58 protein-coding genes and 1 riboswitch (1 of these 59 only partly in view) are annotated in these 57,671 nt (G+C 41.2%); of the genes, 49 read left to right on the plus strand and 9 right to left on the minus strand.

The annotated features are described in order from the left end of the window. The 21 genes from H539_RS0116170 to H539_RS28835 all read left to right on the plus strand — a co-directional run. Positions 1-200: the 3' end of a sugar transferase gene (locus H539_RS0116170; RefSeq protein WP_026694374.1), read on the plus strand. 415 nt of this gene lie to the left of the window's left edge; only the last 200 of its 615 coding nucleotides appear in the window; its start codon lies off the left edge, out of view; its stop codon occupies positions 198-200. Then, the gene (locus H539_RS0116175; RefSeq protein WP_026694375.1) at positions 197-817 is read left to right on the plus strand and encodes an acetyltransferase; all 621 of its coding nucleotides are present in this window, start codon (positions 197-199) and stop codon (positions 815-817) included. The genes H539_RS0116170 and H539_RS0116175 overlap by 4 nt, the downstream gene beginning before the upstream one ends. Positions 818-855: 38 nt before the next feature. Continuing rightward, entirely contained in the window at positions 856-2,007 is a 1,152-nt protein-coding gene (locus H539_RS0116180; RefSeq protein WP_026694376.1) for an aminotransferase class I/II-fold pyridoxal phosphate-dependent enzyme, read from the plus strand. Positions 2,008-2,040: 33 nt separating this feature from the next. Next, a complete protein-coding gene (locus H539_RS0116185) occupies positions 2,041-2,388 on the plus strand; it encodes a helix-turn-helix domain-containing protein (protein ID WP_026694377.1) in 348 nt (115 codons plus the stop codon). 7 nt (positions 2,389-2,395) lie between these two features. Continuing rightward, positions 2,396-3,127 carry a glycosyltransferase family 32 protein gene (locus tag H539_RS0116190; RefSeq protein WP_035322919.1) on the plus strand — a complete coding sequence of 244 codons (732 nt, stop codon included), beginning with the start codon at positions 2,396-2,398 and terminating at the stop codon, positions 3,125-3,127. 17 nt (positions 3,128-3,144) lie between these two features. Further along, positions 3,145-3,768, plus strand: coding sequence for an acyltransferase (locus tag H539_RS28820; RefSeq protein WP_245602206.1), 624 nt, complete (start codon positions 3,145-3,147; stop codon positions 3,766-3,768). Positions 3,769-3,798: 30 nt separating this feature from the next. Then, positions 3,799-4,995, plus strand: coding sequence for a glycosyltransferase (locus tag H539_RS0116200; RefSeq protein ID WP_026694379.1), 1,197 nt, complete (start codon positions 3,799-3,801; stop codon positions 4,993-4,995). Between the two features lie 54 nt (positions 4,996-5,049). After that, positions 5,050-6,057 (plus strand): glycosyltransferase family 2 protein, encoded by a 1,008-nt coding sequence (locus H539_RS0116205; RefSeq protein ID WP_425414740.1) that lies wholly within the window; start codon positions 5,050-5,052, stop codon positions 6,055-6,057. A gap of 20 nt (positions 6,058-6,077) precedes the next feature. Then, entirely contained in the window at positions 6,078-7,238 is a 1,161-nt protein-coding gene (locus H539_RS0116210; protein WP_026694381.1) for a polysaccharide pyruvyl transferase family protein, read from the plus strand. Positions 7,239-7,251: 13 nt separating this feature from the next. Next, positions 7,252-8,442: a glycosyltransferase gene (locus tag H539_RS0116215; protein WP_026694382.1), complete on the plus strand. Its 1,191-nt coding sequence runs from the start codon at positions 7,252-7,254 to the stop codon at positions 8,440-8,442. Between the two features lie 13 nt (positions 8,443-8,455). Next, positions 8,456-9,670 (plus strand): glycosyltransferase, encoded by a 1,215-nt coding sequence (locus H539_RS0116220; protein ID WP_026694383.1) that lies wholly within the window; start codon positions 8,456-8,458, stop codon positions 9,668-9,670. Further along, positions 9,664-10,224: an acyltransferase gene (locus tag H539_RS0116225; RefSeq protein WP_026694384.1), complete on the plus strand. Its 561-nt coding sequence runs from the start codon at positions 9,664-9,666 to the stop codon at positions 10,222-10,224. Before H539_RS0116220 ends, H539_RS0116225 begins: the two co-directional genes overlap by 7 nt. Positions 10,225-10,254: 30 nt before the next feature. Beyond that, positions 10,255-11,481, plus strand: coding sequence for a glycoside hydrolase family 88 protein (locus H539_RS28825; protein ID WP_051348639.1), 1,227 nt, complete (start codon positions 10,255-10,257; stop codon positions 11,479-11,481). A gap of 192 nt (positions 11,482-11,673) precedes the next feature. Further along, complete coding sequence (locus tag H539_RS0116235) at positions 11,674-13,221, plus strand: lipopolysaccharide biosynthesis protein (RefSeq protein ID WP_026694385.1); 1,548 nt, start codon at positions 11,674-11,676, stop codon at positions 13,219-13,221. A gap of 34 nt (positions 13,222-13,255) precedes the next feature. Beyond that, positions 13,256-14,353 (plus strand): acyltransferase family protein, encoded by a 1,098-nt coding sequence (locus tag H539_RS28830; protein ID WP_051348640.1) that lies wholly within the window; start codon positions 13,256-13,258, stop codon positions 14,351-14,353. Between the two features lie 1,758 nt (positions 14,354-16,111). Further along, positions 16,112-16,336: a hypothetical protein gene (locus H539_RS0116245; RefSeq protein ID WP_026694386.1), complete on the plus strand. Its 225-nt coding sequence runs from the start codon at positions 16,112-16,114 to the stop codon at positions 16,334-16,336. 30 nt (positions 16,337-16,366) lie between these two features. After that, entirely contained in the window at positions 16,367-17,146 is a 780-nt protein-coding gene (locus H539_RS0116250) for a hypothetical protein (RefSeq protein WP_026694387.1), read from the plus strand. Continuing rightward, positions 17,143-17,424: a PqqD family protein gene (locus H539_RS0116255; RefSeq protein ID WP_035322923.1), complete on the plus strand. Its 282-nt coding sequence runs from the start codon at positions 17,143-17,145 to the stop codon at positions 17,422-17,424. Before H539_RS0116250 ends, H539_RS0116255 begins: the two co-directional genes overlap by 4 nt. A gap of 10 nt (positions 17,425-17,434) precedes the next feature. Next, positions 17,435-17,857, plus strand: coding sequence for a S24/S26 family peptidase (locus tag H539_RS0116260; RefSeq protein ID WP_162144745.1), 423 nt, complete (start codon positions 17,435-17,437; stop codon positions 17,855-17,857). Positions 17,858-17,872: 15 nt separating this feature from the next. Continuing rightward, positions 17,873-19,678: an ABC transporter ATP-binding protein gene (locus H539_RS0116265; RefSeq protein ID WP_026694390.1), complete on the plus strand. Its 1,806-nt coding sequence runs from the start codon at positions 17,873-17,875 to the stop codon at positions 19,676-19,678. Positions 19,679-19,693: 15 nt separating this feature from the next. Then, positions 19,694-20,677 (plus strand): nucleotidyltransferase family protein, encoded by a 984-nt coding sequence (locus H539_RS28835; protein ID WP_162144746.1) that lies wholly within the window; start codon positions 19,694-19,696, stop codon positions 20,675-20,677. Between the two features lie 196 nt (positions 20,678-20,873). On the opposite strand, the gene H539_RS28840 is transcribed toward H539_RS28835, so the two are convergent. Both H539_RS28840 and H539_RS0116280 read right to left on the minus strand, forming a co-directional pair. After that, the gene (locus H539_RS28840) at positions 20,874-21,299 is read right to left on the minus strand and encodes a VanZ family protein (RefSeq protein WP_051348641.1); all 426 of its coding nucleotides are present in this window, start codon (positions 21,297-21,299) and stop codon (positions 20,874-20,876) included. Positions 21,300-21,328: 29 nt separating this feature from the next. Then, positions 21,329-21,553, minus strand: a complete 225-nt coding sequence (locus H539_RS0116280) for a hypothetical protein (protein ID WP_026694391.1) — start codon at positions 21,551-21,553, stop codon at positions 21,329-21,331. A gap of 158 nt (positions 21,554-21,711) precedes the next feature. Between H539_RS0116280 and H539_RS0116285 the strand changes: the two genes are divergently transcribed. Next, entirely contained in the window at positions 21,712-21,915 is a 204-nt protein-coding gene (locus H539_RS0116285) for a hypothetical protein (protein ID WP_026694392.1), read from the plus strand. 162 nt (positions 21,916-22,077) lie between these two features. After that, positions 22,078-22,169: riboswitch (cyclic di-GMP riboswitch) on the plus strand. Positions 22,170-22,197: 28 nt separating this feature from the next. Then, a complete protein-coding gene (gene sinI, locus H539_RS30890) occupies positions 22,198-22,332 on the plus strand; it encodes a DNA-binding anti-repressor SinI (protein WP_081415917.1) in 135 nt (44 codons plus the stop codon). An 83-nt stretch (positions 22,333-22,415) separates the two neighbouring features. Here the strand turns inward: sinI and H539_RS0116295 are convergent, their stop codons facing one another. Then, complete coding sequence (locus H539_RS0116295) at positions 22,416-22,736, minus strand: helix-turn-helix domain-containing protein (RefSeq protein ID WP_026694393.1); 321 nt, start codon at positions 22,734-22,736, stop codon at positions 22,416-22,418. A gap of 381 nt (positions 22,737-23,117) precedes the next feature. On the opposite strand from H539_RS0116295, the gene secA reads away from it, so the two are divergent. Both secA and prfB read left to right on the plus strand, forming a co-directional pair. Beyond that, on the plus strand, positions 23,118-25,625 hold the full coding sequence (gene secA, locus H539_RS0116300) for a preprotein translocase subunit SecA (RefSeq protein ID WP_026694394.1): 2,508 nt from the start codon (positions 23,118-23,120) through the stop codon (positions 25,623-25,625). Positions 25,626-25,775: 150 nt separating this feature from the next. Then, a protein-coding gene (gene prfB / locus H539_RS0116305; protein ID WP_155890097.1) for a peptide chain release factor 2 occupies positions 25,776-26,877 on the plus strand; the annotation gives its coding sequence in 2 pieces (ribosomal slippage) (positions 25,776-25,847 and positions 25,849-26,877; 1,101 coding nt in all). A 222-nt stretch (positions 26,878-27,099) separates the two neighbouring features. Here the strand turns inward: prfB and H539_RS31635 are convergent. Together H539_RS31635 and H539_RS28845 are read right to left on the minus strand one after the other, a co-directional pair. Then, entirely contained in the window at positions 27,100-27,225 is a 126-nt protein-coding gene (locus tag H539_RS31635) for a paeninodin family lasso peptide (RefSeq protein WP_155890099.1), read from the minus strand. A 234-nt stretch (positions 27,226-27,459) separates the two neighbouring features. Next, positions 27,460-29,859, minus strand: a complete 2,400-nt coding sequence (locus tag H539_RS28845) for a beta-glucosidase (RefSeq protein ID WP_081415918.1) — start codon at positions 29,857-29,859, stop codon at positions 27,460-27,462. Positions 29,860-30,175: 316 nt separating this feature from the next. Between H539_RS28845 and H539_RS0116320 the strand changes: the two genes are divergently transcribed. The 23 genes from H539_RS0116320 (at position 30,176) to H539_RS0116440 (ending at position 52,650) form a co-directional block, all read left to right on the plus strand. Then, entirely contained in the window at positions 30,176-30,364 is a 189-nt protein-coding gene (locus H539_RS0116320; protein WP_026694396.1) for a hypothetical protein, read from the plus strand. A gap of 35 nt (positions 30,365-30,399) precedes the next feature. Continuing rightward, a complete protein-coding gene (locus H539_RS0116325; RefSeq protein WP_026694397.1) occupies positions 30,400-30,810 on the plus strand; it encodes a GGDEF domain-containing protein in 411 nt (136 codons plus the stop codon). Positions 30,811-31,077: 267 nt separating this feature from the next. Continuing rightward, positions 31,078-31,944: a YitT family protein gene (locus H539_RS0116330; protein WP_026694398.1), complete on the plus strand. Its 867-nt coding sequence runs from the start codon at positions 31,078-31,080 to the stop codon at positions 31,942-31,944. Positions 31,945-32,031: 87 nt separating this feature from the next. Further along, positions 32,032-32,361, plus strand: a complete 330-nt coding sequence (gene cccB / locus H539_RS0116335; protein WP_026694399.1) for a cytochrome c551 — start codon at positions 32,032-32,034, stop codon at positions 32,359-32,361. A 657-nt stretch (positions 32,362-33,018) separates the two neighbouring features. After that, positions 33,019-33,522: a DinB family protein gene (locus H539_RS0116345; RefSeq protein ID WP_026694401.1), complete on the plus strand. Its 504-nt coding sequence runs from the start codon at positions 33,019-33,021 to the stop codon at positions 33,520-33,522. A 387-nt stretch (positions 33,523-33,909) separates the two neighbouring features. Next, complete coding sequence (gene ftsE, locus H539_RS0116350; protein ID WP_026694402.1) at positions 33,910-34,596, plus strand: cell division ATP-binding protein FtsE; 687 nt, start codon at positions 33,910-33,912, stop codon at positions 34,594-34,596. Beyond that, positions 34,586-35,479 (plus strand): permease-like cell division protein FtsX, encoded by an 894-nt coding sequence (gene ftsX, locus H539_RS0116355; RefSeq protein ID WP_026694403.1) that lies wholly within the window; start codon positions 34,586-34,588, stop codon positions 35,477-35,479. Before ftsE ends, ftsX begins: the two co-directional genes overlap by 11 nt. A 263-nt stretch (positions 35,480-35,742) precedes the next feature. Further along, positions 35,743-37,179, plus strand: coding sequence for a S41 family peptidase (locus H539_RS0116360; RefSeq protein WP_026694404.1), 1,437 nt, complete (start codon positions 35,743-35,745; stop codon positions 37,177-37,179). A gap of 257 nt (positions 37,180-37,436) precedes the next feature. Continuing rightward, on the plus strand, positions 37,437-38,033 hold the full coding sequence (locus H539_RS0116365; protein WP_026694405.1) for a TerD family protein: 597 nt from the start codon (positions 37,437-37,439) through the stop codon (positions 38,031-38,033). A gap of 77 nt (positions 38,034-38,110) precedes the next feature. Continuing rightward, positions 38,111-38,689 carry a TerD family protein gene (locus H539_RS0116370; RefSeq protein WP_026694406.1) on the plus strand — a complete coding sequence of 193 codons (579 nt, stop codon included), beginning with the start codon at positions 38,111-38,113 and terminating at the stop codon, positions 38,687-38,689. 87 nt (positions 38,690-38,776) lie between these two features. Next, entirely contained in the window at positions 38,777-39,355 is a 579-nt protein-coding gene (locus H539_RS0116375; RefSeq protein ID WP_026694407.1) for a TerD family protein, read from the plus strand. Between the two features lie 73 nt (positions 39,356-39,428). Next, a complete protein-coding gene (locus H539_RS0116380; RefSeq protein ID WP_026694408.1) occupies positions 39,429-40,175 on the plus strand; it encodes a TerC family protein in 747 nt (248 codons plus the stop codon). 191 nt (positions 40,176-40,366) lie between these two features. Further along, complete coding sequence (locus tag H539_RS32860; RefSeq protein ID WP_245602215.1) at positions 40,367-40,459, plus strand: hypothetical protein; 93 nt, start codon at positions 40,367-40,369, stop codon at positions 40,457-40,459. A gap of 417 nt (positions 40,460-40,876) precedes the next feature. Then, positions 40,877-41,008 carry a hypothetical protein gene (locus H539_RS33145; RefSeq protein WP_281171435.1) on the plus strand — a complete coding sequence of 44 codons (132 nt, stop codon included), beginning with the start codon at positions 40,877-40,879 and terminating at the stop codon, positions 41,006-41,008. Between the two features lie 52 nt (positions 41,009-41,060). Continuing rightward, positions 41,061-42,665 carry a phosphodiester glycosidase family protein gene (locus H539_RS0116395; RefSeq protein ID WP_051348642.1) on the plus strand — a complete coding sequence of 535 codons (1,605 nt, stop codon included), beginning with the start codon at positions 41,061-41,063 and terminating at the stop codon, positions 42,663-42,665. A 42-nt stretch (positions 42,666-42,707) separates the two neighbouring features. After that, positions 42,708-43,583 carry a phosphatidylinositol-specific phospholipase C/glycerophosphodiester phosphodiesterase family protein gene (locus tag H539_RS0116400; protein ID WP_026694410.1) on the plus strand — a complete coding sequence of 292 codons (876 nt, stop codon included), beginning with the start codon at positions 42,708-42,710 and terminating at the stop codon, positions 43,581-43,583. A 425-nt stretch (positions 43,584-44,008) separates the two neighbouring features. After that, entirely contained in the window at positions 44,009-45,220 is a 1,212-nt protein-coding gene (locus H539_RS0116410; protein ID WP_026694411.1) for an HpcH/HpaI aldolase/citrate lyase family protein, read from the plus strand. Then, the gene (locus H539_RS0116415) at positions 45,159-46,529 is read left to right on the plus strand and encodes a phosphoribosyltransferase family protein (protein ID WP_026694412.1); all 1,371 of its coding nucleotides are present in this window, start codon (positions 45,159-45,161) and stop codon (positions 46,527-46,529) included. The genes H539_RS0116410 and H539_RS0116415 overlap by 62 nt, the downstream gene beginning before the upstream one ends. A 2-nt stretch (positions 46,530-46,531) precedes the next feature. Beyond that, positions 46,532-47,611: a cysteine protease StiP family protein gene (locus H539_RS0116420; protein WP_035322933.1), complete on the plus strand. Its 1,080-nt coding sequence runs from the start codon at positions 46,532-46,534 to the stop codon at positions 47,609-47,611. Then, entirely contained in the window at positions 47,608-48,432 is an 825-nt protein-coding gene (locus H539_RS0116425; RefSeq protein WP_026694414.1) for a hypothetical protein, read from the plus strand. Before H539_RS0116420 ends, H539_RS0116425 begins: the two co-directional genes overlap by 4 nt. 61 nt (positions 48,433-48,493) lie before the next feature. After that, a complete protein-coding gene (locus H539_RS0116430) occupies positions 48,494-50,116 on the plus strand; it encodes a YceG family protein (RefSeq protein WP_026694415.1) in 1,623 nt (540 codons plus the stop codon). A 2-nt stretch (positions 50,117-50,118) separates the two neighbouring features. Continuing rightward, entirely contained in the window at positions 50,119-51,213 is a 1,095-nt protein-coding gene (locus H539_RS0116435) for a toxic anion resistance protein (RefSeq protein ID WP_051348643.1), read from the plus strand. A gap of 246 nt (positions 51,214-51,459) precedes the next feature. Next, positions 51,460-52,650 (plus strand): PDZ domain-containing protein, encoded by a 1,191-nt coding sequence (locus H539_RS0116440; protein ID WP_026694417.1) that lies wholly within the window; start codon positions 51,460-51,462, stop codon positions 52,648-52,650. A 403-nt stretch (positions 52,651-53,053) separates the two neighbouring features. Here the strand turns inward: H539_RS0116440 and H539_RS0116445 are convergent, their stop codons facing one another. Then, entirely contained in the window at positions 53,054-54,745 is a 1,692-nt protein-coding gene (locus H539_RS0116445) for a methyl-accepting chemotaxis protein (RefSeq protein WP_026694418.1), read from the minus strand. After that, positions 54,742-55,212, minus strand: a complete 471-nt coding sequence (locus H539_RS0116450) for a chemotaxis protein CheW (protein WP_026694419.1) — start codon at positions 55,210-55,212, stop codon at positions 54,742-54,744. Before H539_RS0116450 ends, H539_RS0116445 begins: the two co-directional genes overlap by 4 nt. A gap of 466 nt (positions 55,213-55,678) precedes the next feature. Between H539_RS0116450 and H539_RS28850 the strand changes: the two genes are divergently transcribed. Next, positions 55,679-55,912, plus strand: a complete 234-nt coding sequence (locus H539_RS28850; protein ID WP_051348644.1) for a hypothetical protein — start codon at positions 55,679-55,681, stop codon at positions 55,910-55,912. A gap of 600 nt (positions 55,913-56,512) precedes the next feature. Here H539_RS28850 and H539_RS0116470 read toward each other — a convergent pair. Beyond that, on the minus strand, positions 56,513-56,791 hold the full coding sequence (locus tag H539_RS0116470) for an HU family DNA-binding protein (protein ID WP_026694421.1): 279 nt from the start codon (positions 56,789-56,791) through the stop codon (positions 56,513-56,515). Positions 56,792-57,147: 356 nt separating this feature from the next. Continuing rightward, positions 57,148-57,348 (minus strand): cold-shock protein, encoded by a 201-nt coding sequence (locus H539_RS0116475; protein ID WP_026694422.1) that lies wholly within the window; start codon positions 57,346-57,348, stop codon positions 57,148-57,150. Positions 57,349-57,671 lie beyond the last annotated feature (323 nt).

The following is a 57,671-nucleotide window of genomic DNA, read 5'->3' on the forward strand; positions in this document are numbered from 1 at the left end:
GAAGAAATGCAATCTCATGGGAAGAAAAGTTTCTTTTAGATTTATGGTATGTTGAAAATTATTCATTTCTATTAGATATGAAGATTCTTAAAACCACTTTTATAAAAGTAATTAAAACTGAGGGTATTCAGCAAAAGGACGATGTGCCAATGGAGAAATTTAAAGGTTCTTCATCTCATATGAAAGAAGGCCGCAGATGAAGGTTGTTATTATAGGAAATGGGGGACATAGTAAAGTTATTAGTGATGTTATTAGAAGTAGTGAAAATATAAACCTCATTGGATATCTTGATGACAAATATAGAAAACTAGAAAAAAAATCTTCGTACCTTTTCGGACCAATTAGTGAGGCTGTAAATATTTTAGAAATGGATAAGGAATGCAAGTTTATAATCGGTATTGGTGAAAATAAAACAAGACAACTGATTTTTGAGAAATTGAAATTGGAACTTAACTTTTATGCCACGCTAATTCATCCATCAGCAATAATCAGCACATCGGCAACTATAGGATCAGGTACGGTTATTCTGCCTGGAGCAATTGTTAATGCAGAGGCTATAGTAGGCAATCACTCTATTATTAACACAGGTTCAATCATAGAACATGATTGTATCATTAAGGATTATGTCCACGTTTCTCCTAATGCTACGCTGACGGGTGGTGTATGTTTGAGAGAAGGAGTTCTGATAGGGGCTTCTGCTACAATTCTTCCAGAACTTGAGATTGGAAAATGGACAAAAATTGGGGCTGGTGCAGCTGTTATAAAAAGTTTACCTGCTAATTGTACAGCGGTGGGAGTTCCCGCAAGAATAATATAAATAAAAACATGAGGGTGAATATATTGAAAGAGGCAGTAATGACGAAAAATAGAATTTTTCTTTCCCCTCCGCATATGAGTGGCAAAGAAAAAGAATATATTGATGAAGCCTTTAGGTCAAATTGGGTTGCTCCCTTAGGACCTAATGTAGATGCTTTTGAAAGAGAAATATCAGAATATGTGGGAGCCAGTGATGCTGTAGCAGTAAGTTCGGGAACTGCGGCAATTCATCTGGCTCTTTCTTTATTAGAAATAGGACCTGGAGACAAGGTTTTTTGTTCGAGCTTAACTTTTATAGCAAGTGCTAATCCTATTTTATATTTAGGTGCAGAACCCATATTTATTGATTCTGAACCCGAAACGTGGAATATGTCACCTATTGCCTTAGAAAATGCCCTTTTAGAAAGGGCCATTAATGATGATTTGCCAAAAGCCGTTATTGTCGTAAATCTATATGGACAAAGTGCAAAGATGAATGAAATTTTATCAATCTGCAACAGGTTTGATGTTCCAATAATTGAAGATGCAGCTGAGTCACTGGGTTCCTTATATAAGGGGAAATGCAGCGGTACGTTTGGAAAGTTTGGCATCTTCTCTTTCAACGGAAATAAAATCATTACAACCTCTGGCGGCGGTATGCTCGTTTCGGATGATACAGAAGCACTAAAAAAGGCGCGGTTCCTTGCCACTCAGGCTAGAGACCCTGCCCTTCACTATCAGCACAGCACCATAGGGTTTAATTATCGGATGAGCAATATACTCGCGGGGATTGGGAGAGCTCAGCTAGAGGTGTTAGACAACAGGGTGGATAGGCGAAGAGAGATCTACTTACGTTATTTTGAGGAACTGGCTTCTATACCTGGAATTAACTTTATGCCTGAAATGGAAGGGACCATATCCAATAGATGGCTGACAGCGTTAACGATCGATAAAAATGAAGCTGGTATTTCCTCCTTAGATGTTATAACAGCCCTTGCTGAGGAAAACATTGAGGCCAGGCCGGTTTGGAAACCGTTGCATTTACAGCCAGTTTTCAATGGATATATGTTCTATTCACACAAAAAGGAAGAGTCAATCGCCGAACAAATTTATAATAGCGGTATTTGCCTTCCATCGGGGTCAAGTATGACTGAGTCGGATATTATGAGAGTCGTAAACCGCGTAAAGGGTGTGGCAAATGTAACAGTGTGAGAGTTAACAAATTTGGATTAACGGGGTAATTAAATGATCGGAAAAACCATTTATCATTTGAGGAAAAAACGGAATCTTTCAATTTCGGAATTAGCTGAGAGAGCCGGCGTTTCGAAGTCATATATAAGCAATATCGAAAGAAACATTAACCAAAATCCCTCCATTCAGATTATTAATAAAATTGCAGCTGTACTTGACACGGATGCTACGTCTCTCCTTACAAAAGAATTTGAAAATGAACAAGAACCGCTGATTGACATAGAGTGGATTCAGTTTATTAATGATCTGAAAGAATCAGGGATAGAAAAAGAGGATATTCATCAATTTAAAACACTAATTGAATTTATTAAATGGCAGTCTGAAGTGCAAATGAAAAAATGAGGAGAAATTGGACGTGGATAAAATACCAAAGATTATACACTATTGCTGGTTTGGCGGGAAGGAGAAACCACCTTTAATTAAACGGTGTATAAGCAGCTGGGAACAAATATTGTCTGATTATGAAATAAAAGAGTGGAACGAAAATAGCTTTGATTTAAACAGCAATGATTATGTAAGAGATGCTTATAAAGCTGGAAAGTTTGCATTTGTGAGTGATTTTGTAAGAGTGTTCGCGCTTTATAACTATGGAGGTATCTACCTTGATACGGATGTGGAAGTTTTTAAGAGCTTTAACGAATTTCTCCACTATGACTCTTTTTGGGGGTTTGAACAGGAGAATTACGTAGCAACAAGTACTATAGGAGCGGCTAAAGCAAATCAAATTATTGAAAAGTTCCTAAATTCTTATAATGAAAGGGATTTTATTAAGGAAGACGGGACATTGGATACTTTTACCAATGTGGCTTTGATTACCAAAATCTTAAAAGAATTAGGAGTAAAGCCAAACGGAGAAAAACAGGATCTGCCCGGTATGGGAATATTCTTTCCACAGACGTATTTCTCTCCCTACGATTATATCAATTGCAGAAAAATCATTTCTGATAATACTTATGCTATGCATCATTTCTATAAAAGCTGGCTTCCTTTTTCATCCAGGGTCAAGGGTTTAATAAAAAACGTACTTGCAGCCATTATTGGTGGAGAAAATATCGCAAGATTAAGAAAAGTTTATAAATAAGAACTGGGTGAAAAGCAATGAATGTTATGAAGAAGATAGTAAGTGTGCTGATAGCTGACTGCAGAAACAGGGGGATATGGATCACATTTTTAATGAGTTTTTCATATCTGATAGCTGTATGCAGAGGGTTCATTTTTAAAATAATTTATCTCCGAAACATTAGGGGTTCAATTTTCTTTCTACAATCAAAAAGCCGAATAGAAGTTTTTAATAAAAGGGCAAGGCTGAATATCGGAAGCTTCGTATTTATTAGAAAGAATGCCAGTATAAGAGTTGATTACAATGGTCAATTAAATATTGAAGAAAAAGTATTCATTAATGATAACTGCAATATTAACTGTATAAATAAGATATCCATTGGAAGTAATACAAAGATTGCTCCCAATGTCTGTATCAATGACCATGATCACAATTACAAGACCAACCATGATCTACATCTTTTAACAGGAGAAGTGAAAATCGGCCAAAATGTATGGATAGGTTCAAATGTAGTGATTTTAAGAGATACGGTAATAGGCGATAACGCTGTAATTGCTGCAGGAAGTATTGTTAAAGGAGAAGTTCCAGCGAATTCGCTCTTCTTTAATAAAAGAGAGAATAGTTATATTCATTCCTATTACAAGGAAGCGGCAACTACATGAACCTCTAAGGCCTATTGAAAGGAATTATGCATGAAAAAAAGCATTTTAATAGCTGTTTATGATATGGAGATCGGCGGTATTGAAAGAAGCTTGATAAATATGCTCGAAAGTTTTAACTATGATAATTATGAAGTTGACTTACTTATTTTTAATCATACAGGGGATTTCTTAAAGCTTATACCCGGTCAAGTTAACATTCTTCCTCAAGTCGCTCAATATTCTATTTTTAGAAAATCTATTTATCAATGTGTTCAGGAAGGTCACGTTTCTCTTGCCCTAGTTAGAGTGCTGAGTAAATTTATGGGCAACTTTAAGGCGACCTTCAGAAGATTAGAAGAGGATTCGGGCTATATGCAGATGCAGCTTGCCTTAAAATATGCATCTGCATTTTTACCTCGCGTCAAAAAAGAGTACGACGTAGTTATCAGTTATGCCTGGCCACACGATATATTGGCTAAAAAGGTGAAAGCCCATAAGAAAATAGCATGGATTCATACAGATTACAGTAAATTAGAAATTGATAATAAGATTGATTATAGGATTTGGGACAGGTTCGATTATATTGCTTCAGTTTCTCAAGAATGCACCAATTCTTTTCTGAAAATGTATCCAGATCTAAAAAAGAGGATAGTGTTGATTGAAAATATTACATCTCCTGAATTTATAAAGAAAAGGGCTTTTGATACAGTGGTTTTTAGCAATCCAGAAAATTCCTTCCGGATCCTTTCTGTAGGGCGTCTTTCATATGTCAAAGGGTTTGACCTTGCGGTTAAATCTCTAAAAATTCTTTATGATAGAGGCTTTACAAATATTAAATGGTACGTCATAGGATATGGTGGATATGAAAACGAATTAGAGGAATTGATATCACAGCATAATATGCAAAATAGCTTCATCTTATTAGGAAAAAAGACAAATCCTTATCCTTATATGAAATTATGTGATATATATGTGCAGCCTTCTAGATACGAAGGGAAGGCTGTAACCGTAACAGAGGCAAAAATCTTAGGCAAGCCGGTTCTGATTACAAACTATCCTACAGCTAAAAGTCAGATTAACGATGGCGTCGATGGATTTATCTGTAAACTAAGCCCTGAAGATCTAGCAAATAGTATTGAGTCACTCTATCTAGATGAAGATAAAAGGAAATCAGTTGTAAGTAATATAAAGCAAGTTGACTATAGTAATTCCGAAGAATTAGAGAAACTGTACGCTATTATAAAATAATGCCGAAAAGAAAGAAGGGAGGGGTATTAAATAGGAAATAAAGTTAGTGTAATTATCCCTGTATATAACGCAGAGCAATATTTACCTGCTTGTATTGAATCTCTTATTAACCAAAGCCTCAATGAGTGTGAGTTTATTTTCGTTAATGACGGATCAATAGATGATAGTGAAAAAGTAATTAATGAATATAGACAAAAAGACAGCAGAATTCTGCTAATAAACCAGGAGAATCAGGGAGTTAGTGCGGCAAGAAACCATGGATTGGAGCTGGCAGGTGGTGAGTATGTTGGATTCGTTGATGCTGATGATTATGTAGAAGAGAGTATGTATGAAATTCTACATAATGCTGCCCAAAAAGATAATTGTGACATTGTGTTATCTAATCTCAAGGGAAGAGTGGACGGTCGTTCTCATGTGACCAAATATAAATTTCCAGCAGGTATCACTCTGGATAGAAGCTTTATAAAAAGAGAAGTTCTTCCCTACTTAATTAAGGAGGATAACTTAAATAGTGTATGCAATAAGCTTTTTAAAAGAGATTTAATTCAAGAGTTTGAGATTAGATTCCCTGTTGGAGTTCCTCTTGGTGAGGATGGAATATTTAACCTTATGTTCTTTAATAAGGCCGGTAAGATGAAATATATTGATAGTGCGGGCTATTTCTATAGAGAAGTGACCGGCAGTGCGACTCGTGATTTAAACGGAAAAGACTATTTTTACAGAGCGCTAGAAGTCTATAGGATGGACCTTAAAGAGTTGAGTGACATCGAAATTCAGCCAGAGTTAATCCAACAATTTAAGCAAAGAAAGCTGATAAAAAATGTATTGTCTTTTATACATCTATATTTAGAGCCATCTAATAAAATTAGCTTATTTAAAAGTTACAGATATATAAAGAATATGCTCAGCTCCCGAGAAGTTCAGAAGGCCCTTCCTATGTATTGTGAGGTAAGTCATTCTTCTTTGGGCCGTTATGAAAGATTTGTTCTCAACATGATGATAAAGAAATCATTTATTGGATTATACTGGGCAGCTGCGTACAGTAGATTTAGAAATAAATAGTGTGGGGGAAAATGATAACAATGAAAATTATGATGTTTGCTCACGGTGGTAGTTTAAATCGCGGATGTGAAGCTATTGTTCGGTCATCCACAAATATTTTAAAAGAGAACATGAGGGATGTGAAGGTCTATCTTGCCTCTGATAAACCTGATACAGACCGAATTATTAACAAGTTGGATGGCATTTACGACGGGTCAAACAGTACGATAAAAAAATACTCAATACCATGGTTTATTTCTTCGTTCAAAGTGAAGCTTTTTAAAGATGAATCTTATGCACTCGGCCTTATCCATAAAAATATAATCCAGCATATTAAGGATATGGATATCTGTTTTTCAATTGGGGGAGATAATTATTGCTACGGTGAACAGCCGGCATGGTATGAGGTCGATAGGAGAGTAAAGGCTCAGGGAAAGAAGCTGGTTTTGTGGGGCTGTTCAATCGGTGAAGAAGATATGTCGGAAACCAAGATGGAGGATCTAAAATTATTCGATTTAATCCTGGCCCGTGAAACTTTAACATTTGAAATGCTAAGAAACAGGGGGCTAAATAATGTAAGGTTATGTGCTGATCCTGCGTTTACTATGGAAAAGGAGGAGCTGGGACTGCCTTCCGGCTGGAAGGAGGGAAACACACTCGGGCTGAATTTTAGTCCATTAGTATGGAAGAGAAACAAAGAGTCGCATACAGCTATTAATAGTTTAATTGAACATATCCTTGAAACTACAGATATGACAATAGCCTTAACACCCCACGTACTTCAAAGTGGAAATAATGATTACGAAGTACTGAAGGATTTTTATGAGAAATATAGCAATACCGGGAGAGTTATCCTTCTGCCCAATAACCTTAATGCCATTCAATATAAAGGATATATCTCAAGAATGAGGTTTTTTATAGGGGCCCGTACCCATGCTACCATTGCAGCTTATTCATCTTTAGTCCCAACAATGGTATTAGGATACAGTGTTAAATCTAAAGGAATAGCAAGAGACATTTTTGGGGAAGAGAAGCTTGTATTAGGGATTAATGACATATCGGATAGCGATAAGTTAATCCAGTCTTTTAACAAGATGTATGTAGAAGAAGGGCAGTTAAAGGAAAGATTAAGAGTATCAATACCGAAAATTAAGGCTATGTCTTACCGGGCAGTAGACTATGTTAGAGAGTTAGTACATTAAGTTGAGGGATGTTATGAAGAAAAATTTATTATTTGTAATACCCGGACTTTCAGCCGGCGGAGGAGAAAAGAGTCTTGTAAGCTTACTTAACCAGCTAGACTTTAATTTATATAATGTTGACCTGTTTCTATTAAATCATGACGGCATTTTTATGGACTTAATACCACGTGAAGTAAATATTCTTCCTTTACCAAAAGACTATAAAATATTCAGCATGCCTTTTCATAAGTCTATCTTTAAATTTCTGATACATGGGAGAATACTATTATCGTATTATCGCACTCTTTTCAGTGTAAATAATAAAAAAACAAAAAATGAATCACTTAAAGAACAGGACAACTGGAAGTACTTATCTAAAGCACTTAGTTGTCTGGATAAGAATTATGATGTAGCGGTTGGGTTTTTGGAAAAGACTTCAACTTACTTTTGTGTAGAAAAGGTTAAGGCAGACAAAAAAATAGGGTGGGTACATATTGATTACAACAAGTTAGGAATGGATCCAAATTATGATATTAGGTATTTTAATAAATTAAATCATATAGTAACTGTTTCAGAAGAGTGTGCCAATATATTAAGAGAAAAGTTCCCTACTGAACAAAATAAGGTAAGGGTCATTCACAATATCGTTTCACCTGCAGCTATCAAGATGATGGCTGATGAGAACAGTTCGAATGTGTTCAATAAAAAGTCCAATGAAATTATTATCCTTTCTATTGGAAGGCTCCATTATCAAAAAGGATTTGAACTGGCAATCGGTGCTTGTAAAAACCTAGTTGAATTGGGATACAAGATAAAATGGCATGTTATTGGAGAAGGAGAAGAGCGTACCAAGTTAACTGGCCTTATAAATAAATATAACTTACAGGATCACTTTATCCTTCTTGGAGTGAAACCAAATCCGTATCCTTATATTAAACAAGCTGATATTTTTGTAATGACTTCTAGATTTGAGGGAAAATCCATTGCAATCGATGAAGCCAAAATATTAAACAAACCAATAGTTGTAACTAATTATCCAACAGCCCGTGATCAGTTACAAACTGGTATCGATGGTCTAATTGTAGATATGGATCCGAAAGATATTTCCAAAGGAATTGAAAAATTGATCAAAGAAAAGAGTTATCGCGAGCAGATCATTTCCGCATTAGCCACCCAGCATTTAGGGACAGAGGATGAGATCAAAAAGTTTTACCAAATTATATAGTAGGTGACGGTTATTGAAGAAAAAAGTATTATTTGTCATGAATAAGCTTGTATGCGGTGGTGCAGAAAAGTCCCTTATTTCTTTGCTGGAAAGAATAGATTATTCCAGGTATGATGTGGATCTCTTTCTTTTCAAGCATGAAGGTATCTTTTTGAACAAACTGCCAAAAGAAGTAAATCTCCTGTCGGAGCCTAAATATTATAAATACTTTGATATGCCGATTAATATGTCAATTTTACAGCTGTGTAGACAAAAAAAACTTCACTATGCTATTTTCCGAGTGATATTAGGTTGTTTGGCAAAACTTGAAAAAAATAGTGCGTTGATTGAACAAAAGTTTTGGAGATTTATGTCTAAGGCTCTTGAAAATCTCCCAAATGAATATGATGCAGCTATAGGGTATTTAGAAAAGAACCCTATTTATTTTTGTGTAGATAAGGTTAATGCGAAAAAGAAATTTGGATGGATTCATACTGATTATAACAAACTTGAAGTTAATCCGGATATGGATCATTTTTATATCAAAAAGCTAAATAAGCTCATAACTGTATCAGATGATCTTGTTAACATTCTTAAAAATAAATTCCCGAATAGTCAGGGTAAGATTATGTGTATGCATAATATAGTTTCTCCCGATATCATTAGAAGCTTATCGCGAGAAAATGTTGATATCGATCACAACGACAGTCAGAGCAAAATCATGGTTTCTGTAGGAAGATTAGCAAAAGAAAAGGGCTTGGACATTGCACTTGATGCCGTTTATCATCTAATTGTTAACAAAGGGTATGACTTGAAATGGTTAGTAATAGGTGAGGGAGATATGAGAACGACATTAGAATCTAAAATTAAAGAATTCAATCTCCACGAAAGAGTGAAACTTCTTGGATTAAAGGAAAATCCGTATCCATATATTAAACGGGCTGATATTTTCTTACAAACCTCCAGGTATGAAGGTAAGTCAATTTCAATTGATGAAGCAAAAATATTAGGTAAACCTATAGTTATTACTAATTTCGAGACAGCCGAAAATCATATAAATGACGGTGAAACAGGTTTAATCGCAGAAATGACAGCTCATTCTGTTGCTGATAAAATTGAACTCCTGCTAACTGATGATATATTACGGACTTCACTAATTAACAATTTAAATAATCAAGACTTTGGAACGGAGATTGAAGTAAACAAGCTGTATGAATTAATAGAAGGAGAGGGAACGCAAGCATGTTGAACCGCTTGAAGAGCACTTTGTTAAGAAGAATGGGGAAAATTAGTAATGAAGAGTTGACAGTTAATGCCTGTATTTCTAGAGGAATGAAAGTAGGAAAAGGATGTCATGGACTTGCAGCGTGCACCATTGATTATGCCCATTGCTGGCTTATTGAAATAGGTAAACATGTAACCTTTGCCCCGCAGGTCTACCTTCTTGCTCATGATGCAAGCACCAAACGGTATTTAAATTTTACCAAGATTGCTAAAGTTAAAATTCATGACCATGCTTTTATTGGAGCGAGAGCCCTTATCATGCCGGGGGTTTCAATTGGAGAAGGATCCATTATTGCGGCAGGCAGCGTAGTAACTAAATCAGTTCCAGCAGGATTTGTGGCCGGTGGTAATCCAGCTAAGATCTTATGTACTACGACGGATTATATTTCTAAGCATAGGAACAAGATGCAAAATTCACATATTTATGATGGTTCATGGACCATAGGCAATGATATTTCAATAGAAATGTGCAAAACCATGTCAAATGAGCTAGAGAGTTCACAAGGATATGTAAAGTAGCTTTTTAAATAGATAAAGAAAGGATTTATGATGATTATACAAACATTTTTATATATTATTCTTTTAATTGTTGGACTGATAATTCTTATAGATATTCTTCCAATGATAGCCGAATGGTTTTTAAGAATTCACATAGGTAGTTATCAAAATAAACAGACATGGAAAGCGGCAGTAACAAATAGGGCTCAGAGATGGTTGTTAAATACTCCTGAAATAAAGGTAACCGACAATAGAAGATTAGTAATTATAGATATATTAAAGAGAAACTATACGAATAGGGCCATCCAGCATTGGCAGGAGGCTGCTCTGTTACTTGGGTTATCTAATGAAAACTTAGAAGATAATATTAAAGCAAAGTCAGCAATTCATAAATATTTAGGAAACCTATTTGATGCAAACGGAAATTGGAGGTCATATCCAAAACATGTGGATGCTGGTATTTTAGCGTATGCGATAATGAAGCTTAATTTAAATGATGCCGATAAATATAAACCAGCTCTAGATTGTGTTTGGAATCTTGTTAAAGATCACATTGGTTCAGATGGCACCGTACAATATAGAAAAAATATGGGTTCATATCGTTATGTGGACACAATAGGTTTTATTTGTCCTTTCTTAATTTCCTATGGGATTAAATATAACCTTGATGAATGTATTAATCTCGCTATTAAACAAATAGCTGAATATGAGAAATACGGTTTCCATACAGACCTAAATATTCCTTTTCATGCCTATAAAATTGAAAATAAAGCTCCCCTTGGTCTTTTAGGGTGGGGAAGAGGGCTGGGATGGTACGCTATCGGTCTGGTTGATGCATGGGGGGAGCTACCTGAAGATAACAAATATAAAAGTTTGTTAAGAGAATACGTTGTTAAATTCGCGAAATCAGTCATGAATGCTCAACAAAAAAATGGAAGCTGGAATTGGACTGTTTCAAGACACGAGTGTCGGCCGGATTCTTCAGCAACTGCCAACTTATGCTGGTTTCTGCTTAACTCTGCTTCAATAATAGAAATTTCGAATGACTGTATTGACAGTGTAGAAAAAGCAATTAATTATTTAATGTCAATAACCCGAAGAAATGGTGCAATTGATTATTCTCAAGGTGATACAAAGGACATCGGGGTATATTCAGGTCAATTTAATATTATGCCATTTACTCAGGGCTTCAGTGTGAGAGTTATAAATCAATATTTATCAGAGTTCAAGGAAATTAAAAACGAAGAATTCAGGAATAAAAAAATGAAAATTGTATAAACGGTATTAGGAAGACAAGAAAACATTATAACTGAGGCTACTGTATGGGATCGAATGGCCTATGACGGATATAAAATCAGATGCTGCTCATTTCAGCTATTCTATCAGTTAAATCTAAAAAGTTCATTCATGGTTAGAGGCACATCTGTTAAAAGGGTGGGGCTTTTTTTATTACTTAAATTGGAGAAAACTATGAGAATAAAACACTCAATTATTAATATCTCTGCAGGTCTAATCAATCAGCTTATTATCACATCTCTTAGCTTTGTATCAAGAACCGTATTTATTAATACTCTAGGAATTGAATATTTAGGTATCAATGGATTATTCACCAATATATTGGCTATGCTGTCGCTCGCTGAGGCAGGGATAGGAGCAAGCATTATGTACAGCCTGTATAAGCCGATAGCAGAGAATGATCAGGAAAAAATAACAGTACTAATGAAGTTTTATAAAAATGCATACCTTGTGATTGCCTTGATAGTCCTGCTTCTAGGTCTAATATTAATGCCTTTTTTGGGTTATTTCACTAATAATTCTGAGGTCTCTAATGTCCATCTTATTTACTTGATATTTCTGATTAACACAGTTGCTCCGTATTTGTTTGTATACAAAAATTCATTTTTGAATGTTAGTCAAAAAGGCTACATTGTTACAGGAATTTATTCCGTTTCTTCGGTAATTTCCGTTTGTTTAAAAATTGCAATCCTGCACTATACTAAAAATTACATTTTATATCTTCTTATTGACTGCCTTATTACTCTAATTAATTCATTAATTTTGGTCCTAATTGTTAATAGAAAATATCCATTCCTAAAAAAGAAGCCTGCCGCTAGCATTGACCAGGAAACAAAGACAAAGATTGTTACAAATATAAAAGCCATTATATTGCAGAATATTGGTAGTTATCTAGTATTTGGGACAGATAATATTATAATATCTTCATTTGTAAGTGTCGCTGCTGTAGGATTGTATTCAAATTACAATATGATAATTGAAATATGCAGAACTTTTATTAATCAAGTATTCAACAATATATACCATAGCGTTGGAAATTTAGTTGCGCAGGAGAGTAAAGAAAAAATAATAAAAATTTACAATGTATATAATTTTCTCAATTTCTGGCTTTATTCATTCTTCTCCATTTTTTTACTTGTCATGATCGAACCATTGATTACAGTATGGATTGGCCCTAAGTTTCTCATGAGTAAAGCGATATTAGTTGTGCTGATATTAACTTTTTATGAAAGAGGAATGAGAAACGCCATAACTACCGTAAAAACAACTTCAGGCATCTTCCGGGAAGATAAATATGCACCTTTATGCCAGGCAGCAGTAAATTTAGCCGTATCTATTATATTAGTGGAGTCTATCGGGATAGTTGGGGTATTTTTGGGAACGCTTGTTAGTGCTTTGGCAGTTCCTTTTTGGACTACGCCATATTTTGTTTATAAAAAAGTGTTTAAGCTACCTATGAAACAATATTTATTAAGATACCTATTCTACCTAATAATCGGAGTAGGTACCTGTTATATTACATTGATCTTATGTAATATCTTTCACAATGGAGGCCTTTCCCATTTAGCTTTGAAATTCATTGTGTGCGTAATAATACCCAATCTGATATATACTGTTTTATTTTACAGAACTAATGAATTTCAGTATTTATTTACAGTAGCTAAAAGCCTTGTTAATAAGCTTTTTTATCGATATAGACCAAGTAAGATATTTCATTATTAATATAGGTCTTAAATAAATGTTGAAGGAGTATTGTATGATTAATTCGCTAACCTCTTTTAGATTTTTTGCTGCGCTTATGGTCTTTCTTTTTCATATGGGGATTTTTACTCAATTTCAATTAGGTGCAGCCGGGGTTTCTTTTTTCTTTATATTATCTGGTTTTATTCTTGCATATAATTATAAAATGAAATTAACAGTGATCAATAAAGAGGTGTTAATAAGTTTTTATAAGGCAAGGTTTGCGAAAATTTATCCAGTTCATATTCTGACCTTTTTAATTTCTGTGCCCCTAGTTATTTTAACTTTTAAACCTGATAATCTGTATCTTGTTAAGTTTGCATTTATGTCAGCTATAAACTTGTTGTTAATTCAAAGTTTTTTCCCTAATCCGGGTACATATTTTAATTTTAATGGTGTATCTTGGACGTTATCCGTGGAAGCTTTTTTTTATTTTACATTTCCATTTATTTTAAGGGTTCTACTTAAATTAAATGTAGCGAAGAATTGGTTAGCAACTATTATTGGAACAACTGTAATATGGTGTTTACTTCTCTATGCAAATATCTCATTAGGAGAAACATATAGCTTCTTTATATGGTTCCTACACATATTTCCAGCAGCGAGATTGTATGAATTTGGTATAGGAGTATTTATGGGTATAGTGTTTTGGGGAATTAATAGAAATTGGTTTTCGAAAAGTAAATATCTATACAGTCTGTTAGAGTTCCTAGCTGTAGCTATCCTATTAGTTATGATGCTATGTTCTTCTAATTTAAGCTCAACAGTTGTCCGAGGTGTCTATTATATTCCTGTATGTAGTTTAATAATTTTTGTATTCGCTTTTCAGAAAGGAATACTCTCTGAATTCTTGGCAAATAAAATTTTTATTTACCTTGGAGAAATCAGCTTTTCCTTTTATATGATTCATCAGCTAGTTATACGGTACTTCGGAAATTTTGCTTTAGATAGCTCAGTTAAATTGTTAATGTGCTTCACAATATCTTTGGTACTTAGCATTGTAATATATCAAACTTATGAGGAGCCTATGAGAAAAAGGATTCGATATGGTGCTAAAAAGAAGACCAACCACGCTTTAATTGATAAACATTTTAGCCAATTTCAAAGTGATTAAATTAGGTGTTATGGATATATGAACATCCTCTAACAAATTCTAGAGGATGTTTTTGACCGTATCTCTATACTAAACTTTGTGAAATTTAATGTTACACCTAAGGTATTAACACTTAGAACCTATGAACTAAGGGGAAGTTCTTTTAGTAACTTTATAGTGAGCGGTGTTACTCATAATGGAAGTACTATAATAGAAAAGATTTTTGATACAGATTGTAAATTCTTAAATAGCACTTTGGAAAGCATGATATATAATCCTATGGCACGTATAATTAATGTGGCTAATGAAATTCAAAGAATTTAGCCAGCGGGACAGGCTATGATGTATATGTTTTATAAAAATACTTTTTTGACAGTGGTAATATATCAATGCCTGATAATTCTTCATATGTCTTTTCGGATAATAATTTTAGACTCTCCGTCGGAATCCCAGTCTCAAGTTAACAAAATAACAGGATGTACATTTGACTCAAAGACAGCTACCTCCAGTTATAGAGTTTTCTGTAATATAAACATGAGCATTCTGTAGGTTAGCTGTCATTAACCCTATAGAGGTTGGCAGTTATAAATAAAATTACCTCTAATCTTGGCTGTTAATAAAGTATAAAGATTTATAGCAATACCTGTTACATTGTAGATAAGGTTATTTTTGATAATGCAATTATCCCCGTAAGAATCTTCTTGATTTATGCCACCTCGTCGGATCCGGAAACAAAGGTTTTCCATTAAAAAGAAAAGTTAAATCCATTATCCCTTATATAGAAAACAAACCGGACTTTGCTTGCTCCAATTGGGATTGTAATAGGACCTTTCTGATTTGAAGTGCCCGAATGAAGGTATTGTCGCTTCGGTAGAAGTATACATCCAGTTTCTTGGTGTTTAAGGCTGTAGTACGAGTGAATCAAGCTCCAGCCACAAGAAAGGAATTATATACTTTTTCTGTTGGGAGGTTAATTTAAGTTGAAATAAGATGGCAGACCTGTCATTGGATCTAAGACTATGCGGAGTTTTCTTTAGGGCTTACATTAAACAACTTGCTAAATGAAGTACTGGTAAAGGTGATATTGTCTCCCATATAATCTCTATTTGTACAGTGCGTTACATAGCTATTATTAGTACCTCCTGTAAAACTCTTCCGTATTTGAAAAGCTCCTGACATCCCGGCAGCCAATAATCGTTCCGTTTATAAGATGGGAGTTGGTCACTCCATCAACAATAAACTATTCCCCCTGAAATTGTAGTAATCTGTAGTCGTCCTGGTATCAAAAGGTGACTTCCTATCCGAATCAAATATCACCTTCAGTGTAGATCCATTAAGATTGAGTGACATATTGTCCAATAAGTTTATCTTTCTAGTATGGCATAGGGTATATTGTCCCTGGAGAAGTATAGCTTCTGAATAACCATTATCATACGCATACTTTAGTGCGTTATTAATTCCTCGGATGTTTGCATCAGCCATATAATAATCAGCAGCCCTATAAGGCTTACTTGGCAGTCACTGCTTAATATTCCATTTTGCGAGTTCGATAATATACAAATGTCGTCCTTTCATTTTAGTTTCTCCAATATTATATGGTCTATGAAAATAAAGAAATATTGCTTGGACTAGCTGTAGTTCTAAAGGAAATACTAAAGTATTTGTCGAAAAAATGTTCTTTATAATGAACAACCATGAGTTTATAATCTAGGTAGAAAGACTTAATATAGTTTTACTCAAGTAAAACAAAGTCTTTACTTTTTACTAGTAGGTGAACAAATGTCATCAGCAATAAACAAAGCAAAAAAGACGTATCAGCGCCCCCTTGTTCTCACACATCAGCCAATTGTGTTTGAGACAGCCCAGAGCTGGAATAAGGGTCATGGCAATCTGGATCATCCTGGAACAGGAAATGGCGGAACTAATTATCCTAACACGCCTTATACAGGTCCGCATAATGGAAATGGTGGTGGAAATGGTAAAGGTAATGGGAAAAATAAATAAGACAAAAACTGTAAAATAACGGAGTGTTTGATGAATAAAATTTTAACTAAGATTGGTGACCATATCGTTAATTTCACTTGTAATAGTAAGCATTTGTATGAATATCTCTCTATAAACTTTCATTCATACGAGACTGAAGAAAAAGCGCACCTCTCAATCCGGGTTATTAATGGCTATGGTCTTTCTTTTCAAAATTATGATGTTTCAATCACTATTGACAATAATAAGATTCAATACCAACGCGCCGACTACTTAATCCAAGTCGATCCCCAATACAAAAATGCCGTAATCTCAGTTCACGACGAGCTGGCGCTAAAGCATGCGCTGACCAACCTGTACAGTGCCTTCATCGTCCATCATAACTGGGGTCTTTTAATACATTCGTCATGCGTTATAGAGAACAAAAGAGCTCATATTTTCTCGGGGCATTCCGGGGCTGGCAAATCTACCGCGGCTAAACTCTCGCATCCTCGTGAGCTGTTATCGGATGAGGCTACGATTGTGAAGGTTTCTGCAGAAGGGATTACTATTTTTGATTCGCCGTTTCGCAGTGAGATTCAAAACAAGAATAAGCAGGGCGGCTTTCCTCTTGGCAGCATTCAGCTATTACGTCAGTCATTGGATATCAACCGGGAGAGAATGGGGCGGGCCGATGCGATGCTTCAATTGATGGATAAGGTATTCTTCTGGCCATGTGAGCGAGAAGAGACAGTGAAAATAATCGGGCTTCTCAAGGCTCTGGTCAGCCAGACACCTGTGTATCGCCTTGATTTTCAAAAGAATAATAGATTTTGGGAGCTGATTTCATGACACATCGCTATATACAAAATGGCAGCCATGAAGCGACAGAGTTTGATCAAGAGTGGATTATATTAAATACAGAGAACTATACCGTTACCAAGCTAAACGACATGGGAGGGTTCTGCTGGTCACTGCTTAGCAGCAACCAGACTGTCGATTCTTTGGTAGAGGCAGTGACCAAGGAATTGGACTCGGTTATCCCGAAAGAGAGAATCGAAGCTGATATCAGAGAGTTTTTATCGGACCTGATCGAGTGTGATTTAGTGGCCTATGATCGCGCAGGCTGAAACGGTCTTTATGATTAAGAAGGTCATTGGGACAGAGGGGCTTATGGAGCTGCCGGCAAAGGGCAATAGTATGTATCCGCTTATCAGGGAGGGGAATATTTGCACCTTTGAAGTTTGTGAAATAGAAAAACTGAAGAAGGGAGATATCGTTCTTTTTCTTTCTCCCTCAGGCGGTTTGGTTGCACATAGATTTGTTTCCTATTTGGAAGAGACAGGGGAGTATCTGTTTAAAGGAGATACAAATCTCGGAATGGATGCTCCGGTACTGCAGGCACAGCTGCTGGGGCGGCTTGTCTTGATAAAAAAGAAGCAATTTCCTTTGAGAGCAGATCATCCTATGCTATGGCTATGGGGAAAGCTGGTCCTGTCTTTTCCTGTTATCTCTGGGCTTCTCCGCAGCTTTTTAAACCGCCGTAATCCTCAGCATGTGTAAGGTGGAGTGTTAATCATGAATAACTTACATTCAATTAAGCAGCTTGCAAAAGAATATTTTTCTTTTAAGGATATCATTCGCACATATTCTTTACTGAAGCCGTTTATTTTAAGACGCTGGAAGGCCTACACAGTGCTTGCTGTCATGCTATTTATCAATATCTTTACTACTATTGTTTTTGCCTGGTACTTCGGAGCAGTTACTGATGCAGCGATCCAAAGTGATTTCTCAAAGCTTAAGCTCCTGGTTCCTATGGGTGCCGGGCTTCTTATGTTCAGTATGGTATCTTCCTATGTAAACTCCTATTGTGAAACGATTGCTTCCACCGGTGTGAAACGGGACCTGGAAAATTACTTATTCAGCCATGTACTGCGGCTGCCGGCTAAAAATACAGCCAATCTTCGTTCCGGTGATCTCATTTCCCACTTTACAACAGACCTGCACAGTATTGACGGCATCATAGGCAGCAGCTTAATTGATTTAATCAGACTGCCTGTTATTTATATGGTCGTATTCATTTACTTATATCATATCAATTCTACTATCGCCCTAATAAGTCTTTGTACAGCTCCGGCCGCTGCGGTTCTGGGGGTATTTTTCGGGCTTATTCTCCGCCGAAATGGGAGGAAGATCTTTGACCTTGTAAGCAGTCTAAACGGGATGATTTCCGAAACCTTTCAGGGGCTGCATGTAGTACGAACGTTTACTCTTGAAAAAGTATTATTTGATAGGTTTTCAGGCAGGAACAGGAAGCTGATGCAGCTTGAATTAGAAAATACCAAATTGCGCAGCTGGTTTTTTTCAGCCGGAACTTTCATAAGCTATTTGATTTATTTCATCAGCGTCTGCCTTGGATCTCTCTATATTTCCAAAGGAACATTGACGGTTGGGGCGCTGCTGACCTTTTTAAATCTGGTGAACCATCTGGTTTATCCCATGACCGGGCTTGCCGGGCAGTGGGCTGGGTTTCAAAGGTCGATTATAGCAGCAGACAGGCTGCTTCGTGTCCTGGAGCAAAAAGCAGAAGCTGAGGAGCTTCCTGATTACATAAAGCCTGCAGGAATATCTATGCCCATAGAAATGAAGGATCTGAGCTTTGGTTATCAGGAGGATCAAATACTTTTTCAAAAATTCAACCTGTCTCTTCCTACGGGAAAGGTAATCGCGGTTGTCGGGCCCAGCGGAGCCGGGAAAAGTACACTGTTCAGCCTGATTCAAGGGATATATAAGCCTTTTTCAGGAGAAATACAAATAGGTGGTAAACCGATTGAGGATATGATTCTTGCGGAGCTGCGCAGCTCGATTGCCTTTGTGCCCCAGGAAACGTTTCTGTTCGGCGGCTCGATTAAGGATAATCTGATGCTTGCAAAACCGGGTTTAACAGAACGGGAAATGATCAGGGCCTGCCAGGATGCATATATCCATGATTTTATTAGATCCCTTCCTTACGGTTATGATACCCAAATCGGGGAGCGCGGGGTTAAGCTGTCAGGCGGACAGAAGCAGAGGATTGCCATTGCAAGGGCTTTATTGAAGGATGCCCCTATCCTAATGCTTGATGAAGCTACATCTGCCCTGGACACCGAAACTGAACACTATGTCCAGCAAGCTTTGGATAAGCTGGTGAAAGGAAGAACCACCCTTATTATCGCACACCGCTTATCAACCGTTAAAAGCGCGGATTTAATAGTGGTTTTAAATGAGGGAAGGCTCATTCAGTCCGGAAGCCATCAGGAGCTTATGGGGCAGGAAGGCTTATACCGAAAGCTTTATCATTCAGAGTTTAGCAAAAGAAAACAGCTGGAGCTTGTATCCATCTAAGGAGTGTAATGAATAGTGAACCTGCTTGATACTTTATATAATCCCAGTGCTGTTCTTCCTCCTGAAGGAAGCGGTTTTGAGCAGCTGCTGAACGCGATCAAATATCATGAAGCATCCTCGCAGATGTACATATTGCTTGCAAGGTTTAGTAAGCTGCACCAGACACCGGAATATTTCCAAGAGCAGCTTAAGCTGGGCTTCGATGAAATCTTCTATAAAAATCTCTTTATTCACAGCCAGACAAATAAGATCCTGAAAGAATTTGAAAAATGGGGGATAGATGTTATCCCTCTTAAGGGAACTTATTATTCAAAGGATTATTATGGGCATATTGGAGCAAGGCCGACTTCAGATATTGATCTATTGATCAAAGAGAAGGATATCACCTTAGCAATTGAAGCAGTCCAATCCCTTGGTTTTATAAATAGGAAGCTTGAAGATGACTCTCATTTCCACAGGAGCTATTACCAGGACATCCCCGGTTCCGCGATCCCCTTGTGTGTGGAGATTCACTGGGGGATACTGATGGAAAACACGGCGAGTCTGCGGATTGAGAAGTTTTGGGAGAATGCCGCTGCTGTCGATACCTTTCAGCATGTTAAAGCTCTATCCCCTTTTTACACGTTTTATATGATCTGCCTGCACGGCTGGAGGCATAACCTTGATTCATTAAAGTATTATATGGATATTATCCAGCTTATCCTTGTACTTAAGGAGGAGCTTGACTATGTGGAACTGCTTGAGGAAGCCAGGAAAGACAGGACTCTAAAAAGAATAGTAAGGACGCTTTCGCTCGTCTATGAGGCATTGCCTTACCTGCATGAGATAAAAGAATTTCCTTACAAAAAACAGGTAAGATTCCGGAATCAAATTGTTTCAAAAATTACCAAGCCGACACTGAAGGATTATCTAGACTATGTCGACTATCAATTTTTCAGCTTTGACACAGCACGGCACAGCTTTCTGGAAGTAAAGAACTGGCTGAAATCCTTAGGATAACAATACAAACTTATTCAATAGGAACTCTAAAAAAAGAGACTAATTAGTGAAATGCGCCCTGATTGTTAGCTGCAACTAACAATCAGGGCGCATTTCTTTATGGCAAAAAAAATTAAAAGGCATGAGTCCGATAAAATCGAACTCATGCACATCAAGCTGTCTAACATAATAACCTGTCTAACTTTATGTGGTCTCTTCAATGCATAGGCGGCTCTTGATTTTGTCTATTTTTACTTGTTTCTTTGGTTTTAATATAGCGCACCATTCCGATAAACACGAGAGCGGCACAGGAATCTAAAAGTACATCATAGGGTGTCGAGGTCCTTCCCGGCACAAAAGACTGATGATATTCATCTGAAATCGCATAAATGGTTGCAAGGGCCCAGGATAAGAAGTATCTTCGCTTTAGTAAAAAATACAGAAATACAGATAAAGTGCCAAATACAAGCACATGAGCGGACTTGCGGATTATTACATTTAAGACTTCGGCAGAGTTATAATCTATCCCCAGACTGTTCTGGATGAGTGAAAGAGTATTCTCCCCGGTTGCAAATTTGGAAGCCGTAAAGATAAAGATCAGCAAGCCAAGCATTATGGCGGGAAGCAGATATTTTAATTTCATAGTCGCAGCTCGCTTTTTTATTTTTTTATTTAGTATAGCCCTTTTTTATTGATTTCAACACGATGGAATTTAAGAAGGACTTTGTACTGAAGCCAGGATTCGAAAAATTCCTTGGTAATTCCCCGTCCTTTTACCTCATTTAATAGTTCGATCCATTCAGCCTCCAGTGATTGACTGAAGGTAGAAACTCCATATTCATATAGCAGCAAAGATGGTTCAACAATCTCTTCTCCTAAATCCAATCTATTATCCATGAATTCTCCTTATCGAAAGTCTCCTGACCGAATAAAAAATTTTTTGCAAATTTAAAGGAATTTTTTGTAGAAATCTAGTATTTATTATAAAATAGTTCTATATAAAGAACAATAGATTTCATTTTAAAGAACTTCACCATTTTGTGAAAGGAGTTTGTATGTACCGTAAAAATTGCTATAGATGCGGGAGGCCGTCGTTTAGCAGTGTTGAACATGGCAGCTGGATCTGCCCGGTATGCGGAAATGATTTATCAGGCCAAAAGCTGTTCAATGCGGCGACCTATGAAAAATTACACAGCTGGAAGAGCGGTATGAGAAAATCGGAGGAATTATTTCGTATTACTTCGACAAAATCTGAGTAGATCTTATGGTTATTTTTAGAAAGTTCAATATCGTTGGCAATTTAATGGGAAATAACCATCGAAATTAGACTGAATTATTTTGAATTGTGTGACAAATTATTACAAAAAAATATCCGGCGCTGGCATATACTGTAACTCAAGAACTATTAATGCACTATCCTGTTGAGAAAATGGCAAACTTATTGAAAAATAAGGGCGCAAAGTCGCAGGTCTAAGGTTTTCTCCTTAAAAACTAAGACGGCTGGACTGCCTTGGAGTGTAGGCTATTGGGAGGGTATTTAATTGGTAGTTGAAATCATCAAGCAGGAATTGGATTTGGAATGGATGATGCTGTTTAAGCAGGCGAAGGCAATGGGAATCAAAGTTGAGGAGATCAGGGAATTCCTGCAAGAGATTCAGCTTCAAAATGAAATGTAAGTATGGTGAAGCAGTTGTATAAAAAATGGAACCCTTAAGGCCTGGCTCGGACGAGCTGTGAGCTGCCTTAAGGGTTATTGTTTTTATTCCTTCTTCTGCCGCCACTTGTTAAACTCGATGAATTCCCGGAACTGTTCCTTGGTCACGCCGGAAGCCATGGCTTCTGCCATGATTTTCATCCAGTCTGAGTCCAGGGAGTCCTTTGGAAGATTGTCATATAAAAGACTATCCAGGGGGACTCCAAGGACAGATGAGATCTTTTCCAGGAATTGAATGGAAGGATTGGTCTGTAAATTGCGCTCCAGTGAGCTTAAATAGGACTTGGCTACTCCCGCTCTTTCCGCCAATTCAGACATGGACATTCTTTTTTCTTTTCTAATGTTTTTTACGCGATCACCGATCATCATGTGTTTCACATCCCAGCAGCCTTAGTAAAAAATTAATAGTATTTTAATGTAGGTGTAGTAGTATGAGTTTATAATGTTCTACTATAAACTTACTATACCGGCGGGAATATTTATAGTGTATTTCGTACTTTTTTTTGTAAAATTGCTGGGATTGTGCTATGTGATTGGCCCTTATGTTGTTGCTGGGTTTAAGAGATGTTATAATTATAGATGTGTTATTTTTTGAATGAATCGAATAATTCTTGGAGCCCATTCCACATGGGCTCGTTTTATATAGGCTCACATTGAAAATGATCAGAAATTGCCGTAGATGGAGAATGAATGCCGCTGGTTGGCAGTTTTCCCTGGCAAGACATCTTATAAAGAGGAGCGCTGAATATGGGGATTTTGAATAAAGTATTTGATCCGAATAAACGCGAAGTCAGGAGGCTTGAGAAGGCAGCTGATCAGATAGAAGCACTGGCCTCTGATATGGAACGTCTTTCGGATGACGAGCTTCGTGCAAAAACGGAGGAATTCAAAGGACGCTATCAAAAGGGAGAATCTCTTGATAAACTGCTTCCTGAAGCGTTTGCGGTCGTCCGTGAAGCATCCCGCAGGGTTCTCGGCATGTATCCTTTCCGCGTCCAGCTGATGGGAGGCGTATCCCTTCATGATGGAAATATTTCAGAGATGAAGACAGGGGAAGGTAAAACGCTGACTTCTACCATGCCGGTCTACCTAAATGCCCTTACAGGCAAAGGGGTGCACGTGGTAACGGTCAATGAATACCTGGCCAGCCGTGATGCCGAGGAAATGGGCCAGCTGTATAATTTTCTTGGACTTACTGTTGGTCTGAATCTAAACAGTCTGGACAGTGAAGAAAAGCAGGCTGCTTATGCGGCTGATATCACATACAGCACGAATAATGAGCTGGGCTTCGACTATCTTCGTGATAACATGGTCCTTTACACCGAGCAGAAGGTTCAGAGGCCCCTATATTATGCGGTCATTGACGAAGTTGACTCCATCCTGATTGATGAAGCACGTACACCGCTCATCATTTCAGGGACTGCAGAAAAATCAAATGTCCTGTATATCCAGGCGAATGCGTTTGTACGCACGCTGAAGCGGGATGTTGATTTTACGTATGATGAAAAGACCAAAGGCGTTCAGATGACAGAAGAGGGAATCTCTAAGGCAGAGCGCGCTTTTGGAATCGATAATTTATTTGACATCTCCCATGTTACCCTGAATCACCACATCAATCAGGCATTGAGGGCTCATAACAGTATGCAGCTGGATGTGGATTATGTGATCCAGGACGGCGAGATTGTAATCGTCGACCAATTTACCGGACGTCTGATGAAAGGACGCCGCTACAGTGACGGCCTGCACCAGGCCATCGAGGCAAAAGAGGGCGTCGAGATCCAGAATGAAAGCATGACGCTTGCGACCATCACCTTCCAGAACTATTTCCGTATGTACGAAAAGCTTTCCGGAATGACTGGTACGGCAAAGACAGAGGAAGAGGAATTCCGCAATATCTACAACATGCAGGTTATTGTCATTCCTACAAACCGGGATATCGTCCGTGATGACCGCGCAGACTTGATCTTTGCTTCCATGGAAGGGAAGTTCAATGCGGTGGCCGAGGAAATCGCAGAGCGCCATGCAAAAGGGCAGCCTGTGCTTGTCGGTACGGTGGCCATCGAGACCTCGGAGCTCATTTCTCATCTCCTGACCCGTAAAGGCGTGAAGCATGATGTATTGAACGCGAAAAACCATGAACGCGAGGCGGAAATCATTGCCCATGCAGGTGAGCGCGGTGCGGTGACCATCGCGACGAACATGGCGGGACGCGGTACAGATATCAAGCTTGGCGAAGGTGTGAAGGAGCTTGGCGGCCTTGCGGTTGTAGGTACAGAGCGCCATGAGAGCAGACGGATCGATAACCAGCTCCGCGGACGTTCCGGACGTCAGGGAGACCCTGGTGTGACTCAGTTCTATCTTTCCATGGAGGACGAGCTGATGCGCCGCTTCGGTTCGGATAACATGAAGAACCTGATGTCCCGCCTTGGCATGGATGACACTCAGCCCATCCAGAGCAAGATGGTGACAAGGGCAGTTGAATCTGCGCAGAAACGGGTGGAAGGCAATAACTTTGATGCCCGTAAGCAGCTTCTGCAATATGATGATGTTCTGCGCCAGCAGCGTGAAATCATTTATGCGCAGCGCAATGAGGTCCTTGAAAGTGATACCCTCCGTGCCATTGTGGAACGGATGATTGAATCATCGCTTTCCCGTAATTTCTCTGCCTTTGTTTCTCCGCATGAGGACGAGGAGGATTGGAACTTTACCGGCCTGATCGATTATATCAATGGAAATCTTCTTCATGAAGGCGATGTAACCGAAGCCGACCTTCAAGGAAAAGATCCGGATGAAATGGTGGAGTACATCCTTGGTAAGATCAAGGAACGCTATGATGAAAAAGAAGAGATGCTGACGGACGAGCAGATGAGGGAATTCGAGAAGGTTATCGTTCTCCGTGCTGTCGACAGTAAGTGGATGGATCATATCGACACGATGGAACAGCTTCGTGAGGGAATCCATCTCCGTGCGTACGGACAGATCGATCCGCTTCGCGAATACCAGGAGGAAGGACTTGCCCTGTTCGATGCCATGATTTCGGCTATTGAGGATGATGTAGCGAAATACATCATGAAAGCCGAAATCCAGAATAATCTGGAGCGCCAGGAAGTGGTCCAGGCCCAGGCGGTCAACCCGAAGGAAGACGGCGAAGTGAAGAAACAGCCTAAGCGCAAGAAGGAGGAAGTGGGACGGAATGAACCTTGCCCCTGCGGAAGCGGCAAAAAGTTCAAGAACTGCCACGGCCAGCTTCAATAATAAAGGCAAAAAGGACGGTAAGCGGAAGTTTACCGCCTTTTTCCTGTTTGTGTGAAGAGATTATACAGAGTATAATAAGTTTTTACGGCCATATAAATTTTTTTATAGTATATATAAGTAGAATGACTATTTAAATGAGGTGGAACAAGCATGGAATTATCAGAAATTCGTAATGAGCTTGAGAAAACAGCTAAGAAATTAGCGGACTTTAGGGGGTCTCTTTGACTTAGAAGAGAAGGAAGCCCGTATTGCCCAGCTGGAAAATGAAATGTCCCATCCAGACTTCTGGAATGACCAAAATGCAGCTCAGGGTGTTATTAATGAAGTGAACGGTTTAAAGGAAGCGGTTGTGAAGTTCTATGAAATGAATGAGAACTACGAAAACCTTGATCTGACTTTTGAACTGGTGAAAGAGGAAAATGATGCAGAGCTGCAGGCTGAGCTTGAGTCTGAGCTGAATGAGCTGACCGAGCAGCTGAATGACTTTGAGCTGCAGATGCTGCTCAGTGAGGAATATGATAAAAACAATGCGATCCTTGAGCTTCACCCAGGCGCCGGCGGAACAGAATCCCAGGACTGGGGCTCTATGCTGCTTCGGATGTACACGCGCTGGGGTGAGAAGAGAGGCTTCAAGGTGGAGACACTGGATTACCTTCCAGGTGATGAAGCGGGCATTAAGAGCGTTACCCTTTTGATTAAAGGCCATAATGCCTACGGCTATCTGAAGGCTGAAAAAGGCGTTCACCGTCTTGTCCGTATCTCGCCGTTTGATTCCTCAGGCCGCCGTCATACTTCCTTTGTTTCCTGTGAAGTTATGCCTGAGTTCAACAACGAGATCGAAATTGACATCCGTACAGAGGATCTGAAAATTGATACGTACCGTGCGAGCGGTGCCGGCGGACAGCATATCAACACGACAGACTCAGCGGTCCGTATTACGCACATTCCGACTAATGTGGTTGTAACCTGCCAGTCCGAGCGTTCACAGATCAAAAACCGTGAGCAGGCCATGAAAATGCTGAAGGCAAAGCTGTATCAGCGCGAAATCGAACAGCAGCAGGCCGAGCTTGACGAAATCCGCGGCGAGCAGAAGGAAATCGGCTGGGGCTCCCAGATCCGCTCCTATGTGTTCCATCCGTACTCCATGGTCAAAGACCACCGTACCAGCCATGAAACAGGTAACATTCAGGCGGTTATGGATGGAGATCTGGATTCGTTTATTGATGCGTATCTGCGTTCTAAATTGGCTTAATGATCGAAAGAAATGGGATTGTTTTTCCCGTTTCTTTTTTTATGTCTGAGAAGTTTAATGATCGTGCTGTGTTCTATATTCTTTTGCTGCAAATACTCCTCACTGTCTAGATAAAAACCACATGGCTTTAGGCGATCTTGTGGAAAAGTGAATAAAAATAACCCACTCTCGATGAAGAATGGGATTTTATTTCCATATGAAATAAATTCAACTAATAACGAATTAACTTAGGGGCGGTATAGGTGTATTTGGATCTTCAATTATTCCACCCGGAAGACCGCCATGGACAGCCTCAGTCATTTTTACCTCAAGAACTTCGAGTATGGGTGCAGACCATTCTTTTTTCATTAGAATCACATCCTTTCGTTCTTTATATAATCATATTTTGTTCGCTGGTTTAAATCAACAAAGGGATTTCGACTTGTTTAAACAATAAGGTGAGTCTTTTGGTGGATGTTGTTATAGCTGCGAGAGAAAACTCATCCGGGAATCTAATGTGAGGTTGTACCTATTTTCAGTAATAAAGAGTTAACAATAAAACCCCAGCCCCTTTTCAACGAAGGGGCTGGGTTCATTTTTCCGTTATTTAGTGAGACGGTCCATAGGCACCTTGGGAGCCAGAACATCACTTACCTTTTCGACAATCCTATCATGATCGACTGTAAAGGAAGCCGTTCCTTTAATATTTTCAGAGGAGGAGCCGACTTTAACTGTATACGTCCCTTTTTCAAGCACCCATGCGGACTTTTGCTCGTCGAAGGAGGCAAGGTCCTTAGGATTCAGATTGAATTGGAGCAGCTGGCGCTGATTTGGCAGGAGCTCTTTTGTTTTATCAAAAGCCTTCAGTTCAAGGGCTGGCTTTTGAAGTTTGCCATTAGGTGCGGACACATACACCTGAACCACTTCTCTTCCGGAAACCTTTCCTGTGTTCTGGATCAACGCGGTAACCGTGAGCTTGTCCTTAAATTTCTTCCCCTTGCTAATGTCAATGCGGCTATAACCAAAGTTTGTGTATGATAGACCGTATCCGAATTCATAGGCAGGCTTCACTTTGAAGGTTGTGTTGTAGCGATAGCCTACATAAATGTCCTCTTTGTACTGTACCTGTGCAGGATTGTTTGCAGGCGTTCCAGGGAAGTTGGCCGCAGATGCGACATCACTGTACTTCATCGGGAATGTTTCTGCGAGTTTTCCAGACGGATTGACTTTCCCGGAAATCACATCGGCCACTGCGTACCCCGCTTCCTGTCCAGGCTGCCATGCGAGCAGAATCGAGTCAACTTTATCTCTCCAGCTGGCTGTTTCAACCGGCCCGCCGATATTCAGTACAACAGCGACCTTTTTCCCTTGCTTATGGAAGGCATCTGTCACTCTGCTGATCATCGCCTGCTCGGCATCTGATAATAAAAAGTCACCTTTCTCTACTTTGCGGTCAGCACCCTCTCCTGAATTCCGTCCAATAACAATGACACCGGTGCTGCTTTCTTTTGAGGCCGCTGCTAGTTCGCTGTCACTTATCGGCTTTTCCGGAATCGGCGGAATGGTTTTGCCGAATTCCGCACCCCATGGACTTGGTTTGATTTTGTATTCGTCCTGCTGGCGTAAAGTGGTGATATAGCTTTGATAGCTAGTGAGTAAGGATGGATTGACCTTATACCCTGCAGCCTTTAAGCCGTCGGCGATCGAGATGGTATATTTCGCATTTACATCGCCGCTGCCTGTCCCGCCTTTGATGGTTTCGATTTGGGTATTTCCGAAAAGCGCTATTTTTTTATTAGTATGGATTGGAAGGGCCTGATTGTTATTCTTTAACAGGACCATCCCATCTGCTGCCGCTCTTCTGGCAATCTGTGCATGAGCTGTTAAATCAGGAGTATTGCTGTTTTGATACGATTTAAATTCAGGTGTTTGTATTAAAATTTGAAGGATGTTTTTGATATTCCGATCCAGCACTTTTTCATCCAATTTCCCTGATTCTACTGCCGCCTTAATCGTATCGGATTGGGCAGCGGAGCCTGGCATAATCATATCGTTGCCGGCTTTCATTTGTTCGACTGGATTATCTCCGCCAAACCAGTCGGTCATGACAAAGCCTTTGAATCCCCAGTCACTGCGTAAAACACTGGTTAATAAATCAGAGCTTTGAGACGTATAGGTTCCATTCAGCTTGTTATAGGAGCTCATAACAGACCAGGGATGGCCTTCCTTCACGGCGATTTCAAAGCCTCGCAGATAAATCTCACGCAATGCCCGCTGTGAAACTATGGTATCGATGCTGTTCCGCTTTGTTTCCTGGTTATTGGCAGCGAAATGCTTGATGGTGGCGCCAATGCCATTCGACTGAAGCCCATTAACCGCTGCCGCTGCTATTTTCCCTGTGACCAAAGGATCCTCGGAATAGTATTCAAAATTTCTTCCGTTTAAGGGGTTCCGCTGGATATTCAGGCCAGGACCGAGAAGGAAGTCCACTCCATATTCTTTGACTTCATTTCCTTGGGCTTTTCCCACAGCCGCCGCCGCCGCGGTATCCCATGTAGAGGCAATTTGTGTGCCAATCGGAAACGCCGTCGTGTAGTAAGTCTGTGCTGAATTAGCACGTGCAGGGGAGATGCGCAGTCCTGCCGGTCCATCGGCAAGACGGAGCTCCGGTATCCCGAGCCGGGGGATTCCATACGTACCGCCTACAGCACCGGCTACGTCTTCAAACGCCGGTCTTCCGAATCCAGGCATTCCCACACCCACAACAAATTTCGCCTTCTCGTCTAATGTCATCGCAGAAATGACACGATCGATAGAAGCAGCATCCTTTAAATAAGGAGCAGCGGTTATTTTAACTTTTGAAGAAGACATGGATGATGTGACAGTGGATGCAGGGCTGGTTTTTGCAGATACGGTGTCGAATGCTAAGCCGGATAGGATTAAAGAGGATGTTAAAGTCACAGTGATGAATTTGCTTTTTTGTTTCTTTATGAATTCTTTCATTTACCAATATCCTCCTTCAGGGTATTAGAATGACTATACAACCGCTTTGTAAAGCGCTTACATTAAGTATAAGGCCAACGACCATTTTGAATATAGGTTTTTGTCTGGATTATATTGCGGATTCCTGCATTATTTTGTTCTTAATAACGTACAAGGAATCCAATGCGTGAGGATCTTCTTTAGTCAGCAGGAGCAATTTTAGTATGGAAGTCTGGAGAGCAGAGAAATGCTCTTCTTTTTTTTGTGGCTGGAAAGAAATAGGTCGAAATTTCCCGGGGAATGTCGTAGAATTTTAACATGTTAAAGCGTAAAAGATATGGAAAGATTAGTTGTTTTCAGACATCCGCATAATAAAGAGCGGATCGGACGGATCATTGCCTTTGTGGATGTTTCTGATCGCGTGTATGCCGAGGAAAAGCTTCAGCTGTCCGCCAGCATGGATGGATTGACACAGGTTTATAACCGGACACATTTCATGAAAAGAAGCGGCAAGGCTTATCGATGATGGAAGTATAATAGGGGACGTTTCCTGGGTCATGTTTGATATCGACTTTTTTAAGCAGGTCCTTTTTTAAGCAGGTCAATGATACATACGGACATGATGCGGGGGATAGAGTATTGATCGATATTGCTCAATTAACCAAGAGATGCCTGCGGAGTTCCCATATCATCGGGCGATATGGAGGAGAGGAATTCATGATCCTTATGCCCGGTACCTTTGCATTGGAGGCCTATCAGCTGGCTGATGTGATCAGGGAGAAGATTGAATCCAGCTCCTATGGTTCAGGGATCAGGAGCTTCGCGTCACTTCAAGCTTTGGCGTTTCCACCGAAAAACGGAAGGAGCTGTGGGGGAAATCCTTATCCAAACCCTCACCAGCCAGGCAGATCAGGAATTTTATGCAGCCAAACGAAATGGCCGGAACTGTGTTTCAGCCTATCACGAACGTAAAAGCGCTGAAGCTTTGCCCGTTCCTGTTTGAGCTTACACGTACTGAAAAACAAAACGCCGCCGTACACGCGGCGTTTTTACTATGGGGCGTTGGGAATTAAGGTCTCAGACCCCGGCTGGGAGCTTGTTGTGCAAGGGTTTGGCTTTCAGAAAATAGAGACTGTCTCTATTTCCCATCTCATGGTATACTCTAGTCTGGGTTTTTGTGTATGTTTTTGTAGAATTATATGGAAACTATAGAGAATAGATGATGGGGGACAGTGGTTTATGCGGAAGAGAAGGGGTATGGCGTATTCGCATCCTGTGGTGAATAAGCTCGTGGAGGTTGCTTATATTCTGTTAGGTTCGGCGATAGTGGCGATTTCGTTTAATGTGCTTTTGCTTCCGAATAAGGTTGCTTCCGGCGGGGTGAGCGGGATCAGTACGATCCTTCATTCACTGCTGGGCTGGGAGCCCGCTTATGTGCAGTGGGCATTTAATGTGCCGCTGTTCATTGCAGGAATCATTTTTCTGGGAGCCCAGTTTGGGGCAAAAACACTTTTAGGCACGGTTTTTCTCCCATTTGTGGTTTTTCTGACTAAGCATTGGGAGCCGTTTACGACTGATCCGCTGCTAGGCGCCTTGTTTGGCGGCATAGGGGTCGGCCTCGGACTCGGGATTGTATTCAGAGGCCAGGCCTCCACAGGCGGCACAGACCTTGCCGCTCAAATCATTAATAAATATACAGGGCTTTCCCTTGGCACGTGTGTCGCTATCATTGACGGGCTGATTGTCCTCTCGGCAGCGATCTGCTTCGACATTGAACGCGGCCTTTATGCACTGATCGGTCTCTATGTGACGAGCAAGACCATTGACCTTGTTCAAATCGGGATCGGACGTTCCAAAATGGCGATGGTGATCACGGAAAATGAAATAGAGGTGCGCCAGGGAATTCTCCATGAAATCAACCGCGGCGTGACCAAGCTTTCCGGAATGGGCGGATATACAGACGATGAGCGTCCCATCCTGATGTGCGTGGTCGATCAGACAGAATTCATAAAGTTGAAACAATTGGTGAAAGCCATTGATCCAAAAGCCTTTGTGATCGTGATGGATGCATCTGAAGTGCTGGGCGAGGGCTTTAAAAGGGCCTAAGTTCGAGTATATAATAGTAGTGAAGATTCACTTTCATTTTCAGCTCTGTTACGATAGAGAGAAAGAGATGGACAAGGGGCGATCTGAATGAAAAAGAGAATGATCATGCTGCTTCTGGGAACCTCACTGGCCCTGAGTGCATGCGGCGGATCCAATGATAACTCAAATGGAAGAAAATCCGGTACTAACGAAACGGCCGCAGGCAGTGCGGAGGATCTATTCCAAAGCAGCTGTTCAAGCTGCCATGGCGGCAATCTTAAGGGCGGATTCGGCCCTGCTTTAAACCAAGTCGGATCTAAATATTCCGAAGCCGAAATCGAAAATATCATCCAAAACGGTAAAGGCCAGATGCCGGCGCATATTTTAAAAGGCGATGACGCAAAGGCAGTAGCAGGCTGGCTGGCAAAGAAAAAATAAGCAGAAGGAAGGGACTGTCGAGGAAGTGGGGGAAAACCTGCTTTTTGGACGGTCCTTTTACTTATAAAGGGACCATTTTTCCAGGTGCTTTTAATTGGGAGGGGTTAGGAGATACAAAAAGCACTTTCAATAAAAGACAAAAGCAAAAATAAAGGGAGATTTTCCCGTTAAATTTAAAATGGAGCTCGTTTAGCAGGATATAAGGGGAAGATTTCCCCTTATGCAAAGAAAATTCTTTCATTTTTACGTTTTTTGAGTCAATAAGGGTAATTCCTCCCCTTATTTAAGCCCTTTTGGCTCACTCATACTTATGCTGATCCTTCCGATCAAATCCTAAACGGGAGTAACCAGATGAACAAAGACAGAAGCAGGCGGAGAAAACCTTTCGTGTTTCTCAACCTGCTTTTATTTATTTGAAGTCATTTTTTATTCGTGTATAGCCATTTCAATGTAATGTACACTGAAATTCGCATAGGAAAATGTATAACAAATTGTCAGGGGACAATGGATAGTGTACCTATACAAATACGTATCATTTTTATGTACAAAATAACGTGGAACGTTTGATTAAGAGGAGTATTGGAAGATGGGAACAACTGTTTTATAATGAATTTTGAGTAATATATTGTCACAAAATTGAACAAAGGAGGATTATTTATGTATGTAACAATTTCTGATTTTATCAAAGAATGGAATAAAGAAGCCATACTTACTCAACAAGTTTTGGATGGCTTGACAAATGATTCATTAAAACAACAAGTCTATCCTGAAGGACGTACTTTGGGTAGAATTTTGTGGCATTTCACTACAAATATTCCAAATTATTTAAACAAATTTGGTGTTGAAATGGAAAATCTTGAAAATGCTGAAAATGTTCCGGCAACATCAAAAGAAATCGCTGAAACTTTCAAAAGGGTAAGTGCTCAAGCAGCCGAGGCTATTGAACAACATTGGACAGATGACTCTTTGAAACAAATTCAAATTGCTTTCGGAAGAAAGGAAACAAATGCATCAATTCTGATGGGTTTAATTAAACATATTGTTCATCATCGTGGACAGGCTACAATTCTTATTCGACAAGCAGGATTAAAACCATTTGGGGTATACGGGCCACCGAAAGAGGATTGGATTCATTTAGGAATGGACAATCCTCCACTTTAATATCGTTTTGATCTTAAGCTTTTGGAAAATAAATAAAAGGCAATGGCTCTGTTCAATGAGAATAGAGCCTTTATTAATTCACAAAATAGAGCCATGCTGTAATCACTTTTACACCTCCACAGCTGCTTTTCGGTAAAAAAGACCTAATGGGAAATGAATAGAATTCATAATGAATTTTTTGATGATATTTCACGGTGAAATATATTTGTAATATTAATAGACTTAAATCTGTTAAAATAGAGTGCTATAATGAGATAGACGAAGAGGGGAAATTGCTTAGCCATTTCTTGTTTTTTGTCTTTTTTATTGTAAGAAACTAAAAATGTCCTTGTGATTTATAATAGATGATCCATAATTTCCGAAATGAAAAGGTAAGGTGAAAAATGAATGATAGAGATGTCTCAGGTTAATAAAACCTATCCCAATGGTGTTACTGCACTTAATGGGATCAATATAAAAATCGATAAAGGCGAGTTTGTATATGTGGTGGGTCCGAGCGGTGCCGGGAAGTCTACTTTCATTAAACTGATGTACCGTGAGGAAAAGCCAACGACCGGTACTATTACAGTCAACGGAGTTCAGCTTTCCAAGCTGAGAAATACCAGGGTTCCTTTGTTCCGCCGCAATCTTGGCGTCGTTTTCCAGGATTACAAGCTGCTGCCGACACTGACTGTGTTTGAAAATGTGGCTTATGCGATGGAAGTGGTCGAGGAGCATCCAAAGGATATTAAAAAGAGAGTCATGGAAGTGCTGGATCTGGTAGGCCTGAAGCATAAAGCCCGGATGCTGCCGACTGAACTGTCAGGCGGAGAGCAGCAGCGCGTTTCGATAGCAAGGTCCATTGTGAATTCTCCTCAGGTTGTCATTGCCGATGAGCCGACAGGAAACCTTGATCCTGAAACCTCCTGGGAAATCATGAATATCCTTGAAGCAATCAATAACCGTGGAACAACTGTTGTAATGGCTACCCATAATAGAGATATTGTAAATAATTTGAAACGTCGCGTAATCGCTATTGAGAGCGGACGGATTGTACGTGATGAACAGCAAGGAGAGTACGGCTATGAGCTTTAGAACAATAAAACGCCATTTCAGGGAGAGCGGGAAGAGCCTGACGAGAAACGGCTGGATGACATTTGCTTCGATCAGTGCGGTAACGGTGACTTTGCTCCTGGTCGGTGTATTCTTTGTCATTATGATGAATTTAAATCATATTGCTGATAATATCCAAAAAGACGTGGAAATCAGGGTCCATCTGGATCCCTCTGCAGATGCAGCGAATAAAGAACTGATCGGACAGAAGATCAATCAGATAACTGCCGTGGATTCTGCTAAGTTTTCTCCAAAAGAGAAAGAGCTGACCAACCTGATTAAAGACATGGGCAGTGACGGAAAGACCTTCAAGCTGTTTGAACAGGACAATCCTCTGAGTGATGTATATGTAGTCAAGACCAAAAAGCCTACGGATGTTATAAAAACAGCAAAAACGATTGAAAAATATCAGTATGTACAATCTGTTAAATACGGCCAGGGCTATGTCGAAAAGATGTTTAATGTGGTAGAGGTAGCCCGCAATATTGGAATCGTATTGATCATTGCCTTATTATTTACCGCAATGTTCCTGATTTCAAACACGATTAAGATTACCATTGTAGCGAGAAGAAGAGAAATTGAGATTATGAGGCTAGTTGGTGCGACAAACAGCTTCATCCGCTGGCCTTTCTTCCTTGAAGGCGCATGGCTTGGGATTCTGGGTGCCATCGTACCTATCGCAGTGATTGCAGGGGTATATTCCTATATCTATGATACGGTAGGGAAAAACATCCAAATTAAATTTGTCGAGCTTCTGCAGGTGAATCCCTTCATTATCCAAATTTCAATCATCCTTGTGCTTTTAGGTGCATTGATCGGAGTCTGGGGAAGCGTGATGTCTGTAAGGAAGTTCTTAAAGGTATAAAAATAGAGACAGTCCAAGGCTGCAGGTACACCCGGTGAAAATCGTGTGTGGCTGCAGCCTTTTTTGTGTCTCTGAAAATACGAATTTTAAGTCCAGCCGACCCTTTGCCAGGTGTTATTCCAAAGTTACTAAAGAAGAGACCATAAACATAATGCGTACAAGCCCGGCATATATAAAAAGAGATAGCCTTGTCCTTTTCCCGCAAAACGGGTTAGATAGTTTGCTGAAGATGATTCCTGAGCAGTAGGAGAGAGGAGCTTTTTATGGGCAAAAAGTGGGTGGTGCCTCTGTCGGTGGCTTTGTCGCTGATTACCGGGGCGGCTGGAGGAATGTATGCAGGCATGAAATGGGGGGATGAGGGGGCAGGGCTTACCCAAAGAGCGGAGAGCAAAAGCAGCTCCGAGCAAGTACAGCTGGAAAAAGTCCAGCAGGCCTACCATCTGATCAAGAATAACTATGTGGAAAAAGTAAAGGGAAATCAGCTTGAGGAGGGGGCCATCCAGGGGATGCTGTCTACGCTGAAGGACCCCTACTCGGTGTATATGAACCGGGAGACCGCCCAGCAGTTCAATGAGTCACTTGATTCTTCTTTTGAAGGGATCGGAACGGAAATAGGGGAAGAGGATGGGAAGATTATCATCATTTCACCCTACAAAAACTCTCCCGCTGAAAAAGCAGGCTTAAAGCCCCGGGATCAAATCTTAAAAGTCAATGGAGAAAGCGTTGAAGGGCTAAATCTGTATGATACACGCCTGAAGATCAGGGGGGAGAAAGGGACGGCTGTCAAACTTGAGATTAAGCGGGAGGGTGTGGCGAATCCCATCAAAATGAGCATCGTCCGCAAGACAATCCCGATTGAGACTGTCAGTTCTGAGTTGAAGGAAAGAAAGGGCGAAAAAATCGGGTATATCGCGATCACGACGTTTTCGGAGGATACAGCCAGGGACTTTGAAAAGCAGCTGAAATCCCTTGAAAAGGAAGACATAAAAGGACTGGTCATTGATGTGCGCGGAAACCCGGGCGGGCTGCTTTCCTCTGTCCAGGAAATTCTCGGTGAATTTGTTACCAAAGATAAGCCATATATCCAGATTCAAAAACGTAATGGGGATAAACAGGCGTATTATACGACGCTGAAAAAAGAAAAACCGTATAAAGTCGCGGTCCTGATCAATAAAGGAAGTGCGTCCGCTGCGGAAATCCTGGCGGGAGCCTTAAAGGAAGCAGAAGGCTATCAGCTGATCGGGGAGAAGACCTTCGGGAAAGGGACTGTGCAGCAGGCGGTGCCGATGGAAGATGGCAGCAATATCAAGCTGACTCTGTATAAATGGCTGACACCTGAAGGAAACTGGATCCATAAAAAAGGGATTGAGCCGACGATCGAAATCAGCCAGCCGGCGATCTTCAATACGCAGCCGCTTTCGATCGAGGAATCCTTTGAAAGGGATGACAATGACGAGCAGATCAAGCACGCCCAGGTGATGCTGAACAATCTGGGCTTTGAAACAGGACGCGAGGATGGCTACTTCGATGACAAAACCGAAATCGCAATTAAAGCCTTCCAGTCTCATGAAAAACTTAAGCCGACCGGCATATTAAGTCCTAAAACAGCGCGCGAAATCACGCAGGCCGCCGCGGACTATGTAAAAGACGAGCAGCACGACCTCCAGCTCCGCATGGCCCTCAGCTACCTGGCCAAATAACCAGAGCCTCCCGGATGCGGGGGCTCTTTTTTATGGGGACTGCCCATTTCCCGTGCCGCAAGGCTTCTCATGGTGCATGACCCCAATCCTAAGATTTTTCCTCAAAAAGTTGAAACCTTTTCTCCGGGCTTCCGTATTAGTGTAGGGAAAGGTGCCCGGCGGGCTGCCGGGTTCTGTGTAATTTGTTGGAACTTGGAGATAAAAATGATAAAATTTTAGATATCTCAAGTATGTCAAAGTAAGGGAGAGTGCAGGAATTGGCGATTTCATTGCAAAAGGGTCAAAAGATCGATTTGACTAAGGGCCGGGCTGGTTTGACCAATATTACGGTCGGGCTGGGCTGGGATCCGGTAAAAAAGGGAGGTCTATTCGGCAGTCTTCTGGGCGGCGGAGCTGATGTGGATTGCGATGCATCCGTATTGATGCTGGATCAGAATGATAAGCTGAGAGACCAGAAGGACCTGATCTACTTCGGAAACAAGACTAGTAAATGCCGCAGCGTGAAGCACTCTGGAGACAACTTGACCGGCGCGGGTGAAGGCGATGACGAGCAGATCATGGTCGATCTTACAAAGGTGCCCCAGGATGTACATAAGCTGGTCTTCGTCGTGAACATCTATCAGGCCAAGCAGCGCAAACAGCATTTTGGGATGATTCAGAATGCGTTCATCCGAGTGGTGAACTCCAGCAATAATGAAGAACTGATTAAATTCAATCTTACAGAAAACTATTCAGGTCTTACATCATTATTCCCAGGCGAGCTGTACCGTCATAATGGAGAATGGAAATTCTCCGCGGTGGGACAGGGAACAAATGACTTTTCCATCGGTGACATCGCAAACCGCTTCCGTTAATGAAAGGCTGTTTACTCCACTCAATAATGGGAATCACTTAATAGAGGACAAAAACTAATTAAAGCGAGGGTTTTAACATGGCAATTTCTTTATCAAAAGGACAAAAAGTAGATTTGACAAAATCTAATCCAGGCCTGAAAAACATTGTTGTCGGCCTTGGCTGGGATGTAAATAAATATGATGGCGGAAATGATTTTGATCTGGACTCTTCCGTATTCTTGCTGGATGCTTCAGGCAAGTGTGCGTCTGAGCAGGATTTCATTTTCTTCAATAATCTTGTGGGTGCCGGCGGCGCGGTAGAGCATACTGGCGATAACCTGACAGGTGCAGGCGACGGCGATGATGAGCAGGTCAAAATCGACCTTTCCAGTGTTCCTGCGAACATCGAGAAAATTACGTTCACCATTACCATCCATGAAGCAGAGTCACGCAATCAAAACTTTGGCCAGGTGTCCAATTCCTTCGTCCGTATTTTTAATCCTGAAAGCAACGAAGAATTGATCCGCTATGACCTGGGAGAAGATTTCTCCATTGAAACAGCCGTCGTAGTAGGCGAGCTGTACCGCCACAGCGGAGAATGGAAGTTCAATGCCATCGGCAGCGGCTACCAGGGCGGACTGGCTTCACTTGTACGCGATTTTGGCTTAAACGTGTAATAACAGATTCAGGCAGGAAGGCGGATGGAAATGAAATACAGCTTCCTTCCATCCAGCTTTCATTGTACGATAATGGGGTGAAAAAATATGGCGATACAGCTTTCCAAGGGTCAGCGCATCGATCTGACTAAAACAAATCCAGGCCTGACAAAGGTTAATATTGGCCTTGGCTGGGACACGAACAAGTACTCCGGAGGCTTTGATTTTGACCTGGATGCCTCTGCATTCCTTGCCAATGACCAGAATAAAGTCCAGTACGATGAGGAATTTGTTTTTTACAACAATCTAAAAAGTCCTACAGGTGCAGTCGAGCACACAGGGGACAACAGGACAGGTGAAGGAGAAGGAGACGATGAGACCATCGTAGTCGACTTTACACAGATGCCTTCCCATGTAACAAAAATCGGCATCGCGGTAACCATCCATGATGCTGAAGCCAGAAAGCAGAACTTCGGCCAGGTATCCAATGCTTTTGTCCGTGTAGTGAATGCGGAAAATGACCAGGAAATCCTGCGTTATGACCTAGGGGAAGACTTCTCTGTGGAAACAGCCGTGGTGGTCTGTGAGCTTTATAAGCATGGAGCCGATTGGAAGTTCAACGCGATCGGCAGCGGATTTTCAGGCGGTCTGGCAGCTCTCTGCCAGAATTACGGACTGGAAGTATAGGTTTCAATGCGGACGGTGCATCAGTCCGTGCTTTTGCATCGTCCACTTTATTTAGAAGGAGAAATTTAATTACATGGACTTTTTACATGATTTATTGCACAGTTATGGGTCATTCTTTTCCTGGGATGCCCTGAAGGCGGTCATTTCCGATCCGGGAAGCTGGGCTGTAGTTGGGACACTTGTCATTCTTGAAGGTCTCCTTTCAGCCGATAACGCTTTGGTTTTAGCCGTAATGGTTAAGCACCTTCCGAAAAAACAGCAGAAAAAGGCACTTTTTTATGGTATCATTGGAGCTTATTTATTCCGTTTCTTAGCCATCGGGCTTGGTGTCTTCCTGATTAAAATTACCTGGATCAAGATTGCCGGCGGCTTATATCTTCTTTATCTTTCTCTCTCCTACTTTATTAAGAAAAATAAGGATGATGGGGAAGAAGAAGTTAAAAACAAGAATATGGGCTTCTGGAGAACGGTTCTTACCGTTGAAATTATGGACATCGCCTTCAGTATTGACTCTGTCATTGCGGCGTTCGGTGTTTCAGATTCGATTTGGGTTCTTTTCCTTGGAGGGATCCTTGGAGTGTTGATGATGCGTGGAGTAGCCCAGCTCTTCCTTGCACTTATCGAGCGTGTTCCTGAATTCGAAACAACAGCTTTCGTTATGATTGCTCTCATTGCTGTCAAGATGATCGTAAGCCCTTGGTTCCATCTGGAAGAGCTTATATTCTTCGGCATTCTGATCGTTGTCTTCCTTGGTACATTTGTGGTTCATAAAATCAAAAAGAACCGCACGGATGCACACCAGACTGGCACAAACAAGTAATCATAAACACTATAAAAAGGGGAAAGAAACGGACTCGTCTCTTTCCCTTTTTTTGTTTAAATGTTTTTGGGGCAGGGGCAGCGAGGTGCCGGATTTGTATAAAAGTTTGAATGGGATTCCGTTTTGGGCATACCGAAAGTATTATCCACAATTCGAAGCATGCGGTCTTCACCATGCAGACGTTAAAGGAAATGGGAATTCATTTATCTATTAATGACTTTGAAACGGGTTATTCAACCCTAAGCTATTTAAACTCGTTCCCTATTGATACCCTGAAGAATTAATCAGACCTTTACATGGAATATTTTTACCGATGAAAAAGATGCTTCACTAGTCAGTGCCATTATCGGCGTCGAGACCACAGAAAGCTGCATACTCTCCAACAAAGAAAATGTAATGAAGCCCCAGGTTTATTTAGCATGCTAATACCACCTAATGAGATGGAGACATTGGCTAAAATAAGAATTAAATATTCTTTAAAAAATAAAGCCGTATGCTCTTTGCATATGGTTTTATAATTTTTTCTGCTAAATATAAATAACAATTCAGCATGTCTAATTGGATACAACTAGTATTGAAATGAAAATAACAAATTTTTTACATAGTTTACTATCTCTTATTATTTTTGGTTTAGAGGATTTACATCGTTCCACTATAGTTAAAAGTAGTATATTTTTTATTTATTCTAGGGAGTGTAGCAAATGAAAATGAAAAAGAAAAAGAACAAGAAGAAGATTTTATTCGCAGCGCTTACTGCCCTTATTAACATTGGCCAGCGAATTGCCTGCAAGAGCAGCCTCGGCTGCAGAAAACCTTTCCACATCAGACAGTAGCTCAATAATTTTATCCTATAATTCTACAAAGAAAGATAAGGAGGAGATTAGTTTGAAACGGACCATTAACAAAATCCTGTTTCCGGTAGTGGCAGTGTGTAGTTTGGCAGTATCAGGGCTGCCCGCTTTACATATTCCAGGAAATCAGGCTGAAGCTGCAAAAAACGCTCCTGAAAACACAGGTCAAAAGCACTTAGCGCTCGGTTATCCAGATTTGAAAGAAGCCAGAGAGACAAGCAAACTGGCGAATGGTGTAACCTACACCAAAATTGTCCGTGGTGAAGCTTCTAAAAACGACTTTTTTACAGTAGATGTCGATTTTGTTAAGACAGAAGAAGAGGCAGCCACTCTATCTGAAAGCTTGTCTAAACAGGGCTATCATCCTTTTGTTGACCGGATTTCTAACCGGGCAAGTGATGACAAGGAAAAAGGAGATCTTGGACTCCTTGTAAGAGCAGGTAAATTTAAGACGGAGCAGGAAGCAAAGGAACTTCAGCTGAAATTAACATCAGATGGATATTCCGGACTAAGAGTTGTTTTCAGTGGTGAGGATGGCCAAAAAACCTCTGGTCCATGGGTGGTGGATGTGTTAGAAGTTAATCCGAAAATTTATAAGGGAAACATTGTTCCTGAATTAAGCAATGATGAGATTCCCGGAAGAGAAAAGCTAACTTCGATGGCATCCCGAGATCAAGCATTGGCCGGCATAAACGGCGGTTATTTTGTAATGGGGGAGAATGACGGAACAACAGGAGACCTCGCAGGGATTTCTGTTGTTGGAGGAAAGGTGCTGAGTGAGGCAGTGAACGGCCGCTCCAGTTTTATCTTTTCTTCCGACGGCAGTAAATCGGACATTGCCTCTGTTTCTACCGAGCAAAAGGCTGCTTCCTCGGATGGTTCAGTCCGTGAAGTGGATGGTCTCAACCGAAAGCCAGGCTTAATCCGCGGCTGTGGTGGAACCGGCGGGGACAGCCCGACAGAAAAGCCAAAGCATGATTTTAGCTGCAAAGACCCAAGCGAGCTGATCGCGTTCACCCCTGAATTTGGTAAAAAGACGGTTTCTGGTGATGGAGTGGAAGCAGTCTTAGACAAGGCGGGAAAAGTCCTTGAGCTCAGGACGACTCGAGGAGGAGATATTCCACAGGATGGAACGGTGCTCTCAGGTACAGATGAAGCAACTCAGTGGCTTCTTGCTCATGCCAAGAAAGGAATGAAGGTCAATGTTTCCGTCGGGGTGTCTGCTGATGGTAAGCGGCTGGAGGCAAATAAAACAACGAATATTATTAACGGCGGCCCTAGATTGGTGAAGGACGGAAAGATATCAATAAATACCGCAGCAGAAGGCTTTCATTGGGCTGAGGATCCTGAGTTTTATTATCGTTTCGGTGAAAAGAGAAACCCAAGAACACTAGTGGGTATTAAACCGGATGGCCATTTACTTTTGGTAACGGTCAACGGACGTGCTCCTGGCTACAGTGTAGGGGCAAACTTTAAAGAAAGTGCAGCCATAATGAAGTCACTTGGCGCAAAGGATGCTATGAATCTCGATGGCGGCGGTTCAACAACAATGACTGTGGGCCATGAAATGGTTACCAGGCCTTCGGATGCAACAGGCGAACGCGAGGTTGGAGATGCTATCCTCCTTTTACCTAGATAAATATAACCAAATAAACAATACGTGAATTAGGAGGAAAACAATATGAAGAAATGGTGGTTAACATTGTCATTGGCGATGGCTGCAGCTTTGCCTTTTTCTGCATCAATGCCTGCTTCAGCAGCAATAGAAAATCATGAATCACAGGTAGTTCCGCTTGCAAAGGCACATGCCCACAACGATTATGAGCATACACGCCCGCTATACGATGCACTTGACCATGGATTTACCAGTGTGGAAGCAGACGTTTGGCTTAAGGATGGTGACTTGCAGGTAGCCCATAATGAAACAGACGTAAGCCCAGAACGGACGCTAAAGACACTTTATTTGGATCCTTTGAAGAAAAAAGTGAAGCAAAACAACGGTTCTGTTTATAAAGGCGGCAAAGACTTCCTTCTATGGATTGACGTAAAATCAGAAGGCAAAACCACATATAAAGAAATTGATAAGCAGCTCGCTGAATACAAGGATATGCTGACAAAGTTTACAAACAAGAAGGTAAAGCAAGGCGCCATTACCGTCATCATTTCTGGAAACCGGGATCGTGAAGGGATGCAGAATCAGACAATCCGCTACGCTGGATACGATGGCCGGATGAGTGACCTGGGATCAAACACACCTAATTCATTCATTCCTGTCATCAGTGACAACTGGACAAACCACTTCACATGGCAGGGTGTTGGCGAGATGCCGAAAGCAGAACACGAAAAGCTTGTTAACATTGTTAAAATTGCACATACAAATGGCCAGATGGTCCGTTTTTGGGCAACTCCCGACATGCCGCTCCCAAACCGTGAGGCAGTCTGGAAGGAATTATTAAATGCAGGGGTAGACCTTTTAAACACCGATGACCTGCCTGGTCTGCAGGAGTACCTGCTAAAAAATGACCCGCATCCAACAAAAAAACATATTAAGTGGTAACTCAAGTTCAAATCCATCTAAGATAAATCAACTACATTAAAAAAGCTTGCAGAAAATCCCTTTCTGTAAGCTTTTTCTATTTTTCAGGCTCAGTAGAAATTGTTTTTGACTTTTCTTCAAAATACATGTCCACCGTAGTATCAGAATTTATTCCATCTTCTTTAAGCTGGTCAATATTTAAGGTAAACTGTAATTGGTCATTTCTCATTCCTTCATGTTTTCGACGCTGAGAACATCGTCGCCAAAAGGAATTAATTTGACCTCTTATCTTTTTCGCAATTATACGGCTTATTCGCTCGAAGCCTAATGGTGATGGCAGTAATTCCCGTTCGATACAAAGAGTAAATTTTTGTAAAAACATTTGTTTTTTTGTAAATTAAAAGTGTTGCCATATAGTAGAGGACTTGAAAAAGGAGGAATGTTTGGTGAAGCATTTTGGTTATTTGGATAATGGTGAGAGGAGCCAGATTTTCAGGCATGAGCCAATGGAGTTCACCAAGGATTCCGGGAAGGAACTGCTTGCTGCTGCCCTGGGAGCCACGCTTTATATGCCAGGTACGAGGGAGCAGATTTCGAGTGATGTACTATCTGGTAAATTTTTAAAAGGGCCTCATGAGGGACTGACCTCCATGGTGATCTGTCTTGAGGATTCGATTGCGGATGCGGAAGTGGACAGTGCTGAAATGAATTTGGTGCACCAGCTTCAGGAAATCCGCCGTGCTGTCGATTCTGATTTATTCCGGGAGAAGGATCTGCCGCTTATCTTTGTCCGGATCCGCCATGATAGCCAGCTGGATAAGCTTGCCGGCCATCTGGGGGAAGCCCTGGGACTTTTAAGCGGCTTTGTATTCCCCAAGTTTACCCGCACGAATGGCGAGCGATACTTGGCGAAGCTTGATGAAATGAATAAAACCTATGGCAGGAAGCTTTATGCGCTTCCAATCCTGGAAACAAAGGAAATTATCTATAAGGAAACAAGGCTTGAGACCCTGCTCGGGATAAAAGAGCTGCTTGACCGAAACTATGATTTGATATTAAATGTGAGAATAGGCGCAACCGACTTTTCCGGTTTGTTCGGCATCCGGAGGGACAGGGACACCACCATTTATGATATTCGAGTGATTTCCGACTGCATAATGGATATCATCAATATTTTTGGCCGGGAGGACGGCTATATCATCTCCGGGCCAGTCTGGGAGTATTTTGGAAGGCCGCGGCTTCTCAAACCCCAGATCCGCCAGACTCCTTTTCACGATGCACATGGAACAGGCGGAGCCAGGCTTAGGGAAGCGATGATCAAAAATAATGATGATGCCCTGGTGCATGAAATCATTCTGGACCGGTCCAATGGAATCATAGGAAAAACGATTATTCATCCGTCCCATATTAAAACTGTGAATGCCCTTCATGTGGTCAGTCTTGAGGAGTATATGGATGCTTCCGCCATCATGGATAGTGCCCATTCGTACAATGGGGTTATCCGCAGCGATTTTTCTAATAAAATGAATGAAATCAAGCCTCACTATCAGTGGGCGAAGAAAATCATTCTTAAGTCAAACATATTTGGAGTGTTTCATGAACAGCAATCATTCATTGATCTACTTACAGCCAGATCAGCAGACAACTTATTCGTATAACATTTTAGACCAAATCCATGTGGATATCACCGTTCTGGATAATCCATTCCATATACAGCTCGATTCTTTATTCAGCATGGCCGCGAGGATGAATAAGAAGCGTTCGTTTCTATTTGTCAGCAAGGTTTTGGGCAAGCATCTTCCGGTTGACCCGGCTGTGTCGCTTTTGACAGGTGAAGCCCTGGCGGCGCTTTATGCCGAAAAAGTGTATGGAATGCGTCATCCGTATATCCAGGATATGATCAATGGAATTACGGGCAAGAGCACCCCGAATTTGAGGCTTCTCGATTACCTGATCGAGCTGCCTGAGCGGACCGTGTTTATCGGGTTTGCAGAAACAGCCACGGCCCTTGGACATGCTGTTTTTGAAGTGTTCGAGAATGCGAGATTTTTTCATACAACAAGGGAGCGTGTAAAAGGATTGGAGTCAGCGATCAGCTTTGAGGAAGAGCATTCCCACGCTACCTCCCACCGAAGCTATATCGATCCTTCTTATCTGGATAACCTGGATCCCGTCGTTCTTGTAGATGATGAGGTGACCACAGGGAAGACCGCCCTTAACATCATAGAAAGCATTCATGCTAAATTCCCCCGGAAAGTATATTCCGTGGTTTCCATCCTGGACTGGCGGACGGAGGAAAATAGAAGGAAATTTAGAGAGCTGGAACAAAAGCTTGGCATCACTATCCATGAAATTTCAATGATTTCAGGGACGATTGAGGTGTCTGGAGCTTCGATTGAAGGTGAGCAGAATAAACCGGCCTTTCCTGCGCTGGAAACTGATCTAGAGGTGCTGGATGCTTCGGGTTTGGAAATTCCGCTCACTCCCTATCATTCTGAGGAAGGTGTGTCCGCTCCTTACTTAAAGGATACGGGAAGATTTGGGATGCTGGACAGCAGACAGACGAAAATAGAGGAGTGGTTAGAGCCCCTGGCAGGATATCTTGCCGGAAAAAGGAGAGGCAGCAGGACACTGTGCCTTGGAACGGGAGAGTTCATGTTTCTTCCGATGAAGCTCGCTTCCTTAATGGGGACAGGAGTCAGCTATCAATCTACCACAAGAAGTCCGATTCATCCTTCTCCCAGCTTTGGGTATGCGATTTCCCAGGCTTTCTCCTATAGAAGTCCCGAGGATCCTGATATCACTCATTATTTTTATAATATTGAACCAGGTATGTATGATGATGTATTCGTGTTTATGGAAAGGGAAATGGATGAGGCAGACCTTGAACCCATGATCCGTCAGCTCAGCAAGGTAATTCCTTCCATTGTAATCGTTCCATTAAGCAGGCTGTCAAAGGAGGGCTAAAGATGGAGTCATTCGGCAGCTATTCGAAGAACGACGTGGTGTTCCTCCTGAAGGATATCAGTTATGCAGATCTTGAAGGCTCTGCTTCCGAGCGGGAAGCGGCCATGCAGAATCATGGGCATTACTCAGAATCTCTTCCTATAGAGTACCAGCCTTCTCCTGATTATATTTCTTTATTTCATGATTCCCTGACCCGCTATAAGAGAAAAATAGCTGTGGCCGTGCAGACGGCGGCTGAAAAAATCTATAAAGAAAAAGGCAGCAATATTGTGCTTGTTTCGCTGGCAAGGGCCGGCACGCCTGTAGGCATCCTGCTGAAGCGTTATTTATCCTTTGCCTATGGGCTGGAGATTCCTCATTATAGTGTGTCCATCATTCGGGGCAGAGGCCTTGATCTGAACGCCTTGAAGTTCATTGTCAAAAAACACGGAGGCCAGGCGGTGCAGTTTGTGGATGGCTGGACAGGAAAAGGAGCTATCACAAGGGAACTCACCAAGTCGGTCGAGGAATTTAACGCCCACTACAGCGAAGCAGTGGGCAGCAGCCTGGCCGTGCTTGCCGATCCGGGAGAATGCGCGGATATTTACGGCACACGGGAGGACTTCCTGATTCCCAGTGCCTGCCTGAACTCTACGGTATCAGGTTTGATCAGCAGGACGGTGCTGAATTCCCGCTATATCGGGGAGCAGGATTTCCATGGAGCCAAGTTTTATAGGGAGCTGGCTGAATCTGATTTATCCAATTACTTTGTAGACCAGATATCAGACCTGTTTTCTGAGTTAAAAGAAACTGCTTTAGAGCCCGGGCTGCCGAAAACATGGAGGGGGCTGCGGGATATTGAAAGGCTGAAGACGGAGTTAGGGCTGGATTCTATTAATCTGATTAAGCCCGGCGTGGGGGAGACCACCCGTGTGCTCCTTCGCCGTGTTCCCTGGAAAATCCTTGTGAAAAGCCGTGAACTGCCGGAACTTGCCCATATTTTATATCTCGCGGAGGAACGGAATGTGCCTGTTGAGATCTACGAAGAAATGTCTTACTCCTGCATCGGCTTGATTCAGCCGGTTAAAGGAGAACAGCCATGATCTTTGCAAGTGATCTGGACAGGACCCTCATTTATTCCAAGAGAGCGTGCGGAACCGATTTATTTGCGCCGAACATCAGGGCAGTCGAACAAATTCCTGAGCGTGACATTTCCTATATGACGGAGACCGCGATTCATCTATTGAGCCGGGTTAATGAAGCGGCCCACTTTATTCCCGCCACCACAAGAACCAGGGATTTATATCACCGTATCTCTCTGTTTCAAAAGAAAATCGTTCCTAAATATGCGGTCGTAAGCAATGGAGGAACCATCCTGGTGGATGGAGAGGAAGACCGGGAATGGGCAGGGATTTTGAGGAAAAAGCTTGAAGCTGAATCTGCTCACTTCGAAGAAATCATGAACGAGTTTGAGAGAGTCCGCCATCCAGACTGGGTGTTGGATGCAAGAATCTGTGATGATTTATTCTGCAGCTCAAGGATTCTGGATGAAAAAGCGCCGCTTCAGGAGCTGAAGGAATTTGAAATTGCTGTGGATGCTCTCGGATGGAGCCTTTCCCTGCAGGAAAAAAAGCTGTATATGACCCCGAAGCCGCTTACCAAGTGGGCAGCGGTGGAATATGTATCGGAAAAGCTGGGAGCGGGGACCGTGATCACGGCAGGAGATTCGAAGCTTGATCTGTGCATGCTGGAGGTCGCAGATTATGCGCTCACTCCGCGTCATGGCGAAATCCTTGAGAAAAAGCTGAAATTTCCTCAGAATGTATATATAACCGCTTCTTCCGGAATTCATGCAGGGGAGGAAATGCTGCAGCATGTTCTCGGCATCATGGCTGACCCGCATGGTCAGCAGAAGCTGCTGTAAAATTGGCAATAAGTGGTGTAAAATAAAGGTAGTATGATTATATAGAAAGAAGCTGAAACCGATGTCTAACTTTCTTTCTTCTCAACTGGCCGAACTAAATCAAGGAGATTGGACAGGGATCCTGAAAACCCCTGTCACAGCAAGAGAGGCTGTGGCCGCAGGGGACCAATCGCACTATAAGCAGGTTGCAGGTGTTTTTCTCGGTGTTCATCCGGATAAGGATGAATATTTAGAGTTTTTATATGATCTGGCCCATGATCCTTCCCTTCAAATTGTTCTCTTAAGCGAGCAGCTCGATAAGCAGATTGAAACAGAGCGATTTCAGGCGATCCAGCGAATTCTCCTCATTCTGCAGAATGAGAAGCTGAGCATGAATCGGTTCATTGCCTTTATGGAGGGGGAAAGGCTGATTCCGAGCTTCCAGGACGGAGAAAAATCCAGGAAAATCCGGGAGGTCTTCAGGCAGGTGGTGGAGCTGTTCAGTGAGAGCCATCCTGACGGCCTCCAGGACCATGATTTCCGCCGTGTCGCAGTGGATCTGGTTAAATGGATGTGGAATCATGCAGGAGTCTGGATGGAGCAGGGAGATTACCGCTCGTCTGCTCCTAAAATTCTCTGGTATGGGGAAGCATCGAAAAGTGAGGCTTATTTTCTTTACTTCCTCATTTTGCTTGAATTTGACGTCCTTATTTTTAATCCGGCAGGGAAAAATGATCTGGAAGCAGTGGATCAGGCGAAAATGGTGCCGGTTCTGCAGTTAGGGGCTGGCGTACCGGGACTTGATACATTCCCGGCTTCTAGACCGGTCCGGAGGGCAACCGTTGCCTTCAAGGCTTCGCAGGAAATGGACCGAGTCCTGCACGGCGATGATTCCATGCTGTACAAGCCATGGCAGTTCCGCAATTACGCGCCTTCTGCCCTAACTTTAAAGACCACCTATGATGAGCTGTTCCTTCTCATAAAGGAAAGAGCGTTCATCCGGCCTAATTTTGAAGTGCGGAATGAAAGAGTCTATATTCCCAATATCTTCGCCAAGGTCTCCGGGATAACAAGGAACCGCCGGGAATACTGGGACCGGGTAGAAGGACTCTCGGAATACGATCTGGCGCTGACCATCCGATCGTATCCATTTTCAAGGGAAGTACGGGCGAATAATATTTTTCATTATCAAAATGCACTGGGAAGCGATGGGGCTCTAGATCCTGAGAAGATGATTGAGGCTTCTTGGTGGAGGCATAAACAGCTGCCGTCAGGGCTGCAGCAGGGAATTGCCCATGCGATCTCCAGATATAGCGGGCAGCCGAGGCTGAAACAGCTTCCGCATGAAGATCATCACACTCTGCAGCTGTATTTGTTCAATCAGGCGATGGACATTCCGCTTGATGCCATCAGGCTTCTTCAAAAGTTTGACTATTCGCAGGAGGTTCCGAGGATTGTCATTTTTAAATCGGGACAGAATGGTTCGAACATGACAAGATCGGATGCCGCACTCCTTCTTCTCCTGAACGAAATCGGTATAGACATTGTCATACTGAATCCTACAGGGCAGAATGATATCGAGATGTATATCGATGAAGAATTTTATGATACTCACTGGCTGGATGAAGTCAGCTTTGAGCAGGAATTGCGGGAGCCATCCATAATTAAGAAATTTTTAAAAAAATTTTCTAATAAGGGGAATTGACAATGAACGAGGAAACTTCTTTACAAACAGTGAGCCTGGATAAAATGGAAGAAACTCTGGAGCAGAAGCCTTCTGAGCTGAAGATTCAGCTGAGACAGAGTCCCGAAGTTACCCAGATTGCCAGTAACATCGATCATAAAAATCAGATTGCCCTTTTGGAATTCGGGAAAGAGCCCGCAAACGAAATCTCCAACTTCTCCGGACGAATCCTGAATACGATTAAATCAAGCTCCATGGAGGAATCCAGCAGCCTTCTGAGACATCTGGGAAAAATCATGGATAAATTCGACAGCAAGGATTTTGCCGAAAATAAGGGCCTGTTTTCCAAAATGTTCAACAGAGGCAAAAACATGGTCGAGAAGCTGATGTCCAAGTACCAGACGATGGGCTCCGAGATCGATAAGGTTTATGCGGAAATCGTAAAATACGAAAGTGAAATGAAAAAATCCACGACTACTCTTGAGCAGCTCTATGAACAAAACTACCGGTTTTATATGGAGCTTGAAAAGTTCATCGTGGCCGGCGAGATGAAGTCTGAAGAATTAAAAGCACAGCTTCCTGAGCTTGAGACAAAGGCAGCGGGCGGCAACCAGCTTGCTGTGATGGAACTGGACAGCCTGCGCAATGCGATCGAGCTGATCGACCAGCGCGTGTATGACCTCGAAATGGCGAAACAGGTGGCTTACCAGTCAGCGCCGCAGATTCGCATGCTGCAAAGGGGGAATACGAAGCTGATTGGTAAAATCAATTCGGCCTTCGTTACGACGATTCCAATCTTTAAGTCTGGATTGATCAATGCCATTTCGGCCAAACGCCAGAACCTTGTGGCCCAGTCCATGAGTGAGCTTGACCGCCGAACCAATGAGATGCTGCTCCGCAATGCCCAGAACATCTCCAAGCAGAGCGTGGACATTGCCCGCCTGGCCGGTCAGCCAAGCATCAAAGCCGAAACACTCGAACAGACATGGGAAATCATCATCCAGGGAATGAAAGACACCAAAGCCATTGAAGAAGAAAACGTCCGTCTGCGCGAAGAAGGCAAAAAACGTCTTGAACAGCTCCAGGAAAACTTCAAGCGAAACCAGATCACAGGCTGATCGGGAGACTGACCCCATATCCCGTACCCTGCTTCCTTTTGGGAGCAGGGTATTACTTTTTAGGAAATGAGGACTGTCTCTATTTCCTATCTCGAAAATGGTACAAAAGTATCGCCCGTGATTTGAATAATTGTCCTTTCTCTATCTCATCTCATAATTATCTTGGGAAATAACAGGGAAATAGGGACAGACCCCATAGTTTTTGATAAAATATAGCTGATACATAACAGTAAAGGGGGATGGGAAGTGCTGGAGTCTTGGTTGTTTGGGTTTTTAAAGGGAGCCGGAATGGTCCTTCTTCATCCTTTGTTTTATATATCGTTTGTGATGTGCCTGGTGATTGGGGTGCTGAGGATTAAGAGGGAGCGGGAGGACTTTCATACGCGGGTAGAGGATTTGTATCTGGAGCTGAAGTTCCTACTGCCTGCCGGTCTTCTATTAGGACTGATTGGTTCCATTTTGTCTATTCTGGCAGGGATTGTAATCCCCGAGGCCGCTATCATTCTGATTGCGATTCTTTCACTGATCGGTACGGGATCACTGAGGCTGAGAAGCCTTTCACCGGCTTATATGATTGGAATTCCCTTTTTTATCCTCATGCTTCTGCATGGGAAAAGTTTTAATCTTCCTTTCTTTAAGACGGCATTTAATTCAATTGATCATTCAATCTATCCTGCTGTCGCACTTCTGTGCGGATTATTGATTGTGATTGAAGGAATTCTGATTGCGCGCAGCGGCTATAAGAAAACATCGCCGAAGCTCATTCCGTCAAAACGCGGGTCAATCGTCGGGGCACATCTGGCGAACAGGATCTGGCTTGTGCCGCTGTTCCTGCTGATACCGGGAGGAAAGCTCTCGTCTCCATTTGAATGGTGGCCGGTCTTCCATATGGGGGGAATCGAATTTACCCCGATACTCGTTCCGTTTTTGATCGGCTTTACGCAGCAGATCCAGGGAATGCTTCCGAAGGATTCCATCCGGATGAACGGACGCCGGGTCATCGGATTGGGTGTCATCATTATCCTGGCGGCCATCGCCGGCTATTGGTATCCGTATGCCGCTGTCATTGCGGCTGCTGCCGCTGTCCTTGGCCGGGAAAGCCTTCATCTGTATCAAAAGCACCAGGAGCGGAAGCTGCCGTTTTACTTTTCACGCCGGGAGCAGGGCTTAATGGTCCTGGGCATCATCCCTGGATCTCCTGCTGCCAAAATGGGATTATCCGCAGGGGAAGTCATCACCAAAGTAAATGGCGTAAAGGCAAGGAACGAAAGCGAGTTTTACGAAGCCCTCCAGCGGAATGCCGCACACTGCAAGCTCGATGTACTGGATAACAATTCCGAGATACGCTATGTCCAGAGAGTCCTGTACGAAGGAGAGCACCATGAGCTGGGCATCCTGTTTGTGCAGGAATATAAGAGGAAGCGGGAAGCGGTATAACTGAAAAATCATTTTCAACAGAAACAATGAAATTTTGTAGTCCATCAAGATCATGAACTTGATGGACTTTTTCTATGTAAAGGATTGTGAACCTCTTTACGCTTTCGCGAACGGTTGGGTGCGTTAGATTTAAAAAGAGTGCTGCTGTGGGAACCTTTTGTTATTGCACCAATAGGCAGGTAAGTACCGTATTTGACACAAATTGTGCAATAAAAAAGATGTATCATTATTGTGATACCACCATTGGGTTAAGTACATGAACAAGCTCACCCATTTTGGAAAAGGTGACCTTGAATCCATTCTGGATAGTCTCTTTTCACTGTAAAAGTATCTTTTTTGAAATGTTATCTGATAAAAAGAAAAAACACTTCTGTTGTTACAGAAGTGTTTTTTCTTTCATTGATTAAATTTTGAATCTAGTAACCTCAGATTGTAAATCTTGTGCAAGCTGACTTAATGACTCCGCTGAAGATGAGATTTCTTCCATAGAAGCCAGCTGTTCCTGTGAAGCGGAAGCCACTTCTTGTGTATTCATCGAAATACCTTCAGAGATACTGGTAAGTTGTTCTATAGACGCAGATAATTGTTGAGTACTTGCTGATATTTGCTCGGTAGCCGCAGATACCTCTTGTACCTGCCCAGTGACTCGTTCAATCGAAGTTAAAATATGATTAAATGCTTCTCCTGCTTTTGCAACAATTTCTGTTCCGGATTCTACTTCTTTTGTACCTTTTTCCATAGAGTTAATTGCAAGGTCAGTATTCTGTTGAATTCCTTGGATTAAAGACCCAATTTGTTCAGAAGAATTCTTCGATTGTTCTGCAAGTTTTCGTACTTCATCTGCTACAACGGCGAATCCTTTGCCATGTTCACCAGCTCGTGCCGCTTCGATTGCCGCATTGAGAGCCAATAGATTTGTTTGGTTGGCAATATCACTAATGACTTCGACAATTTGTCCGATTTGCTTGGAGTTTTCTCCCAAACTTTCAATTACAACAGCTGTTTCTTTAACAGATTTATTAATCCCATCCATTTGAACTACAGATTGATTGATAACTTTACTACCTTGTTCCGCTTCTCGTAATACCTCATTAGCTGTTTCAGAAACAGTAGAAGTGGATTCTGCAATACGTTGTAAACCTATTGCGTTTTCTTCCATGGCTACTTTATTTTCTTCCATACTATTCATTTGAGATTCTGTTGAATTAGAAATATCTGAAACGGATTCAGCAACTTGGTTAGCCGCATTTGTAGATTGTTCAGAACTTGCATATAATTCCTCAGAAGCAGCTGCCACTAGGTCAGAACTTTGACCGACTTTGCTGATTAAAGATTGCAGGCTTTTCTTCATGTAATTAAAGGATTCTGACAAATCACCAATTTCGTCTTTGTTTTTTACATGAATATCTTCTTGAGTAAGATTTCCATCCGCAATTTCTTTAGCGGCGTTAGCTACTGCTGTAACAGGTCTCGAAATCATACGACTAATGAAAGTAGCAATGACTAAACCGAGAATAACAGAAAGAATAGAAACAATTAATATGGTGTTTTTAACATGAGCAACTTGCGTCTGAGTTTTTTGAGTTTCTGAATCTAAAAGTGCTTGTATGGATTTTTCTAATTCTTTTGCTTTTTGAGTAAATTGATTACTAAGTGGTGTTCCTTTATCAAGAAGCAATTGCAAAGATTCTTGGACTTTGTTTTCCTTTTTTAATTGAATAACTTGCTCCATTACTTGAACATATTGTTGATGAGCTTGGTTTAATTCTTTATGTTGTTGAATTCCCTTTGGTGTATACAGCATTTTGCCTAATGCATCTGTGGTTGTTTGATAGTCATTCTTTGCCTGATCAAACTTATCAAGATGTGCGCTGTCTCCAGTTAATAAAAATCCTCGTGTACTTCTGGATTCCTCGGTTGCTAAATACTTTAAATCTTTCGTATACATCGCCTTTTTAACTTGTTCCCCAATTAATGTAGAGTAGCTTGAATTGACAGAAGAAAATTGAGTGAAACTGATCGTTGCAAGTGCAATTACTAATAAAATAATAATACCAAATCCACTTAATAATTTTTTTCCTATACTGATCTTCATGATGTTACCTCACTTTGATTAAAATTTACGTTTTTTAACTCTTTAAGCCCCTCTATATTTTCAAGCATTTTATGTACGTCAATAAGAACGAGCATTCGATTTTCGATTTTGGATACCCCTTGGATAAAATCAACCTGTTTCATGATGCTGACTTGTTGAATAGAGTCAGTTGATATATCCAGAACATCTGTAGCTTCATCAACCACAAGTCCTATCGGGCTTCCCTCTATACTAATTAAAACAATACGTGTAGTATCGGTATCGACCTTTTCGCTATGTCCTAACGCGATTCCTAAATCGATAATCGGTGTAACGATTCCTCGAATTGGAATAATCCCTCTAACGTAGTTAGGTGTAGAAGGCAAGGCGGTACATGATTGCATTTTTTCTATGGAAATAACATGATTAATGTCAAGTCCATATTTTTCTTTGTTTACTTTAACAATGATTACTTTAATATCTTCCATTCCTTGAGTTCCTCACCAATCTATTATATTGACTACAAAATATCCTATAATTCGACAAATTTTGGACATGATCATAATTTGGTATCATGTTTGAGAAGTTCAAACCACAATACCATCTTACGAGTGTGTAAAGTTTTGAAAAACTTCCAGTGATGCAATGGTGCTCAATTCGTTTATGGCTACATACTTATACAGGGTCGACTCCGATTCTTTTTTCTATTTTGTTCTTTATGGAATTGGCTAAGGAATCTACTGCTATTTTAAAGTTTCAACTTCAATACTCACGTTGCAATCCTGCTCTTGTTCATTTTCATTGCTGGACACTTCCCTCTATTTACTCATTCGATAACCTTCTATTTTATATCGGTCATAATTCCTATTAATTTAATAGCCTGCTATAAACAAAAAGTTTGGGCTGTCACATGATCAAATAGAAGAGTTAGATCCCGAATCAAAGAGAATTTTATTGGTTCTTATAACTTCTGTAGGAAGTGAGCTTGCAGGTAAGGTAATAACAAAACAAGTAGTTGCGCAGTTACTGAAGAGGGCCGGGGCCAAAGCAGCTATAAAACAAGTCGTGCAATTTGTACCCTTCATTGGACAAGCTGTGGCTGCTAGTGTTAGCTTTGGTGCTATGATGTACCTAGGAAACTCACATATCGATGATTGTTATTCCAAAAGATATATTGAAAAGGTTTAATAAATTTGCAAAGAAGAATCCAGACAATGGATTCTTCTTTTGTTTTCGTAAAGATTAAACGTGCCCCCTCTCCAAAAGGTTGGCCTCAAAAGCCTATGGGGACTCATAAAAAAATTGGAGACGATTTTAAGAAGATTGTCCGTGAAGAAGGCTGGAAGGGGTTTTAAATTACAATATGAAGGAGTTCCTGAAGAACATCAAACGTATATTAAATTAAGATATTCCAGAAAGATATGAAGAAGTCCTTTTTTCTTCAACTAATGGGGGCGTTAGTCGAAGAGTTTTGGCTGCTGCCGCACCCTTTTTGCATTATCTATTAATTAGAATTGATGAAAGGAGGAGATGAGACATAATAGGAGTATATATAATTAAGAATACCAGGAAGTAAGAGGCGGTTAATCAATGACGGGATTATTGCTAACTTCAACTGTAAATTTTTCAAACAAAGTGAAAAGCCAATTGCAAAATTTAATAAGTAGAGAAAAAAGCTGTACAGCAATCATTACAACTGCTTCGTATATTGAAAAAGAAAGAAGCCCAAATGCAAAAAAAACAAAAAGCCAATATCACTCGATATCGGCATTTTGTTCATCAATGGATTTACTTTCCGGCTACTGCATCTTTTAGTGCCTTACCAGCTTTGAAAGCGGGAACTTTTCCGGCAGCAATCTGAATTTCTTCTCCGGTTTGTGGATTTCTGCCCGTACGTGCGGCACGTTCACGGACTTCAAAATTACCGAATCCGATCAATTGAACCTTATCTCCGTTTTTTAATGCCTCTGAAATGGCACCGAAAACTGCATCAACTGCTTTTGATGCATCCTTTTGAGAAAGCTCAGCAGTCTGGGCTACTTGATTAACAAATTCTGTTTTATTCACGATTTAAGCACTCCTTAATAATAAAAAAATTGGGTCACCTTAGTTTTAACATAGCGTACATAAGTTCGCAACTTTAATACGAATTGCAAACTCTTTTCGACGAATTGGCTTTTCACCGAGCTATTGTCTTTGTTAGCATAGCATATTATTTCCGCTGGCAGGCGGGTTAGCATCAATAAAATTGATTTACAGCCCCCAATGGTCCATATGGTATGTCATATTGTGAACAAACCTTTGAAGCAGTAAATCTTTTTATATTACCTGTACATCACCCCGCCCAACTATTGAGCAGGGTTTTTTACTAATAAAAAAACAAGCTCTTTAATAAAGAGCTTGTTTGTGTGTGTAAAATAAAATTAAGCTTTTTGAACGTTAGTAGCTTGTGGTCCGCGTTGACCTTGCTCTACGTCGAAAGTAACTTTTTGACCTTCGTCTAAAGATTTGAATCCTTCAGATTGGATAGCAGAGAAATGTACGAATACGTCGTCTCCACCTTCGCGTTCGATAAATCCAAAGCCTTTTTCTGCGTTAAACCATTTTACTGTACCTTGTTCCATTTTTGTTGCCTCCTAGTGTGTTACCACACATGTGTTACTATCCTTGCCCAAAGTGATTCTCAAGACGAAAAGTCGATACTCGTATACACCGAACAAAAATAATTCTTCTTTAGAATAACAGGAAACTCAAGCAATTGCAATGGTTAGAAAGGAAACGAAGAGCCTTTTTACGATGTAGGAGCTGCCGGGATGCTTTAACGGCAGCTTTAACTTTAAAATAATGATGTATAAGGTGTGAATTTCATATCGCATATATACCCACTTTAATTCCATTGAGATGCAAATCCAAGGGATTTTCATTTTTAATATAAATCTTGCGAACT

This window comes from Peribacillus kribbensis DSM 17871 (assembly GCF_000430765.1).
Classification (GTDB): domain Bacteria; phylum Bacillota; class Bacilli; order Bacillales; family DSM-1321; genus Paraperibacillus; species Paraperibacillus kribbensis.

Bases quoted from the DNA above. Each gene is read 5' to 3' on its own strand.
- H539_RS0116210 (WP_026694381.1), top strand. From the start codon at position 6,078: ATGAAAATTATGATGTTTGCTCACGGTGGTAGTTTAAATCGCGGATGT.
- H539_RS0116380 (WP_026694408.1), top strand. From the start codon at position 39,429: ATGGACTTTTTACATGATTTATTGCACAGTTATGGGTCATTCTTTTCC.
- H539_RS0116180 (WP_026694376.1), top strand. From the start codon at position 856: ATGACGAAAAATAGAATTTTTCTTTCCCCTCCGCATATGAGTGGCAAA.
- H539_RS0116425 (WP_026694414.1), top strand. From the start codon at position 47,608: ATGATCTTTGCAAGTGATCTGGACAGGACCCTCATTTATTCCAAGAGA.
- H539_RS0116265 (WP_026694390.1), top strand. From the start codon at position 17,873: ATGAATAACTTACATTCAATTAAGCAGCTTGCAAAAGAATATTTTTCT.
- H539_RS0116255 (WP_035322923.1), top strand. From the start codon at position 17,143: ATGACACATCGCTATATACAAAATGGCAGCCATGAAGCGACAGAGTTT.
- H539_RS0116445 (WP_026694418.1), bottom strand. From the start codon at position 54,745: ATGAAGATCAGTATAGGAAAAAAATTATTAAGTGGATTTGGTATTATT.
- H539_RS0116360 (WP_026694404.1), top strand. From the start codon at position 35,743: ATGGGCAAAAAGTGGGTGGTGCCTCTGTCGGTGGCTTTGTCGCTGATT.
- H539_RS0116320 (WP_026694396.1), top strand. From the start codon at position 30,176: ATGGAAAGATTAGTTGTTTTCAGACATCCGCATAATAAAGAGCGGATC.
- H539_RS0116285 (WP_026694392.1), top strand. From the start codon at position 21,712: ATGTACCGTAAAAATTGCTATAGATGCGGGAGGCCGTCGTTTAGCAGT.
- H539_RS0116280 (WP_026694391.1), bottom strand. From the start codon at position 21,553: ATGGATAATAGATTGGATTTAGGAGAAGAGATTGTTGAACCATCTTTG.
- H539_RS0116375 (WP_026694407.1), top strand. From the start codon at position 38,777: ATGGCGATACAGCTTTCCAAGGGTCAGCGCATCGATCTGACTAAAACA.
- H539_RS0116420 (WP_035322933.1), top strand. From the start codon at position 46,532: ATGGAGTCATTCGGCAGCTATTCGAAGAACGACGTGGTGTTCCTCCTG.
- H539_RS0116415 (WP_026694412.1), top strand. From the start codon at position 45,159: ATGAACAGCAATCATTCATTGATCTACTTACAGCCAGATCAGCAGACA.
- H539_RS0116295 (WP_026694393.1), bottom strand. From the start codon at position 22,736: ATGATCGGTGATCGCGTAAAAAACATTAGAAAAGAAAAAAGAATGTCC.
- H539_RS0116235 (WP_026694385.1), top strand. From the start codon at position 11,674: ATGAGAATAAAACACTCAATTATTAATATCTCTGCAGGTCTAATCAAT.
- H539_RS33145 (WP_281171435.1), top strand. From the start codon at position 40,877: ATGAAAATGAAAAAGAAAAAGAACAAGAAGAAGATTTTATTCGCAGCG.
- H539_RS0116435 (WP_051348643.1), top strand. From the start codon at position 50,119: ATGAACGAGGAAACTTCTTTACAAACAGTGAGCCTGGATAAAATGGAA.
- H539_RS28840 (WP_051348641.1), bottom strand. From the start codon at position 21,299: ATGAAATTAAAATATCTGCTTCCCGCCATAATGCTTGGCTTGCTGATC.
- H539_RS0116200 (WP_026694379.1), top strand. From the start codon at position 3,799: ATGAAAAAAAGCATTTTAATAGCTGTTTATGATATGGAGATCGGCGGT.
- H539_RS0116185 (WP_026694377.1), top strand. From the start codon at position 2,041: ATGATCGGAAAAACCATTTATCATTTGAGGAAAAAACGGAATCTTTCA.
- H539_RS0116330 (WP_026694398.1), top strand. From the start codon at position 31,078: ATGCGGAAGAGAAGGGGTATGGCGTATTCGCATCCTGTGGTGAATAAG.
- H539_RS0116225 (WP_026694384.1), top strand. From the start codon at position 9,664: ATGTTGAACCGCTTGAAGAGCACTTTGTTAAGAAGAATGGGGAAAATT.
- H539_RS0116250 (WP_026694387.1), top strand. From the start codon at position 16,367: ATGAATAAAATTTTAACTAAGATTGGTGACCATATCGTTAATTTCACT.
- H539_RS32860 (WP_245602215.1), top strand. From the start codon at position 40,367: ATGGGAATTCATTTATCTATTAATGACTTTGAAACGGGTTATTCAACC.
- H539_RS0116345 (WP_026694401.1), top strand. From the start codon at position 33,019: ATGTATGTAACAATTTCTGATTTTATCAAAGAATGGAATAAAGAAGCC.
- H539_RS0116400 (WP_026694410.1), top strand. From the start codon at position 42,708: ATGAAGAAATGGTGGTTAACATTGTCATTGGCGATGGCTGCAGCTTTG.
- H539_RS0116215 (WP_026694382.1), top strand. From the start codon at position 7,252: ATGAAGAAAAATTTATTATTTGTAATACCCGGACTTTCAGCCGGCGGA.
- H539_RS0116430 (WP_026694415.1), top strand. From the start codon at position 48,494: ATGTCTAACTTTCTTTCTTCTCAACTGGCCGAACTAAATCAAGGAGAT.
- H539_RS0116475 (WP_026694422.1), bottom strand. From the start codon at position 57,348: ATGGAACAAGGTACAGTAAAATGGTTTAACGCAGAAAAAGGCTTTGGA.
- H539_RS0116175 (WP_026694375.1), top strand. From the start codon at position 197: ATGAAGGTTGTTATTATAGGAAATGGGGGACATAGTAAAGTTATTAGT.
- H539_RS0116260 (WP_162144745.1), top strand. From the start codon at position 17,435: ATGATTAAGAAGGTCATTGGGACAGAGGGGCTTATGGAGCTGCCGGCA.
- H539_RS28845 (WP_081415918.1), bottom strand. From the start codon at position 29,859: ATGAAAGAATTCATAAAGAAACAAAAAAGCAAATTCATCACTGTGACT.
- cccB (WP_026694399.1), top strand. From the start codon at position 32,032: ATGAAAAAGAGAATGATCATGCTGCTTCTGGGAACCTCACTGGCCCTG.
- H539_RS28825 (WP_051348639.1), top strand. From the start codon at position 10,255: ATGATTATACAAACATTTTTATATATTATTCTTTTAATTGTTGGACTG.
- ftsE (WP_026694402.1), top strand. From the start codon at position 33,910: ATGATAGAGATGTCTCAGGTTAATAAAACCTATCCCAATGGTGTTACT.
- H539_RS28830 (WP_051348640.1), top strand. From the start codon at position 13,256: ATGATTAATTCGCTAACCTCTTTTAGATTTTTTGCTGCGCTTATGGTC.
- H539_RS31635 (WP_155890099.1), bottom strand. From the start codon at position 27,225: ATGAAAAAAGAATGGTCTGCACCCATACTCGAAGTTCTTGAGGTAAAA.
- H539_RS0116450 (WP_026694419.1), bottom strand. From the start codon at position 55,212: ATGGAAGATATTAAAGTAATCATTGTTAAAGTAAACAAAGAAAAATAT.
- ftsX (WP_026694403.1), top strand. From the start codon at position 34,586: ATGAGCTTTAGAACAATAAAACGCCATTTCAGGGAGAGCGGGAAGAGC.
- H539_RS0116370 (WP_026694406.1), top strand. From the start codon at position 38,111: ATGGCAATTTCTTTATCAAAAGGACAAAAAGTAGATTTGACAAAATCT.
- H539_RS28820 (WP_245602206.1), top strand. From the start codon at position 3,145: ATGAATGTTATGAAGAAGATAGTAAGTGTGCTGATAGCTGACTGCAGA.
- H539_RS0116245 (WP_026694386.1), top strand. From the start codon at position 16,112: ATGTCATCAGCAATAAACAAAGCAAAAAAGACGTATCAGCGCCCCCTT.
- secA (WP_026694394.1), top strand. From the start codon at position 23,118: ATGGGGATTTTGAATAAAGTATTTGATCCGAATAAACGCGAAGTCAGG.